Below are 57,671 nucleotides of genomic sequence, written 5' to 3'. Positions count from 1 at the left end.
AGTGAGGCGTTAGTAGCGGCTATTTTAGGGGTATTGTTTTTTGGTTCTGCGCTTAGCCTTCTTGGTTGGCTGGGTGTATTTTTAGGCGCTATTGCGGTGCTTTTACTTAGCGGCATAACCAGCGTAAAACACTTTGATGCTAAAACAGCGTTACTTGGCCTTGCCTGTGGTACTAGCTTTGCCCTTACATCGCTGTGGGTGCGTGAAGCGAGCTTAAATTCAGGGTTATTGTTTCCGCACTCAGCTGCATGGGTTTTACTGTTTGTAATAAGCCTACAAACGCTTATATTACTTGGCTATTTATTACTAAAAGAGCCACACACTGTTGGCAAACTTTGGCAATATAAAGGCACCACTGCCGCAATTAGTACTTTTAGCTGTGTAGGCTCTATTGGCTGGTTTAGCGCGATGAGTTTACAGCACGTAGCGTATGTTAAAACGCTTGGTCAGGTAGAGGTATTTTTTACCATGCTAATTGCTGTACTTTGGCTCAAACAGCCACTTAAAAAGCAAGATACCGCGGGCTTAATACTTATAGCCATTGCCGCTATTTTGGTGATACTGCCAAATTGAGAACATAAAAAAGCGCAGGCTTTTAAACCTGCGCTACTATAAGCTGCTTATAACTTTTAAAGCGAGTATTAAGCGCTCTTTTTAAGAGCTAATTTTTAGCGTTATCACACCGCAAATAATCATGAGTACACCAGCAATACGGCCAAACGTGGCTGCATCACCGTAAAGTAATATACCCACTAAAAACGTACCCGCAGCACCTATTCCGGTCCATACGGCGTAGGACGTCCCCATTGATATTTGCTTTTGTGCAAGCCACAACATAAAACCACTGGCTGTTAAAAATGCAATTGCCATTACTATACCCTGCCAGCGTGTGTCGGGATTTTGTGAAATTTTTAAACCAATTGGCCAGCCTATTTCAAGCAAGCCGGCAATGACTAAATAAACCCATGCCATTAAACATCTCTCTTTTTCAAAATTACGTCGTATAAATCTTCGCGGCGATCTTTTAAATTGCGCACCGTACCTTCGCTATGAAGAATTTTTAGCTTATCCATATCAAGGTCGCTGAATAGTAACATTTCGGTATTAGGTGTGGCTTCATTTAATGTTGCATCGTGCGGAAAAGAAAAGTCAGACGGGGTCAACACTGCCGATTGCGAGTACTGTACGTCTAGGCTTTCTACCTCAGGTAAGTTACCCACTGAACCAGCAATAACCACATAACATTCGTTTTCGATTGCGCGCGCTTGCGCACAATGGCGAACCCGTAAATAACTATTTTTAGTATCGGTCCAAAACGGCACAAAGAGTATATCAAGCCCCTGCTTGGCTAATATGCGCGAAAGTTCTGGGAACTCAACATCGTAACAAATTTGAATACCTACACGCCCAGCATCGGTGTCAAACACGGCAATTTTGTCGCCGCCTTGAATCACCCAATCATTTTGTTCATGCGGGGTTATGTGTATTTTTCGCTGCTCGTCTATTTTACCGCTACGGTGGCATAAGTAACTTACGTTATAAATTTTATCGTCTTCGGCAAGCGGCATAGAGCCGGTAATAATATTGGCGTTATATTCTATTGCCATACGCGACATCGCCTTTTTAAATGTTTCTGTATATTCGGCTAAATAGCGGATAGCTTCGGTTTGATTATTCTGATCGCCTAAACCCATAAGTGGCGCGTTAAAAAATTCCGGAAATAATATAAAATCGCTTTTGTAGTCAGATACCGTATCTACAAAGTATTCTACCTGCTTGAGCATTTCGTCAACCGACTCTACACAGCGCATTTGCCATTGCACCGCACCTATACGCACTATCGATTTAGTTGATTCGAGCACGGTGTCGGTTGGCTCGTACATTATGTTATTCCACTCAAGCAAGGTGGCGTAACCTACAGACTCTTGATCCTCCGGCAGGTACTTTTTAAGTAACCGTTTTACCTGAAAGTCGTTAGAAAGCTGAAAACTTAAAATTGGGTCGTAAAGCTCTTTTTGGTCAACCTTTTCAATGTATTCCATTGGCGTCATTTCACTACTGTGATTGTAATAACGCGGGATACGGCCACCGGCTAAAATAGCGCGTAAGTTATATTGGCGGCACAACTCTTTACGGGCATCATAAAGACGGCGCCCTAAGCGCATGCCTCGGTGGGTTTCGCTAATTGCTACATCTAAACCGTATAGCGCATCGCCGTCGGAGTCACTAAATACTCGGTCGTGCCCATCGGCTATGTCTTCGTAAGTGTGAGGATTTGAAAAACGCGCGTAGTCTACTTGCACGCTTAGTGCTAAACCCACCAGCACGCCATCATCTACAATGCCTATTTGCCCTTCAGGGAACTGATCTATCAATCTAAAAATAGTATGGCTTGGCCACGCGCCACCTAAATCAGGATAAGCCTGATCCATCAAGGTTTTAATTTGCGGATACTGCTCTTTTGTTAAGTTACAAATTTCTAGGTGGGTTTTTTCTGCCGACATACACAACTCCTTTGGGCATAATAAAATAAAAGCCGAATGTACGCTAAAGTACACTCAGCTTTGTATCATGTTTTTTACGTTACGCGTACTACTTTAAGCTGCGATAAAAAAGTGTAGTCACTTTCTCTTTTGGCAACCAGCCTGCGTATTCAAGGCCAAGCTCTGCCAATGGATCGGCTTTTAGTACTTGCTCTAAGCTTGCGTTATTTTGCATTGCTTTTAGCATTAAATCTTTGGCTTTTTTAACAAGTTTAGCATACGTTTCCAGCCCTGAACGGTCACTTACCGGCCCATGCCCGGGTATCACTATGGTGCGCTCATCTATTTGCTTAATAACGTCATTTACGGCTGCTAATATTCCATCAACACTGCCGCCGCTATCTACATCTACAAACGGCAAGCTGCCAAAGTTAAAGTAAATATCGCCCATGTGCACTATGTTATCGTTATTAAAAAATATCACCGAATCACCGTCGGTATGTGCATGGGCGTAGTGCACTACATGGGCGTGTTCGTTATTAAAATGCAGTTTTAAATCGTGGCCAAAGCTAATGCGTGGCAGGTAATCTGAGTTTGCACCGTGTTTTTCTTCTAATCGCTTATGTACGTTGTCGTGCGCAATGACATGCGCACCGGCTTTGGCAAAGTTTTCGTTGCCGCCAGTGTGGTCGCCATGATGATGCGTATTAATTACAAACTCTGCACTACCGGGTTTTAAATCGCTAATTGTTTTTTTAATGTCGTTTGAAAGCTTAGCAAATTGGTCATCAATAATGTAAATGCCATCTTCCCCTGCACTTGCGGCAATGTTACCGCCTTGGCCAAACAGTACATACACACTGTCGCTTAGTTTTTCTGCCGTTACCGGATTTTCATCTGCATGTGTTGCACTGCTAAGTAATAAGCCTGTTATTAATGCGGGTAGTATTTTTTTCATTTTAGTTCTCTGTTGATTTATTAATGATTATATAGAACGTGATTAACTGTAATTTAGTTCATCGTGCTGGCTCTATCACTATTTGATGTATTAGCGTTTGTGGCAATAAAGGCGTGTGCTTACCTTCAATGTAGTCACTAAAGCCTGCACGATAAAACGCGGATAGCGGATGCCCCGACTGCCCACCGGGCACTGCCATAATGGCGTTTTCTAAATGCCCAGGTTGGGCAATAAAGCGCTGCGATGCACCAAAGCTTTTGCCTTGTACGGCGGGCATGTAGCTATCGCCAAAAGCTGGCGCTATAGGCATATTTAAAAGCTTAGCCAGTATGGGCATTTGTTTAGCAAACGGGTGCTCAATATTAAGCGCATTTACTTTACCCCACTGCCAATTTTGCAAGTTATCCCCATACTCAGCCCCAAGTGCTGTCACTGTTTGGCTGAATGCACCTAATAACTGCTCGTCCCAATTTTTATACTCAGGGTTTACCCATGAGCCCGGCCTATCCTTAATAAGCTGCCATATAGCTGGTTCTAGATCGCGTTTTACATATTTGAGCGTGGCGTCTTGCTCATTAAGTTTGTTCTCCATGCTTGCAAATACAGTATTAATTAATGTGCCGCGGTAGTGTTTAACTAAGGTATAACCTACCGAGCTTGCACATGCGCATTGCTGCCAGTTTTCAAGTGCACTTATGTACTGTGCGTTTTTGGCTTTGTCTTTTTTAAGCTGATTAAGTAGCAATGTGTGCCATGGCGTTAAAAAGCGGGCTTGGTTATCAAGCTGTAGCGCGTAAAAGTCGCTCTCTGCAAAGCTTTGTTTTTCAAATAACCTATCACGAATTTGGCTCGAGCGAGCGCCTAGCGCGTACCCGCCATTGCCAAAGCGTGCATTATCAGTGGCCGACACAACGCGCGAATTACCTGTCCATAATCGCCCACTTTGCGGGTTTTTAACATAAGGGCGCTGATGCTCATTTTGCTGCCATTCGGGTGAGTATTCGCTTGCATTAACACTTAGCTCGCTCGGTGTTTTACGTGCCGGTATAGCGCCAATATGTTGCCATGCGGCACTGCCTTGGCTATCTACCACCATTAAATTTTGTACCGGAATACCCACATCGCTTGCCACATCTAGCGCATCATCTACGCTAGTGGCTTGCTCTAGTTTGAGCAGATCCATGTTTACAGCATAAAGTTGGTGTGCAGCCCAGCTAAGTGCATAAGGCTGTTTATTTATATATTTTACTGGGCCGTATTCGCTCATGGTTAATGAGTAATCGTCCACGTCGCCACTAGGCAGTGCGATAGGCTCATTGACTTGCCATGTTTTATTATCGTTACTTAAAGCAACCCAATCGGCCGTGTCTATGTAGCCGTTAGTAAAGCCCCAGGCAATTTTATTATTTGTACCCACCACAATAGCAGGGGCGCCGGGTAGCGATACGCCAGTTACCTGAGCTTGCTCGCCATTTTGTGTGTAATTAAGCTGCGCCCTGTACCAAATAACCGGCACCGCCATAGATAAATGCATATCATCAGAGAGCATGGCTGCTCCCGTTTGGGTATGCGCACCGGTTACTGCCCAGTTATTGCTACCGCGCTCTTGGTTTGCCTGAATATTTTTAACCGTGTGCTGTGCTTGCTCTGGAAGTTGAGGAATGGTGCCTGTAAACGGGGCAAGATTACTGCCATCAAGCGCCGCTTGGTATTGGCTAGGTTGTGTTAAAAAAGCAACCATGTGTTGTCCGTATGCTTGCTCAATATGTATGAGAGCTTCATCTCGCTCAAAGGTGGCACTTTGCAAATCAAGGTACATGCTAAATATAACTAATAGGCTATCTTCACTTTGCCATGGTTTTTGCGCGCCGCCTGTAAGTAAATACTCAAAGCTTGCAAAGCCAACTTGTGCCAGCCCTTCGTTTACACCTTGGGCGTAGCTGTTTAATAGTTGTTTATCGCTTTCGGGTAAGGTGTTTAATATAGCGCGGCTGCGTTTTCGCAATTGATGAAAGCGCATTTTTTTATCAAGCCCAAGGGCCGCTTTACCAAATAACCCACTAAGCTCACCGGCGGCGTTACGTCTTAATAAGTCCATTTGAAAAAAACGGTCTTGCCCATGCGCATAACCTAACCCGTATGCAGCGCTATTGCGGTTTTCGGCCTTTATAACCGCCTGTCCTAGTGCATCACGCGAAATAGTAACCGGCTTATTAATTGCTGTACTTTGACCTTTACCATCAAGTGTGGGCATACTTAAACTTAATACGCCATACACAAGCGCTGTACCAGCTAAGCCTAAAACCACAACGAGTAATACTAGCCATTTGATTACTTTAAACATTAATTTGTCCTTTGCACCATTTGTTGCACATATAATAACCATAGTTTTATTAAATAATAATGTTCTTACTCGCAAAGGGTGAAATAAACATCAAAATCCACGATAATAGCCATTCCACATTTTGTGCAGATCTAGTTGAGACTCATATGACTGAAAAAACATTTATCAAAGGTAAAGACCGCGACCTAGAATCGTCTATCTCTACCATGCAAAACAAGCTAAAAGCGCTAAACATCAATGTTGAAGAAGCACTTTGGCTTAACCCTGTAGCTAACTGTTATTCAGTTCATATAAAAGACAGCGACTGCGGTGTTATGTTTACCAATGGTAAAGGCGCAACGGATAAAGCATCTATCGCCTCTGCGTTAGGTGAATACTTTGAACGATTAAGCTGTAATTACTTTTTTGCCGACTTTTACTTAGGTGAAGAATTTGCAAACAGCGACTTTACTCATTATCCAAACGAGAAATGGTTTAAAGTTGAAGGCAATGAAGTGCCAGAAGGCATAATGGACGAGAGCCTTTGGGATTACTTTGACCCAGAGCGTGAGCTTAATGCCTCACACCTTTTTGACTTTAACTCAGGTAATAACGAGCGCGGCATTTGTACATTGCCATACACACGCCAACGCGATAACCAAGACGTATACATTCCAGTAAACGTAATTGGTAATATTTTTGTTTCTAACGGCATGAGCGCAGGCAACACTAAGTTTGAAGCACGTGTACAAGGGCTATCAGAAGTATTTGAGCGCGCCATTAAAAACCGTATTATCGCAGAAGGTATTTGTTTACCTATCGTCCCTGAAGAGGTTGTAAAGCAATACCCTAAAATTCACGAGGCGTGTGAAGAGCTACGCAGCCATGGTTTTCATTTGCGTATTGCCGATGCATCACTTGGCGGTAAATACCCTGTAATGAGCGTAACGCTTATTAACCCTGTTGATGGCTCCGTGTTTGCCTCATTTGGTGCTCACCCTTCATTTGAAGTAGCCCTTGAGCGTACCGTTACTGAGTTACTACAAGGTCGTCGCCTTGATCAACTTGATGTGTTCCAACCGGCTACTTTTGATAACGATGAAGTTGCAACGCCTGAAAACATTGAGCTGCACTTTATCGACTCAAGCGGTTTAATCTCGCATGACTTTTTCCGTGCCGACGCCGACTTTGACTTTGTTCATTGGGACTTTAGCGGTACAACAGAGCAAGAATACAACTTCTGTACTGACTTAATTCACAGCATGGGCCACGACATTTACATTATGGATTACACACACTTAAACGTGTATGCATGTCGTATTTTAGTACCAGGTATGTCAGACATTTACCCAGTAGATGAACTAATTTGGCGTAACAACAACGAAGGCGCTAAATTCCGTGAAGCATTCCTATCGCTTGATCAGTACGATGCGCAGCAGTGGATGGACATTTACGACAGCCTAGAAGAAGCAGGCCACAGCGATATTATCCGTGCTGCTGAATTTATTGGCCTTGCCACCGATGCCGACACACCATGGCATACACTGCGTATTGGTGAGCTTAAAGCGCACTTATGTTTAGCCGCAGGCAACGAAGAAGCCATTGATTGGGTAGACTGGATACTACACACAGGCCAAGTAAACGAAGATGCAATGCGCCACTTCCGCTGTTTAAAAGCCATTCTTGAAATTAAATACGATGACGAGCGCGACTACGCCGACTACCAAGATGCACTGGGTTTAATGTTTGGCAGCGATAACGTAACGCTGGCTATTGAAATAGCAGAAGGCCGTAAATTATTTAATGGTTTAACCTTCCCTGGTTTATCGCTTGAAGGCTTTAAAAAGCATGCAGCACTACTTGATGGTTACCGTAAGTTACATGTCGCTAAGCAAAACCATTGGGCACGTGAAGTAACCGATGTTTAATAGTTAAACTACTAATTATAAAAATAAAACGGCGCTAATTTATCAGCGCCGTTTTTATTTATACAATAAATTAGCTATAGTTAAATTGCCTAAAATAACAGCATGACTTAGCCAATGCCGCCAAAAAATAACAACAAAAAAAACACTACCAGCAACTATAAGCTGACCTTTTGGTTATCGCTTACGCTAATAATACTAGTGAGCATTGTATTGGATAGAATTAACTACAATCGCGCAAAAGACGCCCACCGCCTACAAATTTTATCTCAAGTAAGTACATACCGTGCACAACTAGAGGCCACCTTGGTATCAAACATTCAGCTAGTTCGTGGATTAGCGGTTGCTGTATCAGCTGAACCTGAGTTACAACAAGCACGGTTTGAACAAATTGCCGCGCCTTTATTTAAAACCTCCAGTGAGCTGCGCCATATTGGTGGTGCGCCCGACATGATAATTCGTATGTCTTACCCACTAAAAGGTAACGAAAAAGCCATTGGCTTAAACTTTTTAGAAAACAAAAACCAACGCCTAGATGCCATTAGAGCCCGTGATACCAATACTATTGTTATGGCAGGGCCACTTAAACTAGTGCAAGGCGACATTGCCCTCATTGCCAGAGTGCCTGTTTATATTCCGCCCGAAAACCGCTTTTGGGGGTTATTATCGGTAGTGCTCGACATTGAAAAAGTATACAAAAACTCAGGCATAAAAGAGCTTGAAAAAAACTACAACATTGCTATTCAAGGGCGTCATGGTTTAGGAAAAAAAGGCGAGTTTTTTTATGGCAATAACAATATAACCTCACAAGAGCCGCTTGATTTTACGCTCAATTTTCAAGGGGGAAGCTGGCAATTATACGTAGCCCCTAAAGAAGGTTGGAGCCCTGCACCTTCAACTATATGGCCGCTTAGAATCGCCATTATAATTATTTGCGGATTACTAATATGGGCGTTCTTATTCTTTTTAAAAATGCTAAACCGCCAGCAACAAAACGAAAAAATGCTGGAGGCAATGAGTGATCTTGCCCAAATTGGGGCGTGGTCATTTAATTTAGAAACCAAACAAGTGTATTGGTCAGATATGACCAAAAAAATCTTTAAGTACCCACTAAACAAAGAGCCTACTTGGCCTACAAACTTAAATTACTTTAAAGCCGGTGAAAGCAGAGAACGTATCACTCAACTGGTTGAATCTGCAATTAAAGAAGGCAAAAGTTACGAGGCCGAACTTGAAGTAATTGACTCTGAAGGGCGCGAAATGTGGGTGCTTATTCATGGTGAAGCTGAGCGCAAAAACGAGCGCTGTGTAAGAATATTTGGCTCATTGCAAAATATTGATACCCGTAAGCGCATTGAACTTGAAAACAGCAAAATTGCCCTACATAACGAAATTTTAGCGTCGCTTACAGCCAACGACCTTATTTTAAGTGGCCAATTAAGCCAATCTAAACAAGTTATTACTGAATCTATTTGCCATGCATTAAACATTGAGCAAGCCAGTATTTGGTTTTTTAATAGCTCAAAAACCTCATTGAGTCCTATAGCATCTCATAATATTGAAAACAGAATGGGTAATAATAATGCGGTATGGCTTAAAAAAGAGGCGCCTGATTTTTTTGAAGCCATAGAAAAACACGCTGTGTTTAGCACCAGTGATGCCCAAAATCACCCTCTACTAAAACCCCTTAAAGCGCATTACTTTGCGCCGCTCAATATTAATGCCATGCTGTGCGCAATCATACCGGCGGGAAGTGGCTCCATTGGCATAGTATGCGCTGAGCAATGTGCTTCAATGCGCCCGTGGTCACGTAACGAAGAAAGCTTTTTAATTGCTGTAGCCGCCCTCGTGGGCAGCTTGCATTCAAGTCAGCAACGTATTGAAACAGAGCAACAGCTAGTCACCGCCAAAGAGGCTGCAGAGCAAGCTGTAATGGCTAAAAGTGAATTTTTAGCCAGTATGAGCCACGAAATAAGAACCCCCATGAACGGCGTACTGGGCATGCTAAATATTATCAAGCGCACTCAGCTCAACCAACAGCAGGAGCACCATATTGAGCTTGCACAATCTTCAGCTCAGTCGCTGTTAAATATAATTAACGACATTTTAGACTTTTCTAAAATTGAAGCAGGTAAACTTGATATAGAAAATGTGCAATTTAACTTACCTAAATTACTTGGTGAAGTTGTTGAGTCGTTTGCGCTTAAAGTGGAGCAAAATAATACCAATCTCATTTTAGATGCCACCCAAATTACTATCAGCGAAATAATTAGCGATCCGAATAGGTTGCGTCAAATTTTAAATAACCTGATTGGCAATGCCGTTAAGTTTACTATTGATGGGCAAATTCTGGTGACCGCGCAGATAGATGAAACCACCGATGGCAGTTTTTTACATTGCTCTATTATTGATACCGGCATAGGAATAGACGCAGAAAAACAAAAAACCTTATTCGACTCATTCACTCAGGCCGATGCCTCAACCACCCGCCAGTTTGGCGGCACAGGCCTTGGCCTAGCTATTGTTAAGCAGCTTTGTGAACTCATGGAAGGCGAAGTAAGCGTAACCAGCATGCTAAATGAAGGCAGTACTTTTTCGTTTTCTATAAAAATACAGCCCCGTTTAACTAAAGCGCAAGATTTACCCAGCCACTTAATTAATAACAAACATATTTTAATTATTGATGCCTGCACACTTAACGCCAATATTGCCGCCAAACAATTACGCGTTTGGGGCGCACACGTTAATATTTTAAATGACTATAGCGGCATCATTAATTATTTTGATAACTGCGATACCCAGCCAGATGCATTATTAGTCGATTATCATTTTTTTGAGCAAGCTGCGCACCCACAAATAAATACATTAAAAAACAGAGTAACCACCAAGCAAAGCAAACTGGTTGTTATGGCACCGATGAGTTATTCGCAAGAGCATAACAATATTGGCATAAATATAGATTGTCTGATATTTAAACCGCTCACCCCATCAGATTTATTTGATTCACTCACTAACGATAAATTCATTGAGCAACAACAGCGCCAAGCACAACTGCAAAATGAGTTAACCGAAAAGCCCAAAGAAATATCAGCGCACGCACAAGTGCTTTTAGTCGAAGATAACAAAGTAAATCAGGTAGTGGCCTCAGCGTTGTTAAAACAAGTTGGGCTTACCTTTGATATTGCACAAAACGGCCAAGATGCACTAGATAAGCTAAACAGCAGCCAAGACAAAAAATACCAGTTAGTTTTAATGGACTGCCAAATGCCCGTGATGGATGGCTACCAAGCCACGCAAGCTATACGCGAAGGCAAAGCGGGCAAGCATAATAAACATATTACAATCATTGCTTTAACGGCAAACGCAATGCAGGGCGACAAAGAGAAGTGCCTCGATGCAGGAATGAACGATTATTTAACCAAACCTTTAGATTCCGCAGCACTAGAGCCTAAATTACAACAATGGCTTGGTACACAATAAAGGTGTAAGCTAAAAATACTGTTTACTAATAAAGAAAAGCCATGCATTTATCAGCAAATCAGCAGCGCGTTATTGGCTGCCTTTTAGAAAAACAAAGCACTACACCCGAGCATTATCCACTGTCGTTGAACGCACTGACGAATGCGTGTAACCAAAAATCAAATCGAGACCCGGTTGTAAACTTGAGCGAAAGTGAGGTGCAACAAACACTTGATGAGCTTATAAGTCAGCGCCTTGTAACGCTAGACGAAGGGCTTTCGGGACGAGTTAATAAATACGATCACCGTTTTTGTAATACAGAATTTAGTAGCTTACAGTGGAGCACGCAGCAACGGGCTATTATATGTTTACTGCTGTTACGCGGCGCACAAACACCCGGTGAGCTAAGAACGCGCAGCGCTCGCCTAGCTGACTTTACAAACGTTAGCGAAGTAGAAACTGCCCTGAGCGCGTTAGCAAAAGATGACTACGTAACAAAGCTTGAGCGCGAGCCTGGCAAACGAGAAAGCCGCTACATGCACCTTTTTGCTGACCCAGCAGTAGCGCCAAGCCCAGTGCCAGCTACAGAAGTCGCAGAAGTTAAAAACGATGAAATTAACGAGTTACTTGCAGAAATTGAGGAACTAAAAGCCGAGCTTAGCCGTATAAAAGCACATTTAGGACTTTAATTAATAACCACTAAACCAGATAATGTAAGCCTATTTAAAAACAACTTATTAAATAACGAGGAGCTGGCCATGCGCGCCGAAATTATGGCTGAAATGAAAGTTCAGCCAACTATTGATGTAAACGCCGAAATTACCCGTCGAGTTAACTTTATAAAAGCACGTTTAGTGGCAGCCCATAGTGTATCGCTAGTGCTTGGAATTAGCGGCGGTGTTGACTCGTCGACCTGCGGGCGCTTGTGCCAATTAGCCGTAGATGAACTAAACGCAGAGCAAAACACTAATAAGTACCAATTTATTGCGGTTCGTTTGCCATACGGTGTACAAGCAGATGAAGACGAAGCGCAAATGGCCGTTGATTTTATCAAGCCAAGTAAACGCATGACCGTCAACGTAAAACCTGCTGCCGATGCATTACACGAGCAAGCTATGGCGGCGGTAGTAGGCAGTGGTGAAGAGCTACCTGAGCAAGCTAAAATTGACTTTGTAAAAGGTAATGTAAAAGCACGCCAACGCATGGTAGCGCAATACGAAATAGCTGGTTTTTGCCAAGGCCTCGTTGTGGGTACCGATCACAGCGCTGAAAACATTACTGGTTTTTACACCAAATTTGGTGATGGCGCATGCGATTTAGCCCCGTTATTTGGCTTATCAAAACGTCAAGTTCGCGCACTTGCAACTGCCTTAGGTGCGCCTGAGCTATTAGTAACAAAAGCCCCAACAGCTGATTTAGAAAGTGACCGCCCAGGCCTCACCGATGAAGAAGCATTAGGACTGAGCTATGATCAAATTGACGACTTTTTAGAAGGCAAACCGGTGGCTGCAGAGGTTGAGCAAAAGCTAACTGATATTTATGTTCGCACTCAGCATAAGCGCCAACCCATTCCGACTATTTACGATGATTTATAACGGCTAAACAGCTAGTGCTGCGTATGCACTAGCTGATCTATTCGCCGTAATGTTACGTAAAACAAAAAACTGATTTATAGTTAATTTTAACGCCTGCCAAAGAGAAAACTGCATTACATGACATCTCCTATTTTAATAACAGGCGCTGGTCAACGTATTGGCCTTGCGCTTGCTAAGCACTTTTTATCGCAAGGCCAAGCTATTATTATTACCTATCGTACGCGCCACGATGCAGTCGACGACTTAGAACAACAAGGCGCCGTATGTATACACACCGACTTTAGCAGCGATGCTGGTATAGCTAGCTTTATTGAAACACTCAAACAGCAAACTCACTCTTTACGTGCCATTGTGCACAATGCCTCTAGCTGGGACTGCGAAGCCAGTAACCCTGATTTTTCGAGTTTGTTTGATAACATGATGCGCATTCATGCCAAAACACCGTATTTAATTAATAATGCCTGTGCACAGCTATTAATGGCATACCAAGCTGATGCTTGCACACCGGCTGACATTATTCATCTTACCGATTACGTTGTTGAAACAGGTAGCCCAAAGCACATTGCCTATGCCGCAAGTAAGGCTGCACTTGATAACTTAACCAAGTCGTTTAGCGCTAAGTACGCACCAAACATAAAGGTGAATTCGGTTGCGCCATCGTTGATTATTTTTAATCAGCACGATGACGAGGCTTACCGTGCTAAAACCCTTAAAAAATCTCTTATGGGTATAGAGCCAGGTTGCCAAGAAATTATTAATAGTATTGATTTATTACTGCGCAGCCACTACATCACAGGCCGCGCTTTGCCTGTTGATGGCGGCCGCCATTTAAAGTAGAACACACATTAAACTGAGAAATTTATGCATGACGATTTAAAGCAAAGCTACCAAAATATTATTACCGCTGTGGGTGAAGATGCAGGCCGAGAAGGTCTTCTCGATACACCAAAACGTGCAGCAAAAGCCATGGAGTATTTAACCAAAGGGTATCGTCAAACGCTTGATGAAATTACCAATAATGCGGTATTTAGCTCAGACGCTGACGATATGGTACTTGTACAAGATATAGAGCTTTACTCTATGTGTGAGCACCACCTATTACCTTTTATTGGTCGTTGCCATATTGCTTATATTCCCGATGGCAAAGTACTAGGCTTATCTAAATTTGCACGTATTGTTGATATGTTTGCGCGCCGCTTTCAGATACAAGAGCAGCTTACTCATCAAATTGCAAAAGCAGTTGAAGAAGTAACCGGCGCTAAAGGCGTAGGTGTTATTGTTGAAGCTAAACACATGTGTATGATGATGCGCGGTGTAGAAAAGCAAAACTCAAGCATGCGTACCTCTGTAATGCTAGGTAACTTTAGAAGTGACTCTAAAACGCGTAACGAGTTTTTACAGCTTATTAAGGGTTAATTATGGCCAACGCAATTATTAACGTAACCAACTTACGCTTACGTACATTTATTGGTTTTAACCCAGAGGAACGGGAAAAAAAGCAAGATGTAGTGATTAATTTAGAAATTCACTACCCTGCTGATGACGCCTGTAAAACAGACGAAGTGGACCAAGCGCTTAACTATAAAGTGATCACCAAAGAGGTGATAAACCTAGTAGAGCAAGGGCACTTTTTGTTGCTTGAAAAGCTGGTTGCCGAAATACTTGCAGTATGCCACAAACACCCAAGCGTACATTACGCAAAAGCCAGAGTAGATAAACCGCATGCACTGCGCTTTGCCGACTCAGTTTCGCTCACGCTTGATTGGTCAAAGTAACTTTACAAAACCGCTTGTGCACCACTGGCAAGGGCAATAACGGCTAAATACCGCGCGCCTTTGCCAATGCTTACTAATAATAAAAACAGACTAAAACGCACTTTAAATATGCCGCCAATTACCGTTAGTGGGTCGCCAACAATCGGCAGCCAAGCAAACAGTAAGCTATATACCCCATATTTTTTAAATTGAGATTGCGCTTTTTCAAGTCCCTTGGCTGATACCGGAAACCACTTTTTGTGCTTAAAACGCAGCACATGAGTTCCCAACCAATAATTAACACAACTTCCTAATACATTACCTGAAGTAGCGGCTAACCACAGCAGCCACAGATTAGCTTTTGCTTGGCTTATCATGGTAACAAGTACCACTTCTGAAGAACTTGGTAATAAAGTAGCGGACACAAACGCACTAAAAAATAAGGTGATATAAAGCATTAAGTACTTAAAGTAAAAACCCAGCATACAGCTGGGTTTATTAAAGGGTCGTCATTTATTTTATCAAATTTAGACTCAGTGGGTAATTAAACTCTTTCCCTTCGTTGGCTTTAATACTGGCTAAAACCACCATGATAAAAGAAAAAATAGCCACTAAAGGCAGCAAAACGAGGCCGATTACGGCAAATACCAGTAAAAAACATACAAAGTAAGCTATAGCCATAGTAATTTGAAAATTAAGCGATTTTTTACCGTGTAAATCGACAATTGGCATTTCATCTTTTTTAATAAGCCATACCACTAATGGCCCAAGTATAGAGCCAAACGGAATAACAAAACCGGCTACAGCGCTTAAATGGCAAAGCATAGCCCATGTTTTTTCGTCTTTTGATAACGGCTCAAGCTGTTGATTTTCTTCCATTACGCTCTCCTTATTAGTTAATACATACTGCCTTTTTATTGAGCAGGTGTCTATATAGAGGCGGCTATATTGTTAAATAACACGCCCTAACCCGCTGTGATAAAAAAGTGATAACTTTGTGAGAGTTTCTTGAGGTGGTTATTCAATACTTAGCCTGAATCATCACTTACAGGAAATAATAATGAAAGCTTCAGCATTTACAGTTGCAACCCTTTTAGCAGTAGCTAGCCAATCAACATTGGCAGCAGAGCTAGAAGTAGAAATTACTAACCTTACTAAAGGCCTTTACTTTACACCGGTACTAATAACAGCACACGATAGCGAAGATAAATTATTTGAAGTCGCAACCGAAGCCTCTGCTGCACTGCAAGCAATGGCTGAAGGCGGCGATATATCAGCACTTGTTACTCAAGCGTCAGCATCGAGCAGCGATATTGCAGAAAACCCAGCGGCAGGCCTTTTAGCACCCGCGGCATCTGCAACAGCAGAGCTCACAACTACCGATGGCAACGAATACCTATCTGTAGCGGCTATGTTACTGCCAACCAATGATGGCTTTGTAGGCCTTGATAGCTGGAAAGTTCCAACAGAGGCAGGCACCTATACTGTTTACCTCAATGGTTATGATGCAGGTACAGAAGCAAATAACGAACTTGTAGTAGAAGGCTCGGGTGCACCTGGTGTATTAGGTATCCCTGCTGCGCCGGGCGGCCAAGCAGGCACTAACGGTACAGGTATTACAACTGGCGATACAAATACGATGGTGCACATTCACCCGGGTGCCCTTGGCGATGATGACCTAGAAGGTGGAAACAGTGATTTGAATAACACTGTACACAGATGGTTAAACCCCGTTGCAAAATTAACTGTGACGGTTAAATAGGAGAGTTAATTATGTCATCTCTTTCTAATTTTAAAAAAAGTGCGCTTATTTTACTGTTAGCCAGCTCAATAGCCGCATGTGGCGATAACGATAATAACGACTCTATTGAAGATCAAGAACCTGTGGTTGTTGTAGAGCCCGAACCTGTTGTTTATGAGTTTACTATCACTTTTAGTAACTTAACGGCTGGACAACCACTATCACCACTCTCGGTCATTGCATTTGATGAAACCCCACCATGGAAATTTGGTGAGACGGCTTCTGTTGGTTTAGAAATGATTGCAGAAAGCGGCGCTAATGAAAAGTACCTTAGCGATGAAAATGCACTTGCTTCAGTCTCGGCTGAAGGTGGTATTGGCCCTGGCGAAACAACCTCTGTAACCCTTTTAGTTGATGCACAAGATGTTCTTAATTTATCTTTTGCTGCCATGCTTGGGAATACAAATGACGCTTTTACCGGTCTTAGTTCTGTAGATGTATCAACATTGGAAGTAGGCAGTTCAATATCACGAACGACGCCCGTTTACGATGCAGGTACGGAAGCAAATACAGAAACAGCTGACACTGTGCCTGGTCCCGCTGCTGGCGGCGAAGGGTTTAACGAAATACGCGACGATATTGCCGATATAATCACAATGCACCCAGGTGTTGTGTCTAATCAAGATGGCTTATCAACCTCTGCACTAGGTGCTGAACATAAGTTTGATAACCCAGTATCAAAAATCGTGATCACTCGTACACAGTAAAACAGCTTGTAATGGGGATGTGAGGCGACACGGATGTCCCTTTTTTACGAGGTTAACCATGCGGCACGAAAAAATACTGGTAGTAGAAGACGACAGAGAAATAGGGCAACTAATAACAACTCAACTTGCTGCGTTAAATTTGCATGTTGACCATGTTGTAAGCGCTGAGCTCGCACTTAAAAAAATAGCAAAACAACCTTACGGGCTTATTTTACTGGATATAAACCTGCCACAAATGGATGGCTTAAGCTTATGCCGTAAAATTAAAGAGCACTACCCTACCATTTCCGTTATTTTACTTACCGCGCTCAGTAGCGATATGGACCGTGTAATTGGCCTTGAAATGGGTGCTGATGACTATATTTGCAAACCCTTTTTTGCTCGCGAATTACAAGCCCGCGTTAAAACACAATTACGCCACCGCTCACAACTTCTAGCGATTCAAAATAACGAAAACGACAGCCCGTGCAACGAACAAACGCTAAATATAGGCTCACTCAATATTGAATTTAGCTCACATCAAGTTTATTTAGACGAACAAGCACTTAACCTCACCGCCACTGAATTTGATTTACTAGTATATTTTGCTCGCCACCCAAACCATGTTTTTAGCCGCCAGCAATTGCTCGACAAAGTATGGGGGTATCAGCACAGCGGGTACGAGCATACCGTTAACTCACATATAAATAGGTTACGCGCCAAACTTGAGCTACATCATCAAGCGCCTATTATCGAAACCGTTTGGGGCGTTGGCTACAAACTAAATCCAAGCCAACTTACTTAAGAGCCTTATTATGAACCTATCTTTGTATCAAAAATTAGCGGTGTCGTTGGTGGTTATATTTTGCTTTATTTGTGCACTCGTTTACAGCTGGAGTAAACAACTAGAGCTCACCTCAAAACATCATGGCGAGCAAAACCTGCACTTAGCCCTAGCTGAGCATTTAGTACAAGATAACCCATTAATAAAAGAGGGTGTATACGACTACGCAGCCCTAGAAAACCTATTTCATACCTTAATGTTATTAGGCCCCGCATTTGAGTTTTATTTTGTAGATGAAAACGGAAAAATCCTCACTTACTCAGCAGAGCCTGGTAAAGTTAAACGCACTCATATTAATTTAGCCCCCTTAAAAAAGCTGATTAACAACCCAGCTGCGCCAATTTATGGTGATGATCCAAGAAATAAAGCGCAGCAAAAAATATTCTCTGTAGCGCCTGTTTTTAATAACGATAAGCTGCAAGGGTACTTGTACGTAATTATTGGCGGTGAAGCTTACGATACCTCTTTAAACACAATTAAAAATAATGACAAACTATGGCTTGCCGCATTATGGCTTGGAGCTGCACTTGCATTTTTACTGATTGCGATGCTTATTTTACTACGCTTTTTTACCAACCCTATTCAGCGATTAGCCCGTGATGTAAGCAATATTGAAGCAGCTAATTACAGCCTTACTGATACCAAACTCAGCAACTATTCGACCCAAAAAAGTAACGAAGTGCACAGTTTAGGCCGTAACATTCAAGCTATGGTTACCCGGATTGACGAGCAATTTAAAGCACTTGAGCAAAGCGATAAACAGCGCAAGGAGTTGCTTACCCACTTATCTCACGATTTAAGAACCCCCCTTGCCTCTTTGCAGGGGTTTTTAGAGGTGCTTAATCAGTCGGGGTCGCAATTAAGTGCTAAAGAACAACAAGAATACTTACATGTATCCCTTAATAACTGCGCGCAGCTTAAACAGCTTATTGAACAAATTTTTGAATTAGCCCATTTAGAAAACGGCGAAATAAGCATTCACAAAGAAACCTTTAATTTAGGTGAGCTTATTTACGATTGCATTGCTAAGTTTTCTCTAACCGCTGAGAAAAAAGGCCTTAACTTAACGGTAGAACCTGCAATTTGCGATTTTCCTGTTGTAGCCGATATTGCAAAACTTGAGCGTGTTTTAAGTAATTTAATTGATAACGCAATAAGGCACACACCTAAAGGCGGCAGCATAGCTGTAAACGTTAAGCGTATTGATGAAAAGCAATTATTTGTGCAGGTTTCTGATACCGGCGTGGGTATTAAGCATGATGAGCTAAACGCAATTTTTAATCCGCATTATCAGGCTTCAAATTCAAATAACGAAGGGCGCCAACAAGGTGGCTTAGGGTTGGCTATTTGTAAGGGGTTACTAAAACTTATGGACAGTGAAATAAATGTACAAAGTGAGCTGGGCAAAGGCACTATGTTTAGCTTTAACTTGCCGCAAAAAATAAAGGTATAGCCAACGGCTATACCTTTAGAACATTACTTAATTTTGATTAACTTATTTTTTAATACCGGCTAAATCAAGCATAAATGCATAGTTTAGCGCAGTATCTTCTAGGCGTTTAAAGCGACCAGACGCCCCGCCATGGCCGGCTTCCATATCTATTTTAAACAGCAGTTTATTATCATCTGTTTTATAGTCACGCAGCTTTGCAACCCACTTAGCCGGTTCAAAGTATTGAACTTGTGAGTCATGTAAACCGGTAGTCACTAACATATTAGGATACGCTTGCTTTGAGACTTGATCATACGGCGAGTACGACAGCATGTAATCGTAGTACTCTTTTTCATTTGGGTTACCCCACTCACCATACTCATTGGTAGTAAGTGGTATGCTTGCATCAAGCATGGTGGTAACTACATCAACAAAAGGTACTGCTGCGACCACCCCTTTATATAGCTCTGGTGCTTGGTTAACCACCGCGCCCATTAATAAACCACCAGCACTACCACCGTAGGCAAATATTTCGTCTTTTGCGCCATAACCTTGTGCCACTAATGATTTGGTTACATCAACAAAGTCGTTAAAAGTGTTCTTTTTAGTTAATAACTTTCCGTCTTCATACCATGGGCGGCCTAACATTTGCGAACCACGCACATGCGCTATAGCAAACACAAAGCCACGGTCTAATAAGCTTAAACGTGAGCTTGAAAAAGTAGGGTCCATGGTGGCGCCGTACGAGCCATAACCATATTGCAGTAACGGGTTTGTGCCATCCTTTTTAAATGCATCTTTACGGTACACTAAGCTTACGGGGACTTTTATACCATCGCGCGCACCTACAAAAATACGCTCCGAGGCATAGTTATCTGCGTTAAAATCACCTAACACGGCTTGCTGCTTAAGTAGGGTTTTATCACCCGATTTAAGGTCAATATCGTACGACGAAACCGGTGTCGTCATACTGGTATAATAAACACGTAATTTGTCGCTGTTTATATCGTTGTTGCCATAGCTTGCAATGGTATAGGCACTGTCGTTAAAGCTTAGCGTGTGCTCATCTCCAGTCGATAAATGGCGAACAATAAGGCGCGACTGACCCAGTTCTCGCTCTTGATATACAAGGTAGTCTTTAAATAAATCAACGCCTTCTAGTTTAATATCATCGCGCGGCGCAATTACCGTTTGCCAATTTGCTTTATCATGCGCTTTATCTACATCCACCTTCATAAGCTGAAAGTTAACCGCATTTAAGTTAGTGACGATGTAATACGTATTGCCAAGCTTTGAAATACTGTATTCTAGATCGTCCTCACGCTCAATTAAGCGCTTAGGTTTTGCTTTATTATCATCTGCGCTGAGTACCGACATACCAGAGGCATTGGTGCTGCTGTGCCAAATATATATTTCTGAGCCATCTTTGCTCTTACTAATACCCGTGTAATAACTTGTATCAGCTTCTTCGTAAATAAGTTCATCATCGCTTTGCGGTGTACCTAACGTATGGCGAAAAACTTGATAGCCAAGTAAGGTTTGTGCATCTTTTTTAATGTAGTAAAAGGTTTTATTATCGTTTGCCCAAATAACACCGCCGTTTGTTCCCTCAAGCGTGTCTTCGAGTAATTGGCCTGTGGTTAAATCTTTTACCTTTATGGTGTAAATTCTACGGCTAACGGTGTCTTCCCCGTACGCCATTAAATTTCCGTTAGTACTTACAGCTAAGCCACTTACAGCATAGTAGTCGTGATCTTTGGCCAACGCATTTACATCTAAAATAACTTGCTGATCAGTGCCTTTAAAATCGCTACTGCGAACATAGGTAGGGTATTCGTTTTCGCCACGCGTTTGCGATGAATAAAAATAGTCGCCTTTTTTAACAGGCACCGAGTCATCGTCTTTTTTAATACGCCCTTTCAACTCTTCAAATAACTTATCTTGCAATGTTTGAGTATGCGCAAGCATTGCCTCGGTATAAGCGTTTTCAGCATTTAAGTAACTTATAACGTCTGGCGCTTTACGCTCGTCATCACGCAACCAGTAGTAATCATCAATACGCGTATCGCCATGAATCGTCATTTCATGAGGTACTTTTTTAGCAATTGGCGCCACGGCGCTCACTGGTTTTTCTGTTTGTTGTGTTTGCATAGTAGTTGCTGTATCTGAAGGTGTATTTTTTGGCGCATTATCACACCCGGCTAGCACAGCGAGTGATAACGCGGCTAGCGTGAATGAGGAACGAATCATTATGAAATCTCTATGGTTTTTATTATTGGTGCTATTAAATATACCTAATAATAAAGCGTGGTGTAATTTAGTTTGTGAAGCTATGTAAAAAGGGAGCCGAGGCTCCCTTTAAAATAACGTGCTAGTTATAAAATTACTTTTGTTTACGACGACGCATAAATGCAAACGGCGCAGCAAGTAACGTTAACCAAGCTAGTGAGCCCGATGAACCATTGCTTTCAGGCTCTGGTGTTGGCGTCACTGGCTGAGGGTCTGCAATGGTATCGTTAACAACGATTGATACCATAGTTTCTTCGGCGCTAGTGCCTGATGCTTCACGCACTGTGTATGTAAAGCTATCTTCACCAGAGAACTGTGCATTTGGCGTATAATCAATCGTGCCATCTTCATTCACGGTTGTAGAGCCATTTGCTGGTGCAGAAACCACCTCAACAGTTGATGCCACTAAGCTGCCTTTAATTCTTACACCTTTATGGGCAGAGAATTCTGCATTTTCTGTTTCTGAAGAGGCTACTGCGTCAAATACAAAACGCGACTCAGCCATGTCATTGGCTAATACATCAATAGTCACTGTTTGCTCTTCATCAACTTCTACTGCATCTGCAGCTGTGTAATGGCTACGATCTTTTGCAAAGGCTTGATATTGAATATCAACAACACCGCCTTTGATTTGATCGACTAAGTAGCCACTACCAATAGCATTACCCGTTGGAACTGTGTCCAGCATTGCACCTACGTTGCCATCAGCAGACTCTACACCCGCTGAGTAAGGTGCAGGTAAAGCAGGCACATCAATGTAGTTCATACGAACTTCATCAGTCCCTTCTTTTAAGATCACTTGGAACGTGTACTTATCACCTAAAGAACTACCCCAAAGCTCAACGTCATGCCATTCTACAACTACATAGCCGCTATCAAATTTAGCCACATAAAGATCACCGCCACCGCTCGTGCCACCAGCTAAATCAAAGTCAGCCCAAAGCGGCGCAATAACACCATTAGGTGTACGTGCATTAGGCATTGCTTGAGGGCTCCAAGAGTTAGTTGTATTTACATCTGCACCAACAGCAATAAAGCCGTTATCTGAGATAGTAAATGCTGAGTACTCTTTCCCATCAAAAATAAAGTCAGCTTCAACCGTAATAGTTATCTCATCACACCCGTCAGGACACGCTTGTGGCTCAATGCCTTCATCAGCCAATGAGAAGGTACCTAAGAAATCACTGCTGTTAATAGCAAATTCTTTTGGTCCCAATGTACCTGTCCAAGTTAGCTCTTTATTGTCTTCACTTAATGTTACTTCACCTGCACCATTAGTCACTTCAACAACAGGGGCAGCACCTTTAAGAAGTTCTGCATTTTCATCAAGTTTTACATTTACTGATAGCTCGTCAGTGAACAGAGTATTATTAAATTGCACACCTACTTTTGCTGGAGTAGAAGAATTTAAAGAATCGGCATCGACTGTTGCACTAAACACACTGCTATTGGTTGCTTCGTTATCGTAAATAGCAAATGGTAAGTGAGCGATTTGACCTGTCTCAGTATGAGTCCACACTACGTGGCCAAAGTTCCAACCTTTTACATCGTTAAATGTTGAATCAATATCTAAGTTAAATTCAGCCATGTCAGTGCTTGTTTCTGCACCTTCAGAATCTGTAGAGGTAGAACCGTGCGCGCCAAGCATAACGGTGCTAGGCGAAACCGTAATTTCAGCGCCTTGCATATCGGTTACTACTTTTGCAGTCCACTCACCAGCAACATCAGTCATATTTTGCACGGTATTTGAGAAGCTACAAACGCTTAAACAACTTGGATCGGCGTAAGAGCCATGATCAAATGTAAGTGCTGCCTCTAGCGCATTAGGCATATCTAATCGACCGGCACCTACATCAAATGCATCAGCTTTGGTAACTAAGTCTTCTTTATGTAGGCCATCCATTTTAGATGAGCTCATAAGTGCCGTTTTGATTTGTACCGCATTCCACTCTGGGTGAGCTTGCTTCATCAATGCTGCTGCACCAGCAACATGAGGGCTTGCCATACTTGTGCCTGTAATCGCATTAAAGGTAATACCATTACCTTCATCTGGCGAGTAAGCAGATAAAATATCTGTACCTGGCGCTGCAATATCAGGTTTTAAGAAGCTAGGCTCACCATTAGGACCACGCGAACTTGAAGAGTTTACTGCATCAGTAAATTTCTCTTGAATTGTTCTTTTAACACTAGGGTCGAGTGAAGCAATAACCGGCTCTTCAGCTGCAGTTAACAGCTCAACCAAGCTTAAACCATCTTCTTGGCTAATCGCTGAGGCTGGAATTGTGGCGTCATCCATAGACATGCCCATTGCACCGCCAGCAACATTGTTATGAATTATAACCGCCGTCGCACCTGCTTTCGCCGCATTTGCAGCTTTAGCTGAAAACGCACAGCTACCACGAGAGATTAATGCTACAGAGTCTGCAAATGAGATACCTTCAGCAAACTCTTCACACCCTTCAAAATTATCAGGAGCAATCACTTGCGCCGAAATAATAGGAAGTGAAATAGGGTCTGTTAATAAACCATTGCTTCCTTCAATGCTTAAATAGGTTTCACCTGCCACTTCAATTTGTTGAGAGAAGAAGCGCCCTGTTTGCGTATTGGCAACTGTTAAACCAGACTCAATACAGCTAGGACAACCAATAGTTTGTGCGCCGTTACCATCGTTACCTGCTGCGGTTACAACCACTACACCCGCTTCTTCTGCAGCTGTGAATAAATCACTGTATGCACTGCTTGATGGGTTGCCACCTGCACCGCCGCCCCACGAGTTGTTAATTACGTCTGCGCCATCTTTAATGGCCGCTTCTAATGCCCCCATTAGTGCAACGGTAGTACCGCTGCCTCGTCCATCGGCTGTGTGCCAAAGCGCTTTATAAGCCATTAACTGTGCCGCTGGTGCAACACCTGAAATTGACACGTTATTGTCTTGGTAAGTAATTTCAATTGGGTTACCTACAGCAGTACCAGCAACATGCGTTCCATGACCGTCGTAACCGAGTGGAGAACCAATATATTCATCAGGGTGAACATCACTTGGCGTTGGACCAAATGCACGCGCCACAATTAATTTATTATTACAAAAGTCGGCTTCACCACCCTCTATACGACAGTAATCGGGGTTTTCTGCGATGTAAGCCGCTTCTTCTTCACTAAACTCTGCAGCTGCAAAACCCACATCTGAAAACATAGGGTTTTCTGGGCGGATACCCGAGTCAATAATAGCAACTTTAACGCCTTTACCAGCTTCAGATTGACCACCAAGCGCCTGCCATGCCTCAACGCCTCTAATCACATCAATAGAAGCATCCATTAATGTATGGTACTCAGTATCTAAAAATACTTTTTTTACACCCGCAAGTTTAGCGAGTTTTTCACGTTGACCTTGCTCACCTTCTACCACAATACCGTTGAATAACGTACTAAATGAATGTGAAACTGAGCCACCGCTAACAGATGCAGCTACTTGCGCTACATTTTTTTGTTTTGCTTTTAAGTAGCTGCTGTACTTTAACGCAGGTGCTGAAGATAGATTGACTTTACTATCCCCAGTTACTGCTGCAGAGGTTGCTTCAAGCCCTGCAATGCCGCCTTTGTAGGTTGCTAGCGGCTCGTCTTCAAGCTGGATAATATAGCGTGCTTTAGTAGAAATGGTTTTATCTTGAGAGTATGTTTTTACACTTGATGTTTCTGGGACATATCCTTTAGATAAATCAGGTGCGGCGGCTGCACCGTATGACATCATAGCTAAACCTATAGCTGATGAAATAGCGGTTCTTTTCAGTGTTATATTAGACATTATTTCCCCTGGAGTGAGTTTTATATTATTGTATTTACTCAATTCAATGTGATTAGAATTGTGATTTTAATATAGAACTACAGCCCTCAGGCTAGCAACAACTCAATTACAAGTGGATTACAAAACTGCAGGAATAGCATCGCAAAAAAATCACAACAAACTAATTTTAAATAAGTTTTTCCATTTCTGTGATTTGTAAATCACTGTAAACAAAACCTAACTTCTCTATGGAAAATGAATGAGTAACGACGTTATAAATATTTTAACCATGGCTAAAGTAATTCAGACTGCCGTCGCCCCTGTCTTTTTAATTACGGGTATTGCTGCCACGCTCGGGGTTTTATCTAATCGCTTAGCCCGCATTACTGACCGTGCGCGACAACTTGAGCGAAAACTCAAGGTAAGCACCGATGAAGACTTTAATAAAACCCTAGCCACAGAGCTGCGAGCCCTGTTAAAGCGCTCTCGATGTATTCACATTGCTTTTAGTATGAGCGTGCTAAGCGCCTTGCTAGTATGCGCTGTGGTTATGCTGTTGTTTTTATCACACATTCAGTCTATTAATTTAGGGGTAACAATTGCCAGCTGTTTTGTGGCTGCAATGGCCTTATTAATATGTGGTTTTATGTCGTTACTTGGCGAGGTATTTTTGGCCACACGTAGTATGCGCCGAGGGATGATATTTGCTGATATTAACGATTAGCAATAAAAAAGCCCGAGATTTTCTCGGGCTTTTATCACAACATTTTAATTTTATTGTGCAGTATAAATAGTCTCTAACACTTCAATTCGCGCTTCTTTAGTATAATCAGATGACTTTAATTGCTCTGCAGCAGCTAAAATATCTTGGCCATCATTAACAGCTAAAACCGCTATTTTAGTACCTGGGAAAACAGACACTACCTTTAAGCCAGACAGCTGAGCTACCTCTGTTGCGTTCATGCCATCTTTAAGCAAAACAGTAATATTGCCAGAAAGCGACGTTAAGTTGTTTGTTAGGACATTACGTACCAGTGTACCTTTTGTTACTAACGATGAAGCCTCAGAAGACTCAACTACCGCCATCTCACCTTTAGTAGAAACAACATACTCATCAGCAGCAACACTTGTTGGTACTAAACGTAAGTTTTTTTCTACAACGTAAGAGCCAAAGTCGGTTTTGCTGTATTTCACACTATTTACCGGCTTTTTTGGAAGTTGCAGCTCTTTATCCGCTACTGAACTCGCTGTTGCACTTAGAGAAATACACGCAGCAGCACCTAAAATAACTAATTTATTCATTTTCATATCTATACTCCTTACTCTTGACCTGCGTGACCAAATGCTCTCAACGAAACGCCTTCTAAAACGCTTGCGGCACGGTTATTTGAAATACCTACTGCACCTAGTCCGTTATTCCCGCCATCGCTGAATGCAAAGCTATCTGCTGCAGCATCAAGAACACGAATAGTCCAAGTACCTTTTGTTGTCTCCCCATAGAAAGCATTAGACAGTAGTACCGCATCCTTTAAAACATAGCCTGTGTTCCAACCGTTAGTAAAGCTATAAGCTGGGTAAAATAGAGCTTGCTTAGACGCTAGTAATACACTGCGCGTGCCTGACGGAGACGTCACTTCAATTGCTAAATCGGTACCAGCAGATGTTTGCGTACCATCCGCTAAACCAAAGCCCATTTCAGTATTGCTCACATCAAACTTAAACTGCATTGCTTCAATGTTTAGCTCTTCTTCAACAGTGATTTGCTGTGTAACACCCGCGGCACTGTTATCTGGGATTTCTAGCGTAAGGGCATCTTCTTCAACAACAGAGCCAACACCACTCCAATCTGTAATAACTTGCTCACCTAATGCTACGTCGTACTCTTTTGCCATCGCAACTGCAGCACCAGCATCTACACGTCCAAAACCGTATAAGTTATTAAAGTTATAACCTGCTGCATTTTCAACCCAGCCGTCATGCGCTACAAATTCACCTTCACCAACGCTAAGCGTTACAACTTCATCTTCTGCATCGTTAACTGTGCTTGTAGTAGCTAAGATATGACGAACATCACGCCATGTTAGCTCTGAATTAGCTGATAAGATCAGTGATACTACACCTGACGCATTAGGTGCTGCCGAAGAAGTACCATTAAACGTAGAGGTATAGTTACAGCTAGCGTTATCTTCATGGCCTGGGTAGTTGAATGAGTATTGCGATGCCGCAAAGTCTTCGCCATATGCTGCAGCCCATGCCGTAATCGAGCTACCATTAAAGCCTGAGTACCCGTTAATACAGGTCATCTGGTCAGTTGTTACCATGGCAGGTGCCCAGCGCCCGTATTCACCCGCAGGGGCTGAAACCATTAAGTTAGCACCACCGCTTGAGTAGCTTGTATGCGTACCATCAGCATTTACAGCTGCAACGCTTAAGTAATATGGATGACCTTGGCTTGGCTCAAACGCGCCATTATAACAAGTAAGACCTAGCTCATTTGCGCCGTTATCTGCACATAATGACCCTTCACCGCTACCATCAACAAACGAGTTACCGCTCGATTTCATGTTTAGGGCACCTTTACCATCACGAAGGTTAAGGTTAGGGTATGACTCGATAGCTTCATCTAGCTCTGAGTAGCCAATAAACGTTGGGAAGGTAATACCGTAGCTGCGGTTAAACGCAGAAATATTTTCTGATGTGCTAATACCGCTACCTGGGAAACCATGCGCCAGTAAATCAGTTTGCTCAATTTTATCGCCACCTAGGTAGTTCATGCCAATTAGACCAGCATCTGGTGCAACACCGCGCCCGCCCTTACCATTCCAGCCTTTCGCTGCAATTAAGCCTGCAACACTGGTACCGTGGTCGCCGCTATTTGACAGGCTAGTAGGATCGGTACGGTCAAGTGTATCTGCATCTAAATTTAAAGAACGATTTGGTAACACGTTATCAACTAAGTCTTCGTGGCGAATTTCCATACCAGAGTCAACAACAACGGCCGTTACGCCAGCACCTGTAACACCTTGAGTGTACGCAGCTGCTACGTTCATATCTTCGCCAGCAACCAATTCTTCTGCCTCAGACTCTGCAAAACTAGCATTAACTCTTTCTTGCGCTTCTTCCTCAGTATCGCCATCTCGATTAACGTAAAAATCTACTAAACCTTGCTTCATATCATCGCTTAAAGCATACGACTTTTGACCTGTGTTACGTAGGTGCCATTGCTGATTAGCCAAAGGATCTGACGCAATATCACTAATTGTTAATTGCGCAGACGCCGATTTACCATTTGCATTAGCGGTGTAATCAATTACCGCGTCTTCGCCTGAAACAGGAACGTAAGTAAAGGTATCGCCTTCAACTGTTAACAAGCCATGGCTAAAAGTATATACGCCATCTTGCGCTTCAACCGCTTCACCATTTTCAGTAAATGTATAACTAAGTGTATCGCCATCGTTATCACTTGCATTAAACTCAGCAGTTACAGGTACCCATTGCTTTAAACCGGCAACGGCTACATCGCTTGCTTTTGGTGCAACATCAGTTACTACAGCAACTTGGCTATTATTGTCATTGTCGCTGCCACCACACCCTGCAAGGGTCATAACTACTGCGGCAGAAAGTGCCGACATTTTAAAAATATTATGCTTCATAAACTTCCTTCGTTAATTATTTTTATGATGACTCAAGGTACACAACAGGGCACTTAATAACAACGCGCTGTTTACAGTCGTTAACAATAAACTGACAAGCTGTAATGATATATTCAGAAAACAAGCTATGGGACATTAAAGTTTCACTTGAATAAAATAAGCAATCGATTCAAGATGTCTAATTAGTAGATATAATTTCTTACAGGGGCAAAACATGAAATTAAAACAATTTTTAGCAGGGGTTGCTTTAGCAACGTGTACACTTAGCGTATCTGCAAATACTGCATTTAAAGAGCCAAGTGATGCTATTGAATACCGTCAAGCTGCGTTTTCTATGATTTCAGTGCAAATTAGCGATATGGGCGCGATGCTAAAAGGTAAAATTCCTTTTGATGCAGAGCAATTTAAAATGCGCGCTAATAACGCAGCAGCTCTTTCTAAAATGCCATGGGAAGCGTTTTACGAAGGCACTGATAAAGGTGATACAGCAGCATTAGCTGATGTATGGTCTGATAATGCAACCTTTGTTAAAAAAGCCAATGCCTTTGCTGCCAATGCAGATAAGCTAGCTTTAGCAGCTCAATCTGGCGATAAGGCGGTAATTGGTAAGGCATTTGGCGCATGGGCCAAAGGCTGTAAAGATTGCCACAAGCAATTTAAAGACTAATTACAATTAAAACAATACACACTAAAACGGCGCTTTATGCGCCGTTTTGTTTTTTGTTAGCTATTAACTTAACAAATAACTAAGTGGTTCTTTGCCCCACGTAACAGCCAGTAGCACTAACAACCCAACAAAAATAGCCCACGCCAACCAAGGAGCTTTCGTGTTATCTATATTAGTTTGAGTGGCTTGCTCGCTGTTAGCCTGTTTACCGGTGATCATTGCTTTGACAAGTGGTTTTCCTTTTATTTTATACACAACAATGGCAGTAACATGCAGGCAAATGGCATAAAATAAAATATCGAAATTAAGGCGGTGCAGCCAATTTGCAAAATCAACCGTTGAGCTCGACACATACTCAACCAAAGGCCCATCAGTCAAAATGCCATCACTGCTCATTAGCCCGGTCACTAACTGCACTATAATAAGTACAAAAAACAACAAAACCATGTAGCTACCTGGCGCCGAATGACCCATACCTTTACTGGGGTTTTTAAACTCTTTAAATACTGCTATTGGCGAGTGCAGTAACGCGCTTAACTTTGCCGTTTTACTGCCCACCAGCCCCCAAACTAAACGGGTCACTATTAATGCTATTGCGAAAAAGCCAGCCACAAAATGAAGCTCAATCATGCCCTCGTCAATGCTAAAGTAAAGCACAGCAATATTAATCACTAATAACCAATGAAAGCTTCTTATAAAGCCATCCCATACTTTTATACTTTGCATATAAATCCTCAACTTGTTGCCAAGCTCTGGCACATTATTTTGATACTAAAGCCATTATTCCAAAGTTTTACTACCGCTGCATTAATGATATTACATAAAGCACTATTTATGGCACACTAAACGCACAAACTTATTACTTACTTGTATTAATGAATATAACTAAACGCGCAGTATTAAAAGGTTTTTTTGATATGCTCCCGCTTTGCCTAGCGGTCGTTCCTTGGGGAATATTATGTGGCTCTTTAGCGATTCAAAATGGCTTTAGTGCCTTTGAAACACAAGCAATGTCATTACTTGTATTCGCGGGTTCTGCACAATTAGTTGCAATTGAACTAATGGCCGGCAACACCCCTTTACTGACTATTTTATTTACCACATTTATTATTAGCTCTCGGCATTTTTTATACGGTTTAGCCGTACGCCATAAAGTTATTTCACAGCCATTTCGGTGGCGCTTACCAATAAGTTTTGTACTAACCGACGAGCTGTTTGCCTTTTCGCATCACCGCAAAGCCTATAAAACAAAAGCGCGCCTAATATACGCTTTAAGCGCGGGTTTTAGTTTTTATATTGCATGGAACCTTTGGACACTCATAGGCGTAGTTGCAGGAAGTGTGCTCCCTGATTTAACAAATTTAGGGCTCGACTTTGCTATTGCAGCTACATTTATTGCGCTTGTGGTACCGGGCATAAAAAATTTAGCCTCGCTGGTTACTGTGATTGTTGCGGGTATTAGCGCCACAGTTTTAAAAAGCACGGGGTTTGAGTTGTGGTTGGTTTGTGCTGCTCTACTTGCAATGAGTGCAGGCTACTTTACTGCAAGGCTTACACAAAAAAAGGACAGCCCGTTATGATGCTCACTATATTATTAATGGCGTGTATTACCTTTTTTACTCGTTACTTATTTTTACATCATCGCCTTGGTTTTAAAGTGGGCCCTAAAATGCAGCAGTTTTTAAGCTTTAGCGCACCCGCTGTACTAACCGCTATTTGGGTACCTATTATTTTTATAAATGAAGACGGGCTCAACCTTAACTGGCACAACCCTTATTTAAGTGCAGCTATCGTTGCTATTATTGTTGCCTATAAAACACATAATATTTATTACACAACGCTTGCCAGTATGGGGTTATTTTTAATTTTAAACTAGGGCGTGTTGACCTTTGGCGTTTGAATTTGCAGCAGTATGTTTGGTTTTTAGGCAAGGCAGAGCCTGTGAAGTGTGGTTATTCCCCATAAATAGGCGATAACGTAGCATAAATGCCAAACATGCGCTGCCCTTTGGGTTCTGCCTAGGGGCGATAAACTCTGTTGCTCGGTTTTTACTTAGCCCACTAGGTTACAAACCTCGCGCCGCGATTTGATCGCCCCTAGGTTGAACAAATTTCAATCCGCAAAGTTCAACACGCCCTAAATAACAGCCAACCCATTAGCCCATAGTTAAGCGCGGTATTAACACGCCTAAATTTTATACTTTTAGTAACGCGCTACAGCGGGTAGAATGTAGCTAACAACAATAAAAAAGCACCCATCATGCATGAATTTCATCAATTAACGGCTACTGCGCTAGACGGTAAAACAATTAACTTTAGCGACTTTGAAGGCAAGGTTGTGCTTATTGTTAATACCGCAAGTGAGTGTGGCTTTACTAAGCAGTACGAGTCGCTACAAACTCTTCATAGTGAGTACGCGAAAAGCGGATTGGTTATTATTGGTTTTCCATGTAATCAATTTGGTCAGCAAGAGCCAGGCGACGCAACGCAAATACAACAAGGTTGTTTAATCAATTACGGGGTAAGCTTTTTAATGGCCGCTAAAGTGGATGTAAACGGTCGTCACGCCCACCCTGTATTTAGGTATTTAAAATCGGCCTTACCCGGCTTTTTAACACGCAAAATAAAGTGGAACTTCACCAAGTTTTTGATAGCGTCCGATGGCACACCTATCAAGCGCTATGCGCCTTTTACAAAACCAGAAAAGCTAGAAACCACTATTCAACAAGCACTCGCTAAATTAAGTACATAATAAGTAATAAAGAGGCATAAAGCCTCTTTATTGCCAATGTTTAGCCTTTAAACATGCGTAAACGCACATTCAAACCCTAATAAAAAAGGCGCATTATTTTAACTAGCACAATTTAGTCTATGTAATCGTTTAAGTCGTCTTCACCTAGGTTTTTACGCAAACGTTTTTGCTCAAGGTAATCTTCCAACTTCTTTTTCACCTTTTGCTTTTTTTTGTCATGCTGATTACGCCCGACCATTTCGTACTCGTCTTCAACAAAATCATCATCTAGCGCATCGTAACTAAATGTCTTACCCACAACCCACTCCATAAAGTGTTTGAGACCAACTCAGGTTTATTCCTGCACTTGGTAAATTAAAAAAATGTTTAGCGCTAAAATACGAACAAATTAGCACCAAAATAAAGCCACGTGACTATCGTAAATAGCCTTCATGTCAATATTGTGAATAAATAGCGCTAAATTAAGAAAGTGGAAAGTGAGAGTTTTTTATCGTTTCGACAAATAAAATTTATCATTTATTTATTTTTAGTGTTTTTGACTAAAAAGTAGTTTATTTATCAAAATTAAAAATCATTAAAAACACACAAATTTCATAACCTACTGTTTTAAAATAAAAATAAATAATGGCACCAAACTTGTTAGTACTTAGCTGTCATCAACAATTATTAGAGAATAAACATGAAAAATTTACTATTAGTAAGCGCTTTAATTTGTACACCCGCTGCAATGGCACATAACGATAACAATGCGGGCATTTCGTTTAGCAATGAGCAGTGTAATGTAGAGTTTAAAAACGATGTACGCATTAAACCTAGCGAATTAGAAATTTTTACCGCATCTAATCAATTCATGCGCTTTAACAGCAATGGCAACTTAACTATAAATGGCGAACAAATATCCATTAACAGCGAGCAACGCCAAGCGCTTACCCAGTATTCTGACAACTTACGTACGCAGCTACCTGAGGTCGCTAATATTGCCCTAGACGGAGTAAAAATAGCCGGTGTAGCACTAGAGGAAGTAGCTAACGCATTTAATATTGATGGCCTTGATGACTTATCTGGCCTGATGGACGATATAAGACTTGAAGTAGAAAACACCTTTTATCAACAAGGTACGTTTGTAATGGGCCAACAAAGCTTTAATCAATTTGGTGAAAACTTTGAACACCAATTTGAGGAGCAAATAGAAACCGTGGTTGAGTCTGCCGTTATGCAATCAATGGGCAGTATTTTAGTTGCTTTAGGCTCTGAGCTGCTTGGTTCGGGTGGAGATATGGATGCATTTGAGCAACGCATGGAAAATATGGGCGCGCAAATAGAAGAAAAAGTAGAGCTGCATGCCAGTGCGCTTGAAAAGCGTGCCAACTCTTTATGCGACAGCTTTGCCAACATAGCACAGCAAGAAGAGCAATTAGTAGCGCAGTTACCCCAGCTGAAAGGCTACGAGTTATTTACCATTAAACAAAATTAATACACCGCACCGTATTTAACATCCCTTTAGCAGCACTTGTATATTAGGTGCTGCTTTTTTATTCTTTTAGCGTGTGAGCCAGCGCACCTAACGTGGTAATAGCCTGCTCTATTTTTTCGCTCCACTGCACCCCGTAACTTAGCCTAATACAGCTTTTATACTTATTACTTGCTGAAAAAATAAGTCCGGGGGTTATGCTAATACCAGCTTCTAGCGCCAGTAAAAATAACTTTTGACTGTCTACCCCTTGGCCTAAATCAAGCCAAATAACACACCCACCTTTAGGGTCACTAATACGCGTATTTTTAGGCATCGCGTTTAATAAGCACCACCGCATGCGTTCTTTGTTATTACGTAAGCGCTGCCTAAGTACTTTTAAATTACGGTCATACTCACCACTGGCTATAAACTCAGAAAGCGTCCACTGATTTATAAGTGAGGCAGAGCAACTTAATGCACGCTTATGCCGGCGCGCTTGTCCAGCAAACTTGCCTGCTATTAACCAACCTACTCGATAACTTGGTGCAGCCGTTTTTGAAAACGAGGCGCAGCTGATCACAAGCCCCTTTTTTGAATACGCTAAAGCGGGCGTGCCACGCTTGGCAGTAAAGTGCAGATCACCGTACACATCATCTTCTATAAGAACAACATTATGTGACTCTATTAAGTCCACCATTTGCTTACGGCTTTCATCGCTCATAAAGCTGCCAACCGGGTTATTTATGGCGGTCGAAAACAAGCATGCTTTTATATCATGTTGCTCAAGCGCTTGAGCTAAGTCGTTAAGCCAAATACCATTGTCGGGGCATAGCGGAATTTCAAGCGCCTTTAAACCTAAGCTCTCTATTAGTTCAATAATGCCGTGATAACAGGGGGTTTCAATTGCAACCACATCGCCGGGCTTAGTAACACACTTAAGTGCGATAGCCAGCGCCTCTTGCGCGCCATTGGTGATCACCAGTTCATCTATATTTACACCAATACCAAAGCCTAAGTATCTATGCACTAATTGCTTTTTAAGCGCAGCAAAACCATCAATAGGGCCATAATTAATAACACTCGCCCCAGCAATTATCATAACCCGGCGCATGGTGCGGGCTAAAGCTTTATCGGTAGGCGCGGCAGCAACGGGATTGGCAATACCAAAGGCAATTACATTAGGTTGATGAATAGCGCTGTATACCTGCTCTATTAACGCTTGTTTATTTACAGTGACAGGCTCGCGGCTTAGTTTTACACGCTTTGGCAAGCTGTAAACCGTATTAAGCACCGTTAAAAAGTAGCCCGATTTTGCACGTGCCTCTACTAACCCTTGATCTTCTAACGCTTGATACGCTTGCTTAACCGTCGGAATGCTAATATTTAAGTTACTAGCCATTTTACGAAGCGAAGGAAGCTTTTCTCCAGGTAGCAACACCTTTTGTGCTTGCATGTCTTTAATTAGCTCAATAACTTGTTGATATAAAAACTCGGCTTTTTGTTTATTGGCAGCTGGCTGCATATCTCGCCTCAAATCTGTATAGGTTACATTTATACTTTTCTGTATATGGTAAGTATACAGATAGACTCTAAAATAACCACTCAATCGGTTTTTTAGAGGTCTGCCATGAAAAGCGCAGCGCTATATCTCACAACAGTGTTAATTTGGGGCTCTACGTGGCTCGCGATTTCGTTTCAGCTAGGCGATATTGCTGTGGAGCTTTCTTTGTTTTATCGCTTTGCCATAGCAGCTGCATGTATGTGGCTATTTGTGGCCTACAAAAAGCCTAATATGCGATTTTCGTTAGTCGATCATGGCTTTTTTGCTTTATTGGCCATTTCTAACTTTGGCTTAAATTATTTGCTTTTGTATTGGGCACAAAACTACCTCTCATCGGCAATGGCCTCTATTGCATTTTCAATGTTGCTAATAATGAACATAGTCAACACCCGTTTATTTTTTGCAAAGCCCATTGCCAAACGTATTTACTGCGGCGCGTTAATCGGCGTGGTGGGTATTATTTGTCTGTTTTGGCCGCATTTACAGCAATTCGACTTGAGTAATGGGGCGTTGGTCGGGTTACTACTTGCCCTTGGGGGTACCTTTGTGGCTTCATTGGGCAATATGATTAGTGTACGTAATTCTAATCGTCAAATAGGTGTGCTGCAGGGTAACGCATGGGGCATGTTATATAGCGCAGTAGGTTTAGCCGTTTATGTATTAATAAATGGTATAACGGTCAGTTTTAGTGCCCCTACCAGCTATTGGCTGTCGCTATTGTATTTATCTGTTTTTGGTACTGTGATTGCGTTTGGCTGCTATTTTGCCTTGTTAAAAAACATTGGCCCCGAAAAAGCAAGTTACGCCATAGTGCTGTTTCCGTTAGTGGCCGTTGCATTAAGCAGCTTTTTTGAAGGCTTTGAATGGCATGCAAACACCTTTGCCGGCTTTAGTTTAGTACTACTGGGTAATGCAATTGTACTTACCCCCACAAAAAGAATTAACGCCTTTTTAGCAAGCCGCTGCGTTGCTAAAAATGGCTCCGTCCCCAGTTAGAGGCGTTTTTAACGCACTAACACAAAAGCGCCTACCCTACTGTAGGCGCTTTTTTATTGGTATATGAAAATTAATAGCCTGCTCCTGGATAGCAATAACCGCGGGCGTAACACCTACTAGCTCGCCATCGGCCTCAATTAATAAGTTTTTAGTATTAATATGCGCCTGTTTGAGTTGGCTATAAGTAAGCTTTTTTAAAGTATGGTGGCGCTTAAAAATTAATTTAATAAAGCTATATAAATGATCAACAAGACTACCCGCTTGCATTTGGTAGCAATCAAGCAGTCCATCATCAATTTTAGCCCTAGGTGCTATTTTAATGCCGCCACCAAAATACTGAGAGTTCGCAAATACAGTTATTAAATTTTGATAGCTACATTGCTTATTTAAAAATGCTCCACTTAGTGTGCTTGCTTTGTAAGTAAAGAGCGATTTAAAACTCGTCCACTTATAGCGCCAAGCTGACATGCTTTGTAAATGACCCAACTGCTTAATTACATGAGCATCAAAACCAACACCAGCCACATTAATAAAGTAACGAGTATTAATTTTACCTACATCAATTAAGTGTGTGGGGGCATTAAAAATAGCGTTTTGCCACTGTTTAGCTGTGCAATGAAAGCGACGCGCAAAATCGTTGCCCGTACCACAAGGTAATATTGCCAAACTACATGCACTGTTAATCACGCCATTAAGTGCCAAATTAAGCGTGCCATCGCCACCAATAGCCACTGCTATTTGGCTTTTTTGTGCATTCAATTTAACGTTTGCTAAGTCGTACTCAAAATTGCCTGTCGTTTTAACCGTAATATAGAGAATATTTTTCTTCTGGCATGTTTTTTTAAGCCAATCGAGGTGATCTAACACCACGTTTTTTACGCTCGGTTTAACTATTATTAACAACTGCAAGTAATTTATCTCCTATTAGCCAGTACACCAGCATAAATAAGAATTAAGTTAAAATTAATTTATCTGAATAATTAATCATAAAAGTGCGTAAAAATTTACTAAAAACATTAACAAATACAAAAAATACTTATAAAACAAATCAAAACCTAATTCCCCTGATTAAATAACTATGCAAAATGTGCACTTAGTAGTTTTAATTAAAAACAAAACAATGCAAATTCAGATAAAAATAACTAATAGCCAAGCCTTAGTTTATATTGTTGTATTTTTAAACAAAAAAGAGTCAAAATGCTCGCGATTTAAACACATACACCTTGGAGCAAAGACATGAACCCAATAAACACCCTAAACCAAAATGCAGCAGCCCACGTTGGCGTAAAACCAACTAACCGTAAAGCTAAAATGCTTGCTAAATTAAACCGTATGGGCAAAAAGTTAGCATTAAACAGCGCCGCGCAATACAAATAATCAACCTTGTTATGATTATTAAGCAGGGGCAGTAAACAACTAACCACTATTGAAAGCGCTTCTTTAGCTCCCTTAGTTTGCTGCCACCCTTTAATTTTTAGTTTAAATCCTTCTAATTTCCCTCTATTTACAAAAAAAACCGTAATTACGCCTACTTTTTAAGCAAACAGTTTATTTGCTATTTACACGACGGTATCACCTAAGTATTATTCTGCGTCACGGAGAGATGGCAGAGTGGTCGAATGCACCGGTCTTGAAAACCGGCATAGGTTTGTAGCCTATCTAGGGTTCAAATCCCTATCTCTCCACCACTATTTAATTAATGGTATGAATAAACTACCGTTAATACAATCTGTTATGCGTTGGAGAGGTGTCCGAGTGGCCGAAGGAGCTCCCCTGCTAAGGGAGTATAGAGTTTGTAGCTCTATCGAGGGTTCGAATCCCTCCTTCTCCACCATTTCTTATTAAAAACCGCTTAGTTGCGGTTTTTTTGTGCCTAAAATTTAACAACCCATGTATCCAAGGAGGGTGAGAGCCCTCGATAGGGTTCGATAAAATGTCTGGAACACTTTAAGCCGCCGTAGGCGTCGCGGAGCAATTAATTACATGGATGTAATTAAGCTAATCCCTCCTTCTCCACCATTTCTTATCAAAAACCGCTTAGTTGCGGTTTTTTTGTGCCTGAAATTTAACAGCCAATGTATCCAAGGAGGGTGAGAGCCCTCGCTAGGGTTCGATAAAATATCTGGAACAGTTTAAGCCGCCGCAGGCGTCGCGAAGCAATTAATTACATGGATGTAATTAAGCTAATCTCTTCTTCTCCACCATTTCTTATTAAAAGAGGTGAATCAAAACACATTGAATACACTGGGTAGTTACGGCATTATTAATAACAACTCCACTAACGTAAGTTTAATTATGTTTCGTTTAATTGCACCTTTAATAGGCCTTGTGGCTTTAAGTACACACGCAGCCCAAGACATTACGGTTTATAAATGCACAATTAAAGGAGTCGCTACATTTAGCCAAACACCCTGTGCTGACAATGCAGAAGTTATTAAGCTAAAACAGCCACTAGTTGCCGATAAGTACGGCAATAATGCAAACTCACCCGCAATGCCTGGTGCCTCTGTAGATAACTACATTGAGATTAAAAAAATTGATCGTGAAATTAAACGCCACCAGCTTACTATCAAAAACTATAAAGAAGACTTAGCCGACGCCAAACAACAAGCCAGCTATGTTACTCAAGATCAAGCTAATAGAATGGGCGCCGAATCAATAGCCGATGCGATAGCCACTAAAACTTCAGCGATTCAAAATCGCTATAACGCATTAATTAGCGCTGTAGAGCAACAAATCTCTATTTTACAGCAGCAAAAACAGCAGCTGAGCAAACAACCTTAACTGCTAAATAAGCAGTTTACACATTGCGCAAGGTACACCTTTTACAACATATATTAAAAAATACCGCAAATAACATACTGTTCGCTATACTGATATTTAAAATTAAGTACTTTTAAAAAGTCAGGGAGCTATGTGAAAAATTTTAACTCAAAATATCATTCAGTTATCTTTTACATAATTTTTTCATTAGCGTACTTTTTAATTGGTATTTCACTCACTAAGCTCGCCTTTAATACTCAAATTATCCCGGTATGGTTACCTGCAGGTATTGCCTTAGTTGGATGCTATATGTGGTGGTGGCGCTTCATTCCAGCGCTTTTTATAGCAGCCTTTGCTTTTAACTTTAATATTTTTGACAGCACAGCTCACGATATGGTGTTAGTTGGCAATACCTTCAGCCAAGCCATGTATATTGCTATTGGCATTGTATTGCAGGCAATGGTGGGGGCTGGTTTACTTAAATATTGGCTTGGACACCCGCTGTATTTTAAAAAACGCGCAAGTATCATTTATTTTATTTTTGTTGTGGGCATTGCGGTTAGTTTAATTTCAGCAAATTTTGGGGTGTTTGCGCTGAGCCAATTTAACTCCGCATACGATATTAAAGATCATTGGCAAAATGTGTTATTTTGGTGGTTAGGAGACTCATTAGGCGTAATTATTGCCACTCCTCTGCTGTTGGTGCTTACTCAGTTTAAGGGGCAAAATAGGCCTATATCGCCGCTGCCTACGTTAGCGGTATGTAGTATTTTATTTGTATCTGTTGCAGTAACTACTCAGCTTTATAACCAAGAAAACAGACAAAATACCGTTAAAGTCGCCGAGCGAGAAGCTCACATTATTGAAAATAGCTTATATCGCTACATCAACCAAAGTTTAATAGCGGTGCAAAGCTTAGCCAGCCAAGTACAATCTAACCCTGATTTAAACCAACAAGACTTTTACGCCTACGCCAGCGAGTTACTGGCACAGCATTCGTTTATTAAAGCGCTTTCGTGGAATCAAAAAATAGCGCAAAGTGAGCGAGCTTCGTTTACCCAAGAAGTTGCCGATATATACCACCTAGACTTTGAAATTGTCGGCGAGCCCCTTGAACCAGACGATCCTATGGTCATCGTTAAATACATTGCCCCTTTTAATGGCAACCAAAAAGCGGTTGGTTTTAATGTGTACTCAAACCCAGACAGAAAAGCATCGCTAGTAAACCCTGCAATTAGGTATCAGCCAGTCAGCACTAAAATTATTCAGTTAGTGCAAACAGCTGAGCCTGAGCCTGCCTATCTGCTATTTGCCCCCGTGTACGAACAACAACAGCAAAAAGCTATTATAAAGGGGTACGCAACAGGTGTGTTTTTAGTGCGTAATATTATTGAGCAAGCGATTAACGAGCAACAATCAGAGATGTTTTCTATTGCGCTCTATGAAGATGTAAATAAGCCCGCATTTTATAGTAACTACGGCAAAAGTTTAAATATCGCTCAGGGCAGCCGTGTTATGAAACTAAAGCTCAGCTTTGGTGGGCAAACATGGAATGCACATTTAGCTTTAAAAGAGAAATACCTTGCCCCCCATAATAACCAATTAACACTGTTTTTAATGGCCTTACAATTGGTGGTATGTGCCTTAATTTTAATTGTTTTACTGCTTTTTAATCAGCAACAAATTGCCCTTACCCGAAAAGTCGCAGAGCGCACCCATTCGCTTGCGCAAGCTAAAAAGCAATCTGACTTAGCTAATCAGGCTAAAAGCCGATTTTTAGCCAATATGAGCCATGAAATACGCACACCATTAAATGCAGTTATTGGCTTTTCATCATTAGCGCGCAAAGAAGACAACGCACACACTCTTATTGGTTACTTAGACAAAATAAACTCTTCATCTAAAAGCTTACTAAACCTGATTAACGACATACTCGATATTTCAAAAATTGAATCACATAAGCTTAAGCTAGAAAGCACAGCATTTGACCTACATGCAATTATTAAGCGTATTAACACAATGTTTGAAGCCAGTGCAGCCAATAAAGGCATTGGCTGGCAGGTTAGCAGTCATCTTCCGGTAGATACTTGGTATGTAGGCGACCCTTTACGCTTTGAGCAAGTAGTGCTAAACCTTTGCAGCAACGCGATAAAATTTACAGAGCAAGGCAAAGTAGAGGTAGACTTTAGCGGAGAGTTTATCAGTACTGACAAAGTTAAAATAACCGTAACCGTTACAGATACGGGTATTGGCATAAAGCCTACCCAGCAGTCCAAGCTATTTAGTGCCTTTACCCAAGCAGACGACTCAACATCAAGGCGATACGGTGGCACAGGTCTGGGCTTAACTGTAGTAAAAGAACTCAGTAAATTAATGGGCGGTAACGTCACATTACAGAGCGAACCAAACGTTGGCTCTACGTTTAAATTTGACGTTGAGCTTCGCACCAGCCCAGTACAAGAGCAAGCCGAGCTTGTATACTCGGGTACTAAATTGGCGGCCTTAAAAGTGCTAGTAGCAGAAGATAACCCGGTAAACCAAATGGTAATTAAAGCCATGCTAGGCTCATTAGGTATTGTTGCCCATATTGTCGAAAATGGTGAAGCGGCAGTAGATATAGCAAAAGAGCAACACTTTGACTTAATTTTAATGGACTGCCAAATGCCAATAATGGATGGTTACAGAGCCACCGCCCTAATTAGGCAATTTAAAAGTGAGGTAGAGCTGCCTATTATTGCGCTGACCGCCGATGTTATGCCTGAGGATAAAGCCCATGCTCAAGCCGTTGGTTTTAATCAGCATCTTGCAAAACCGCTAGAACTGGTTAAGCTAACCGCGTGCTTAGCCCAATACGCCGAAATTGAAGAGCACTAATACAGTAATGCGCTAAATAAATGCGCTTGTGTTAACTTAGTTTAAAACGCCACCACCCACTATAAAGCAGCCCAAGGTAAGCAGTAATGGCAACTTTTACCCACCAATGGTTTAGTGATATTAACCAGATAGACGTACACGAATGGACTCGATTATTCGGTAATGAACCTTTTACCCGCCATGCATTTTTATATGCATTAGAGCAAAGCCACTGTGTAAATAGCGAGACAGGCTGGCAGCCTCAGCACTTAGCGGTTTATGAAGCTGACAAATTAGTCGCACTCGCACCTGGGTATTTAAAAAGCCACTCTTACGGAGAGTATGTTTTTGATTGGGCATGGGCAGAAGCCTACGAGCAACACGGATTAGCCTATTACCCTAAATGGCTAAGCGGTGTACCTTTTAGCCCTATTGAAGGCCAGCGTATTGCCATTGCACATACGAATACACAAAGCGTATACGAGTACATAAAAAAGCAATTAAATTTAACCAGTGTGGAGCAAGGTTGGTCTGGCTGGCATGTTAACTTTTGCCCAAAGGTTCAAGCTCAAGCCCTGTGTACTGACGAAATAATGCAGCGCGTAGGCGTGCAGTTTCAATGGTTTAATAAAGGCTTTAAAACCTTTGACGATTTTTTAAATACACTCACCGCACGCAAACGAAAAACGCTAAAAAAAGAGCGAGCTAAAATAGCACAGCAAAATATTACCATTGAATGGCTGCAAGGCTCGCACCTAAGCCCTGAAACAATGCAGCTATTTTGTGAGTTTTATCAGCGTACTTATTTAAAACGTTCTGGGCATTTAGGGTATTTAAATATTGAGTTTTTTACTTTATTACAGGCACTAATGGGCGATCAGCTAATTGTTATGCTTGCCAAAAAAGACAACAAAATAGTGGCAGCAACGCTAAGCTTACAAGGTGAAAATACCTTGTATGGCCGCTATTGGGGCGCCAGCGAAGAAATAGACTCCCTTCATTTTGAGCTGTGTTACTACCAAGGGATTGAATTTGCGATTAAGCATAACTTACATTGCTTTCACTCCGGCGCTCAAGGTGAGCATAAAATACCTCGTGGGTTTGAGCCTGTTTTTACCTACTCTAGCCACTATATTGTTGAACCCGACTTTAGAGCAGCAATAAACGACTACCTAAAGCGAGAACGCCAACATATGACAATTTATAAAACGCAGTGCGCTGATTTACTGCCGTTTAAAAACCAATAACTGATTGTTAGCTGGCATAGCTGTATCACTTATGAGTGTAAGGCCTGCTTCTGTTGCTAATTGCTCTATGGTCTCAAAATCACGAATGCCGCTAAATGGGTCACGCTGTGTTAAAAAGCGATCGAACTCTTCATTACTTGCACTTGTAAACTGCCCTTGGTATTTGAAAGGGCCATAAATACACACGACTCCCTGGCTTGCTAAGTGCGTTGAAACCCCTTTAAAAAATTGCTCAACCAACTGCCAACTTACAATATGAAACGTATTTGCTGTGTAAATGGCATCTACGTTATTTATCGGCCATGCATAATTCAAATCAAGCTCAAGAGGGCCGTGTAAATTAGTTAAATTTGCCTCCTTATGCCATAAATTTATGCCCTCATGGTTTATACGGCGATCACTTGTATACCACTGTAAATGCGGCAATTGCTCAGCAAAAAACACACTATGCTGCCCCGTACCCGAGCCTACTTCGAGTACCGATTTTGTCTTATTAAAAGCCGTTTTAAGCACCTCTAAAATAGGACCCTTATTGTTTTCACACGCTTGTGAGAAAGGTTTGATCATGACCTGCACCAATATTGAAACTTATTGCACAACATTAACGCAAAAAAATGGCACTGAACAATTAAAGTTTTATAGATAATTTATAAAAGTGAGTTAATTCATGGCACTAAAATAAAAATAAGGCGATGGTATGTATTATGCTTTAATTAAATCAACCCTAAGTAGGGTGTATTACCAATATTAAATACGAGGATAAAATTATGCATACTCCCCCTTACACCGCTGTAGACGCTGTGGTCTCAGTGACAGAAAAAAGCACCGAAAAACCAAGTAGCACCTGTGATAGTAGAGCCACTGTAATCGACTTACTTTCTCACTGTAACCAAAATCAACAGGCGCTAAAAAAACATGAAACAGACCAAATATTCATTCTTGGCTATAATTGATACTCAATTAAACGCTGCAAATAATTTTTATAATAACTGTTTACACTGAAACCGATTAAATGTAATGATAACTATTATCGTTAACTTAAATCGGTTTTTTTATGTCTCCCTTTCAGGCATTACAGCCTTATCATCATGAACTTGCTTGTAACTGCTTACGCCCAGGCTTACATGCGCCTATGGTGGTAGCTCACTACATAGAAACCGCTTTAAACGTTGCTAAAAGCTTTGAAAAACAGCGTAACCCCTTACTACAAGAGTTATATTTATTACGCACTCACCATGAAATTATCAATAAAATGTGCGACCCTCTAATACACAATGCCATTCGTAAGCAGTGCCTTGAGCAATTATATAAACCCTTATTGGCATTAAAACGCTTTTACTATGCACATAACGATACTGAAAAATTTTTAAAACTTGAGCGCGAAGCTCGCGTACTCAGTCACGAATTTAACCCTTTTTAAGGAGCGACTTATGAGCAATTTTAGAACCGAATCCGACAGCATGGGTGAATTACAGGTCCCTAGTGATGCGCTATACCAAGCGCAAACCCAGCGTGCAGTTAACAACTTTGCTATTAGCGGCTTAACTATGCCAAAACAGTTTGTAACAGCGCTTGCATACATTAAGCAAGCTGCAGCACAAAGTAACTTTGAGCTAAATCACTTAAGTAAAAGTAAAGCCAACGCTATTGAGCAAGCATGCCAACAAATTATTGATGGCGAGCATTACGAGCACTTCCCGGTTGATATTTTCCAAACTGGCTCAGGCACCAGCTCGAACATGAACGCTAATGAAGTTATCGCAACGCTTGCAACCCGCATTGGTAATGAGCCAGTTCACCCCAACGATGATGTAAATATGGGGCAAAGCTCTAACGATGTAGTGCCTACAGCCATTGCACTAAGTAGTGCTATTAACGTGGTTTATGAATTGCTGCCCTCTCTTGAAAAACTATCGCAGAGTTTAGAGCAAAAAAAGGCAGACGTTGGCAAAATAGTTAAAACAGGCCGCACGCATTTAATGGATGCCATGCCCGTTACATTTGAGCAAACGCTAAGCGCGTGGCAATCACAAGTAAATAATGCAGCCTCAGGCATTCGCCATAGCTTAGAGCGAGTATGTGAGCTTGCCCAAGGCGGGACTGCTGTTGGTACGGGTATAAATGCTGATGGCGAATTTGCCTCAAAGTTAGCTAAAAACTTAAGCGCAAATGTGGGTATAAGTTTTAAGCCAAGCAGTAATTTTTTTTACAATATTGGCTCGCAAGATGCCATTGTAGCGCTCTCAGGTCAGCTAAAAGTGCTCGCTGTAGCACAAATGAAAATAGCCAATGACTTACGCTGGATGAACTCAGGCCCACTTGCCGGGCTTGGCGAAATAGAGCTTGAAGCACTGCAACCTGGCTCGTCGATTATGCCGGGTAAAGTAAACCCGGTGATCCCAGAAGCGGCAGCCATGGTAAGCGCTCAAGTTATAGGTAACGATGCAACCATCACTGTGGCAGGCCAAGCCGGTAATTTTGAGCTAAACGTAATGCTACCTGTTATTGCGCACAATATTTTACAAAGCATTGAGTTACTTGCTAATAGCGCCCAAGCATTGGCAGATAAAGCCATTGCGAGTTTTAAAGTAAACCAGCCCAATATTGATAAAGCACTGGCCAAAAATCCAATTTTAGTGACAGCGCTTAATCCGGTGATCGGTTACGAAAAAGCAGCCAAAATAGCTAAGCAAGCCTACAAAGAAGCCCGCCCAATTATTGATGTCGCAGAGCAAGAAACCGACCTTCCACGCAGTGAATTAGAAACACTGCTTAACCCCACTAAACTTACCCAAGGCGGTTTATAAAGGTAAATCTAAAACGGCTTTAATTACTTGATAATATAGTTTTTATTGCCGTTAAAAATGCACCGTGTATGATAGTGATGAATAATTCATCACTATCAAGGTTTGTTATGCGTACTCCACTGTTAGCCCTACTTTTACCACTTTGTTTAACTGCATGCCTCGAAACAACATCGCAAGATGCACCAACTAACTCGGTGAACGAGCTTAAAGAAGTACCGCATAAAGAAGCACCTCAACAAACCAGCAGTGAAAACAAGCACAAAACCCCTACTGATGCATCGCAACCCATAAAAACCGCTTTAAAAGCAGTATCACTTAACGACATTAAAACCGCAAAAAGCGAGCTTAATACGTTAATTGCCAATACACAGTGCGATACCTCGGCACAATGTAAGGTTATGCCTGTAGGAAGCAAAGCCTGCGGCGGACCAAGTGATTATGTTGTTTACTCAACAAAATCAGCTAAAGAGGGGCAAGTCAGTTCGCTTGCAAAGCAAATATCAACGCTTGAAAAAGCCTACAACACACAAAATGAAATGATGAGCACGTGCCAGCATTTAACTTCGCCAAGCACGCAGTGTGTTGAAAATAAATGTGTTAAACTTGAAGGTTCAGCGGTAAGTGTATTTTAAGGACAAGGTTATGAGTTGTTTACCATCAGCAATTAAATTATCAATTGTGAGTGTTGCCACCAGCGCTATGCTATTACTTAGCGGCTGTGCGAGCACATCATCAAGTACTGAGCAAAATCAGAATTTGTCTGACTTGAACTACGATCTTAATAACATTGTTAGTGATAATAGTTGCACCGCAAGCTTTCAATGTAAGGTACTCGAAGTAGGTGCACGAGCATGTGGTGGGCCAAGTAAGTATGTTGTGTATTCAACACTTAATACCTCTCAAGAGCACGCCGAAGAAGTTGCCCAAAAAATTACACAACAACAAAAAGCGCAAAACAAAGCGCAAGGTTTAACCGATTGCTCACCGGTACTTGAGGTACAAACCCTGTGTATTAATCAGCAATGCCAGGCATTTGATATAAAATAGCGCAAACGCCAATTTCAGCGTTAACCTATAAAAGGTATAAACGCTGAAATAACCACCACCAGCACCACACAAATTCCTGCTTTAACAATATATTTCATTGGCATTTCTTTTTTTACCCAGTACGCATAAATAAATCGCACAAAGTAACTTGCAGCTGTGCCAAATAAAGCAAAAATAATTAAGTAAGCAATTAAAATAATATTCATATAAATCTAAATTAACTACTTAGTGTTTTTTTTAGTATGAGCAATTAATAACTCTGCTACTTGTTGCTTTACGGCTCGCTTATCATCACTTTGGACATTAAACCGCGTTGCAAGTTGGGCTATTTCATCATCGTTTAAATTAAACGATAGGCGCTGACGTGTTTTTTTAGACTTTACATCTAAGCCTAAAATTTTACGGATCATATCTGAGGGCGTAAGCTCTTGGTCAATGGCCTGCTTTTTTATCGACTTTTGTACTTCGCTGCTTAAATCAAATGCCATTTGTGTGGCACGCACGGCTTGCTCTTGACGTAACCACTTGTCTTTAGCATCACTCACTTCGCATCTCCTGGAAACAAGTCGACTATATCGGTAATAGGGCGTGTTAGCGTTAGTGACACTTCGGTCTCACCGCCATCCCATATTTCAATATTTAAGCCATGCCCTTCGTCTGGCGATGCTAAGCAAATCATTTCACAAGGTTCGCCACCCTCTTGCTCATAGCGCGGTAATGACTGGCCACGAAAATCTTTGTTATGGAAATAGCACACATAAGGCGATTCACTTTGCTGATAGCTTTTAGCTAAAAACTGCATAAACTGCTCTGGCGTATTTTGTACCTGTATATGAGTTAACGACTCTTCATCAAAAATACGTGAAAATTCGTCTAGCCCAAATATTTCCTCTACGTCGTCACGCTGAATTTTGATTGAGAAATTAGCCCACTGCTCGCCATCATCTTGCTCAATTTGTAAAAATACCACCTGTCCGCTGTTTGTCTCTAGCACAAACTCAGTATCACTACTGTGCTGATATTGATAGGTTTGAATATCAATAACACGCAGCGTTTGCCCTTTTAACCACGACGGATACGCAAATGAATCGATAACGCTAAACATGTCACCTTTTTTAAGCTCACTTGCATGGTTAAGCTGACGTTCTGGCTCTTTTTTTGATTTGAAAAAATTAAACATAATGAGGCATCCCTTAAGCAAAAAAGGTAACTAAGCCACGCTTAATTACCTTTTATTATAAATGTACGAACTGTTAGCCGTTTTGCTTGGCTTTAATGCGCGCTAAAATATCGGCACTTTTTGGGCTTGTATCGCCAATACCGGCTTCAGCCATTTTTGCTTTTAAATCGTCGCCATTTGTATCTGACTCAAGCTCTTTTGCAGCACCTAACTGGTCGCTACGATCTTGCTGGCGCTGTTTAATACGCTCAAGCGACTGACGAGCCGATGTCATAGACGAGCTATTGGTATTAAGCGTGCTGTTAACCGCCATTGTTGCTTGCTGTACGCTTTCTGTGGTTTTAACCATAGTAAGCTGACGTTGGTTTTCTTTAATCGACTTTTCAGCGTCTTTAACTTGTTGTTTAAGCGCTACAATATGATTGCTAAAACCTGCTAATACTTGCTCGTTTTCAGCTTTTTCAGCTTCAAAGTCGCCAATTTTTTCGGCAATTTCTAATGCTAAGGCTTCGTTACCTTTTTCCAGTGCTTGACCTGCATATGCTTCGTGCTCAGCAATTGACGCATCAACTGCGCTAATTTTACGCTTAGTTTGCATTTCTTTAGCCATTACTTCTGTAAGGCTCTTTTTAGCACGATTAAGTGCATTTTGCGCATCTGCTATTTCTTGTTCAAAAATACGAATGCCGTTTGCATCTACAATTGCTTCGCCCGCTTCACGCGCACCGCCACGTACTGCTGTAAATAATTTTTTTAATATACTCATAATCTTAACTCCACTAACTAGTTACTAATCGTTTAAATACAAGGTCACGGCTTCTAGTGCGTCAATAGCGTTGTCAGCTAGTGTCACTAGTTCGTGGGTAATATCATCTAATGATGAATTTACCGACAGTGCACCAAAAATCGCGTATTTGTTATCGATTTTAGCAAATGCACTCAGTGGAATTGGCACGTTTAAACGTAGTAGTGTTTCGTTTAACTCGTTGCGTAATTCACTTTTTACTTCATCTTCGCCAAACAAGTAGCTAATACATAACAACTGCTCTTGTGTTTGCGTAACAAAAATTGGAAGTTCATCGTTTCCATCAACTATGACTTGTAAAACATCTTGCTCACCAGGATTGGCAATCAAGAAAGACTCAAAGTTAGCGCCTTCTGTTTCAAAAGAAGCTAATTTTATTGAAAGTTCATTTAATTCCATGTCTCTGCCTTTTTGCTGTTTGACATATTATGTCTGAGTTAAGATTCGCATGACCGACATATTATGTCAACCATGTTTTATTAATTTTTATACAATTCGCTTTCTATCTGCCACGCATTACGGTAGTAATCATATAGCTGACCCGAACCTAACCTATTGACCTCAATACTTTTAACTTGTTCAAAATACTGGTTAGGAAATACAAAGCTGGCTAATAAATATTCTTTACTTACCCACCTTGATGGCACCGGCATAGCGCTTATATTTTTAATTCGCCCACTGGCTGGTTGACCCATTTTAGTGGCTATTGTCCACCCCCATTGCCCAAACGAAGGAATATTTTGCTGGTACTGCTCAACATAATCAAAACCCGCCGCTTTTACCGTTTTAGCAATACTTAAAAATGCTTTTTTGGCATGATAAGGCGAGGTAGACTGCACAGCCATTGCGCCATCGGGAGCTAACAATTGACGTACATGGTTATAAAAATAGTCGCTGTACATTTTGTTTAAATCGGGATGATTAGGGTCCGGCAAGTCAATTAAAATAGTGTCAAATTGCTTACCTTGATCAAGGAGCCTTTCAACCTCTAAAAATGCATCTCCCACAATAATATTGGCGCGCGGGTCTAACATCGAGTGTTTATTTAGCGCTAATAACCGCTTACTTATAGACTCAGGCGCTGTAAAATCACCGTCTTTATGGCCAAATAAATTAAGCAGCTGTGCATCTAAATCAATTAACGTTACGTCGTTCACTGGCCACTTTAAAACATCTCTAAGGGCAAGCCCGTCGCCACCACCAATAATTAATACGCTATCGTGCCGGTTTGATGCGAGCATTGCCGGATACACCAGCATTGAGTGATATATTTGCTCATCAATACTCGAGAACTGTAAACGCCCATTTAAATACAAGTCGGTAATAGGCGCTGGCTGGTTTTTACTTAAGCGCTCGGTTAATACTACATGCTGGTATTTAGTTGCTTGTGAGTAAATAACTTTATCTTTATAAAGTACATTACTTAAGCTGTTCATCCAGCTACTTCCCATCACTAAAATAAACCCAAACAGTGCCAGTAACACTATATGGCAGATCAGAAGTGCCTTAGCAAAGCGCACATGAGCATGGTAGCGCCATAAAAAGGCGAGCCCTGCCAGTATATTAAAAAGAGCTGTCCACGCTGCAGCTTGCATTATAGGCATCGCCAGCATAATGCTTACCCAAATAGCCGCACCAATACCCGCGCCAATATAATCGGCACCATAAATAGTGCCTGCATTGTTTTCTAAAAAACGCCCGTACACATGTTGGCGAATACGTGCAATAAGCGGTATTTCCATACCAATAAATAAACCCAGTACTAAACCAAACACATACGGTAAAAAGCGTGACCACTCTTGCAGCTTTTGAAATACATAGCCATTGAGAACAACATCTGGAGGTAAATTAAAAATACTAGAAAACAAATGAGGAAGTGAATAACTTACAGCAATTACACCGGCTATAGCCAAAATACAGCCCATGCCAACTAGGGCAATAATACTTTCAAGCCAAGCAAAAGCGGTAAAGGCATCTTTAAACCAACGGGCTAAAAATGCGCCTAAGCCCATGGCAACTATCATTGTGCCAATCATGGCATAGATAGCACTCTCTACAGAGCCCAGTACCCGCCCTGCATAATGCGAAAGTAAGTATTCATAAATAAGGCCGCACCCAGCGAGTACGGCCATAACAGTTATTAGTAAAATATCGTGCCCAAGTAAACGTGATTTACTTGGGCTAGTTGTAGTTGATGACACTGATTATGCGCCTAGTAAGGTTGCCATAGTAATACCCACAGCAAACGACACTGCAGCAGAAATAGCACCTACACCTACATTTTTCTGACGGTTAACTTCATCTGAAATATCACAACCTGATAAAATTATTTTGATGGTGATTAAATGCAAAATGATGAATGCCACTAAACTTACAATCGCGCTAATAGCCCAATAAAGCAGGCTAGCATTAATGTTATCGGCCGCATACGGTGCAATACCTGATGCCGCAGTAATAGCTAAGGCACTTCCTACTAAAAAACCTGCGTAGCGTATACCTACAGCTAAATTGCCATCAATAATGGCTTGTTGTAAACAATCACCGCTTTTATTGGTACGCTTAAATAATTGTACGCGGTATTGGCTTACAAGCAGTAGTGCAACACTGCCAATAATAAAGGCAGCAATAACGATAGGCAGCCCGTGCCAACCCTCTGTTGCTACCCATAAAAGTGCAGAGCGAATCACAATAGCCACACTCACTACATGACCAAAGTCGATAATAGAGGCCGTTACGTTACCTTTTACAATTTCGTCGTGCAGGCTGACTTTGCGAAGCGCGACCTTGTCTTGAAAAAAGTGGCCTAATTTAATCAGTACAATGGCTAATACACCATAGCCTAGCATTTGCAGGGCTTCTTGTTGTAACGACGCAGCAAAGGCGCCACTACTCACACCCGTTAATACAATGGCAAGTGCAACTAAGCCTGCCGCAAAGCTAATACCAAAAGCAAAGTTATCGCGTTCTGTTATTTCGTCATTTGCATGAAGGTTTGAAACCCAGCCCTTAATGTATTTTAGGCTTACAAATAACATCACTATAATTGCAAAATCAATCGCCAAAGCTTGTAGCGACCACGTAGTTATTCCATTAAATTCGTACATATTTCTAACTCCAACTTATTCTTTACTTACCACGGCTCACGCCACGAGAGGTTCTGCTACCGCTATTGCGTACCGATCCAGAGCTGTTGCTATAACTACTCGAACGCGAGTAACTACTGCGGCTTTTAGGCGGTGTATAACTACTGCGGCTTAAACCCGAGGCACCCGTTTTTTTGCTCGCATAAGGGCTAGTAAACTGTTTGCCTTGGCGTTGGTACGATTGACGCGTACGCGTTTCTAAAGCACTTTGCGTTTTAATTTGTTTAGGGCTTGAGTAACGATAGCGGCCGTAATCGTTGTAATAGCTATATTTACGGCGGCTGCTCCAACGTCCGTATTCAACACGGTCAAATACATCGCCTAAAATACGGTACATGCCATACCACTGCCAAAAGCTAATACCATTACTATTAGTTTGCCAGTTACCGTAATTAGGGTTGCCCACCAATTGATTACCCTCGCCTGCGCCCTCTGCCTCTTTACTAATAGCACCAACGCGCGCAAGGCTGCCCTTAGACATATCCGCTAGCATATTAATCGGGTCAGTTAACGCATCAGAAAACAGCGTAGGCTTAGCCGCCTCACGTAGTAAATCAATACTGTGTAGCGTATCTTCGTAAGGAGGGATTAAATAAGTGCCTTTAATATCTTTAAGTCGTTGTGTTAAACCACTGTAAAGGGCACCCTGCCTTGTAGCATCAAGGGTAATTACATCAACAACCTGACTAAGTTCTGGCTGTTGCTGTTTAAGGAGTTTGCCATATTCTTTAAGCAATACAGCATTACGTATAGTCCCATTATCAAGCGCGGTACCAAGCTGTGCAAGCTCAACATCTGCCTTTTTAATAGACTCTTGAATTGTTTGTTGTAGTTGCTCTTCTTTAGATTGACAACCCATAAGCACTGCAAACAAACAAAACAGGCTCATAAGTTTCCAAGCTTTTATATTCGACATTCATGTCACCTGATTTAATAAATAACCGCATTAGTCTTACACAGGTCACTTATTAAGCCAAGAATGAAATTGCAACAAAGTAAGTCTGCCTAAAATAAAATAACCAGCTATAGTTACTCTATGAATTTAAACACATTCTTTTACTTACGAATTTAGTAAGTAACATCAGCGCTACGCGTAAGCCTTCTATTAATAAATAACAACAATAAGTAATAACTCTTTTAGTGAAAGAGCATGACAGTAAGAAGGGATTTGGCTAAATGTTTCATAGTATTCGTAACAAATTTATTATTATTACGACTTGTTTAATTGTACTAAGCGCTAGTTTTGTTTTTTATTTAGCAATTAATGAGCACGAGGATTTATACCGCCAATCAGTTGAAGAAAACCTCGATGCTATGTCATCAAATATTTCAGATAATTTGTTACGTGTTATGTCGCAAGAGATAGATTTATTTTCTATTACAACTGAGCTTTTGGGGTTAGATAGGTACGAGCACATAAAGTTTGTAAATGTATTTGATAGTAATTGGCAGCTAATACAGTCCTACGTGCACCCTAATTACTTAAAGTACGAGGACTTTTCTCCACAGTTACAAGGGATCAAACCACAAAGTTTGCCCCGTACCGTCAGTGTTACTAATCAAGGCTTAGTTGCCTTAAAAACAATTGGTGAGGAGCAGTTCCCTGTAGGCTACTTATTAATTGTTCAGGATTTTAATAAGCCCCTCAATGAAAGCAAAGCGAGCTTATTTTATAGTGCAGCCCCTATCGTTATTTTTAGTATCGTGATCACCATCATCATCTCTTTTTGGATATACCAACATTTATTAAGCCCGCTATTAAAACTTTCTAAATTTACACAAAAAGTAGAAAAAACAACTAACTATCAACTCCAATACCAGGGCTCAGGCAACGACGAAGTATCGCAACTTGGCAAAGATATTAATAACTTACTTAACACTATTAATGCCCAAGTGCTCACTAATCAAAAAAACACCGCACAACTACTAAAGCAAAAGCAATCAATGGAGCACTTAGCTAACTTCGATATATTAACTGGCTTACCTAATCGCATGTTTATTATGGGCTTACTAAAAGAAGAATTAACACGCTGTAAAAATAATCATCAAGATATAGCAATTATGTTTTTTGACGTAGATAGCTTTAAAGGTGTTAACGATACACTTGGCCATGAAACGGGCGACCTACTTTTAAAGGCGGTCGCTAGTAATATTAAAAAGCACTTACGCGAAAACGATGTTATTGCACGCTTAGGGGGTGATGAGTTTTTAATAATGCTGCGTAATATAAATAATTACACCGACGTTATTAATATTGCGGAGCAAATTATCAGCTCAATGCAAACGCCTTTTACTATTAACCAGTGGGATATACCCACCGGGGTAAGTATTGGTATTGCCCATGCTAAAGAGGCCGAGTTTGACATTAATACGTTAATTAGTAATGCAGACATCGCAATGTATGCCTCAAAAGAAAAAGGTAAAGGGTCGTACACCGTTTTCCATAGAAAAATGTTAGAAAACAGCAAGCGAATGGCTCAAGTGGCTAATTTAATTAGTCATGCGATTGCGCAAAATGAGTTTGAAGTTGTGTATCAGTTAAAAATAGCTGCCAATGGTGAGGCTAATGGCCTTGAAGCCCTTATTAGGTGGCACAGTGAAGAGCTTGGCTTTATTTCACCAGGCGAATTCATACCCATTGCAGAGCAAGCAGGTAAAATAAAAGCAATCACGCAGTGGGTTGTCTCCAGGGTATTTCAAGATTTACCCACACTAAAGCAAACTATAGGTAACCATGTACTCGTTTCTTTAAACCTATCGAGCCATGACCTTAAAGATAATCACTTTATTGATGTTGTAAAAAATAAATTGGTTAAATACAACGTCGACATTGCAAATATCCAGTTTGAAATAACCGAATCAAGCTATCTCGATAATTTTGAAAACTCCAATAAATTCTTTAACCAAATAAAACAAATGGGTGGGTCTATAGCCCTTGATGATTTTGGAACGGGTTATTCATCGCTAAGCTACCTTACAAAAATAGATATCGATACCATCAAAATTGACCGTATGTTCGTTAATCAATTTGACAGCTCAGAAAAGGATGCGGCAGTATTAAAGGCCATACTCGATTTAAGTAAACGCCTGGGTTTAAAAGTATGTAGTGAGGGTATAGAAACAGCCAGCCAGGCTAACTACCTAATTAAAAATGGCAGTGATGAAATGCAAGGGTATTATTTTGCAAAGCCTGTAACCATAGCACACATTCCAGCAGCTAAAGCCCAAGCAAAAGAGGCATTTAAAGCGCTAATTTTAAAATAAGTCAGCGCTACTAGTTAACCATAAATTAAGGCGTTAGCGTTACAACAGTTAGCTCGTCCGGAATTTTTGTATCAGCAGGTAAATAAGCAACTGCATTTTCTTCTTTCAATAAATACGCAATAATTTCTTTAGTCGAGCTAAATTCTACGGGTGGCTTGCTACGCCCTGTAAATCTCATCTGAGCCCAATAAGCCTGAATTCTCGATTCGGTTAAACCAACCAATTTCGTATTAAAGTCGATTCGTAACGGGTTTCCGGCGGGTAAATTTACTGCTTTAAATTGACGACTCATCGCGCCGCCCATATAAATATGGCGAATTTGCTGCTTACTCAAAGCTAAGTTTTTATTGGCCGTATTAACAACAATGATCACTTTAGTGATGTGGCTATTATCCGCGTAGGCTTGTACGCTAATAAACAATAATGACCAAGTAAAAATACACAGCAGTATTATATGTCTAATCACGTAAGTTAACTTAGAGTACATCATCAAAATACCCAATCTAAGCCAATAAGGTAAAGATTCGTTTTTCTATTAAAGCTAACATCCTCAGGGATAACAAAAAAAGAATTACTAACCTCATCGCCCTCTAAAGCAGATACTTCCGCCTTTAACGCCAGATTAGGTAGCACATCCCATCGTATACCAAGTGTCCATGTTTTTAGTGAGTCGGGCGCCGACTCTGCAAACACGCTGTTATAAGCCTGTGCCAGCTGATCAAGCTCTACATTAGCACCAATAGGGATTTCATTCTGATTGGCATTAATTTCTACATCGCTGTCTGCAAAGGTTAAATGATAAGTAAAAGGTGCATTGTTATAGCCTACGGTTAAGTAATAGCTTCGTATAGTCGGAATTATATCTAACTGTGTTTTAATCTTTACCCATTCACCTCTAAAAAAATAATCTAAATTATCATAAATAACACCAAATTGATCTGCATGCGCACTGCCCTGCGTTGTCAGCGACGCCGCACTTTGGCTAAAATTAAAATTCTCTAAAACATCTTGTAGTTGGTTAATCGATTTAAGATCTAACGCTATGTTACCGTTATACCTTGAAGCCCTAAATTCTATATTTTCAATATTCAACTTCCCTATCACACCCACTAAATTATCCACCTCAAAACCTGTTTTAAAAGGGCCTATGCCAATACTTCCCGACTCTTCTCCATAGTACCCTTCAATACTGATATCAAAGTCATCTGAGCCACATTTGTAAATAGCATCAATACCATTAAATGTTTTAAATAAGTACGTGTCGTATACTTGTTGTGGCGGATTGATCCATGGGTATGCAAACCCTACATCAGAGAAGTCGCTCATTGTAAAAAATGGGGTTCGCAGCTTACCGATTTTTATCTGTAGGTTTGTTGTGGGCGTATAAGTTAAATACAGCCATTCAAGTCCACTCTCACCAGATACCGTTGTGCTATCGGATCTAAATAACCCTTGTGCTGTCACTGACCAGTTTGTATTAAACTGATACTCAGCTTGAAGACCTATTAAACTTGATGGTGAAAAGTTAATACTGTCATCGTAGCCTCTATATTCGACATCTTTTTCATCTAAATAACCACCAATAACACGTGCGTAGCCTGAAAAATCAAACTCATCCGATTTAGCCGGTAAATGGTGTAGGCTCACGATTAAAACGATTATCTGAAATATTTTATTTCGCATAGACACTCAGCAACTTAGATAAAAAAGCGCTGAATATTAAAAAGTAACGACATTTTATAATTCTGCAGAATAATTATTATGAGGTATAACTATAGTCAAAGTTAAAGAGTGTGGATCAAAATAGTCTGAACTAAAAGCTATTATTTTTATACATCTTAATAGATTAGTTAAGTAAAGAGACTTACTTGTACTGTAATACCAATTCGCTTAATTAAATGATCTATTTTGAGTTCTGTGGTGCGTGTTTCATCCGCGGGTTTCGTGATACTCAACCCACGCTACGGAGGTGATGGAGACTGTGCGAATAATATCTGGAATGTATTTTTACTTTTCTGCGGACGTAAAAAAGCCCGGCTCTTTCGAGTCGGGCTTTCTTGTATTTGGAGCCTGGCAATGTCCTACTTTCACATAGCAAATGCTACACTATCATCGGCGCTGTTTCGTTTCACTACTGAGTTCGGCATGGGG

At 41.2% G+C, this 57,671-nt stretch carries 54 protein-coding genes and 2 tRNA genes (1 of these 56 running past the window's edge); 31 read left to right on the top strand and 25 right to left on the bottom strand.

Going from position 1 to position 57,671, the window contains the following annotated elements; all coding sequences use genetic code 11:
* A protein-coding gene (locus tag PSH50_RS18845) for a DMT family transporter (protein WP_273587973.1) crosses the window boundary here: on the top strand, positions 1 to 573 show its 3' portion. The gene continues 306 nt to the left of window position 1, outside the view; the window shows 573 of its 879 coding nt (coding positions 307–879); the start codon falls outside the window, past its left edge; the stop codon is at positions 571 to 573.
* Between the two features lie 81 nt (positions 574 to 654).
* Here PSH50_RS18845 and PSH50_RS18840 read toward each other — a convergent pair whose 3' ends face one another.
* From PSH50_RS18840 to PSH50_RS18825, 4 genes are all read right to left on the bottom strand, one after another.
* Complete coding sequence (locus PSH50_RS18840; RefSeq protein WP_004588993.1) at positions 655 to 972, bottom strand: multidrug efflux SMR transporter; 318 nt, start codon at positions 970 to 972, stop codon at positions 655 to 657.
* Entirely contained in the window at positions 972 to 2,504 is a 1,533-nt protein-coding gene (locus tag PSH50_RS18835) for a bifunctional GNAT family N-acetyltransferase/carbon-nitrogen hydrolase family protein (RefSeq protein WP_273587972.1), read from the bottom strand. The genes PSH50_RS18840 and PSH50_RS18835 overlap by 1 nt, the downstream gene beginning before the upstream one ends.
* An 88-nt stretch (positions 2,505 to 2,592) precedes the next feature.
* The gene (locus tag PSH50_RS18830; protein ID WP_273587971.1) at positions 2,593 to 3,441 is read right to left on the bottom strand and encodes an MBL fold metallo-hydrolase; all 849 of its coding nucleotides are present in this window, start codon (positions 3,439 to 3,441) and stop codon (positions 2,593 to 2,595) included.
* A gap of 58 nt (positions 3,442 to 3,499) precedes the next feature.
* Positions 3,500 to 5,785 carry a penicillin acylase family protein gene (locus tag PSH50_RS18825; protein ID WP_273587970.1) on the bottom strand — a complete coding sequence of 762 codons (2,286 nt, stop codon included), beginning with the start codon at positions 5,783 to 5,785 and terminating at the stop codon, positions 3,500 to 3,502.
* A gap of 146 nt (positions 5,786 to 5,931) precedes the next feature.
* Between PSH50_RS18825 and ycaO the strand changes: the two genes are divergently transcribed.
* The 7 genes from ycaO (at position 5,932) to folX (ending at position 14,518) form a co-directional block, all read left to right on the top strand.
* The gene (gene ycaO, locus PSH50_RS18820) at positions 5,932 to 7,692 is read left to right on the top strand and encodes a 30S ribosomal protein S12 methylthiotransferase accessory factor YcaO (protein ID WP_273587969.1); all 1,761 of its coding nucleotides are present in this window, start codon (positions 5,932 to 5,934) and stop codon (positions 7,690 to 7,692) included.
* Positions 7,693 to 7,806: 114 nt separating this feature from the next.
* Positions 7,807 to 11,169: an ATP-binding protein gene (locus tag PSH50_RS18815; protein ID WP_273587968.1), complete on the top strand. Its 3,363-nt coding sequence runs from the start codon at positions 7,807 to 7,809 to the stop codon at positions 11,167 to 11,169.
* Positions 11,170 to 11,210: 41 nt separating this feature from the next.
* Positions 11,211 to 11,837 (top strand): YceH family protein, encoded by a 627-nt coding sequence (locus PSH50_RS18810; RefSeq protein ID WP_055255385.1) that lies wholly within the window; start codon positions 11,211 to 11,213, stop codon positions 11,835 to 11,837.
* Positions 11,838 to 11,906: 69 nt separating this feature from the next.
* On the top strand, positions 11,907 to 12,743 hold the full coding sequence (gene nadE, locus PSH50_RS18805) for an ammonia-dependent NAD(+) synthetase (RefSeq protein ID WP_055255384.1): 837 nt from the start codon (positions 11,907 to 11,909) through the stop codon (positions 12,741 to 12,743).
* Between the two features lie 117 nt (positions 12,744 to 12,860).
* A complete protein-coding gene (gene folM, locus PSH50_RS18800; RefSeq protein WP_273587967.1) occupies positions 12,861 to 13,580 on the top strand; it encodes a dihydromonapterin reductase in 720 nt (239 codons plus the stop codon).
* A 24-nt stretch (positions 13,581 to 13,604) separates the two neighbouring features.
* Positions 13,605 to 14,159 (top strand): GTP cyclohydrolase I FolE, encoded by a 555-nt coding sequence (gene folE, locus PSH50_RS18795; RefSeq protein ID WP_004589001.1) that lies wholly within the window; start codon positions 13,605 to 13,607, stop codon positions 14,157 to 14,159.
* Between the two features lie 2 nt (positions 14,160 to 14,161).
* Positions 14,162 to 14,518: a dihydroneopterin triphosphate 2'-epimerase gene (gene folX, locus PSH50_RS18790; RefSeq protein ID WP_029774035.1), complete on the top strand. Its 357-nt coding sequence runs from the start codon at positions 14,162 to 14,164 to the stop codon at positions 14,516 to 14,518.
* A 2-nt stretch (positions 14,519 to 14,520) separates the two neighbouring features.
* On the opposite strand, the gene PSH50_RS18785 is transcribed toward folX, so the two are convergent.
* Positions 14,521 to 14,955, bottom strand: coding sequence for a YqaA family protein (locus PSH50_RS18785; protein WP_024032092.1), 435 nt, complete (start codon positions 14,953 to 14,955; stop codon positions 14,521 to 14,523).
* A 55-nt stretch (positions 14,956 to 15,010) separates the two neighbouring features.
* A complete protein-coding gene (locus PSH50_RS18780) occupies positions 15,011 to 15,376 on the bottom strand; it encodes a DUF4870 domain-containing protein (protein WP_024032093.1) in 366 nt (121 codons plus the stop codon).
* Between the two features lie 181 nt (positions 15,377 to 15,557).
* Here PSH50_RS18780 and PSH50_RS18775 point away from each other — a divergent pair, with 181 nt between their 5' ends.
* From PSH50_RS18775 to PSH50_RS18760, 4 genes are read left to right on the top strand one after another with little or no spacing between them, the layout of a single operon-like run.
* Positions 15,558 to 16,259 carry a spondin domain-containing protein gene (locus tag PSH50_RS18775; protein ID WP_024032094.1) on the top strand — a complete coding sequence of 234 codons (702 nt, stop codon included), beginning with the start codon at positions 15,558 to 15,560 and terminating at the stop codon, positions 16,257 to 16,259.
* An 11-nt stretch (positions 16,260 to 16,270) separates the two neighbouring features.
* Complete coding sequence (locus tag PSH50_RS18770; protein ID WP_273609980.1) at positions 16,271 to 17,005, top strand: spondin domain-containing protein; 735 nt, start codon at positions 16,271 to 16,273, stop codon at positions 17,003 to 17,005.
* 58 nt (positions 17,006 to 17,063) lie between these two features.
* Positions 17,064 to 17,789: a response regulator transcription factor gene (locus tag PSH50_RS18765; RefSeq protein WP_004589008.1), complete on the top strand. Its 726-nt coding sequence runs from the start codon at positions 17,064 to 17,066 to the stop codon at positions 17,787 to 17,789.
* Between the two features lie 10 nt (positions 17,790 to 17,799).
* Positions 17,800 to 19,281 (top strand): cell wall metabolism sensor histidine kinase WalK, encoded by a 1,482-nt coding sequence (locus tag PSH50_RS18760; protein ID WP_273609979.1) that lies wholly within the window; start codon positions 17,800 to 17,802, stop codon positions 19,279 to 19,281.
* Positions 19,282 to 19,323: 42 nt separating this feature from the next.
* Here the strand turns inward: PSH50_RS18760 and PSH50_RS18755 are convergent, their stop codons facing one another.
* Positions 19,324 to 21,510 carry a S9 family peptidase gene (locus PSH50_RS18755; protein ID WP_273609978.1) on the bottom strand — a complete coding sequence of 729 codons (2,187 nt, stop codon included), beginning with the start codon at positions 21,508 to 21,510 and terminating at the stop codon, positions 19,324 to 19,326.
* A 133-nt stretch (positions 21,511 to 21,643) separates the two neighbouring features.
* Entirely contained in the window at positions 21,644 to 25,351 is a 3,708-nt protein-coding gene (locus PSH50_RS18750) for a S8 family serine peptidase (protein WP_273609977.1), read from the bottom strand.
* A gap of 238 nt (positions 25,352 to 25,589) precedes the next feature.
* Here PSH50_RS18750 and PSH50_RS18745 point away from each other — a divergent pair, with 238 nt between their 5' ends.
* Positions 25,590 to 26,054: a DUF2721 domain-containing protein gene (locus PSH50_RS18745; RefSeq protein WP_004589012.1), complete on the top strand. Its 465-nt coding sequence runs from the start codon at positions 25,590 to 25,592 to the stop codon at positions 26,052 to 26,054.
* A gap of 50 nt (positions 26,055 to 26,104) precedes the next feature.
* On the opposite strand, the gene PSH50_RS18740 is transcribed toward PSH50_RS18745, so the two are convergent.
* Both PSH50_RS18740 and PSH50_RS18735 read right to left on the bottom strand, forming a co-directional pair.
* Complete coding sequence (locus tag PSH50_RS18740; RefSeq protein ID WP_024032099.1) at positions 26,105 to 26,638, bottom strand: hypothetical protein; 534 nt, start codon at positions 26,636 to 26,638, stop codon at positions 26,105 to 26,107.
* A gap of 11 nt (positions 26,639 to 26,649) precedes the next feature.
* On the bottom strand, positions 26,650 to 28,983 hold the full coding sequence (locus PSH50_RS18735) for a S8 family serine peptidase (RefSeq protein ID WP_273609976.1): 2,334 nt from the start codon (positions 28,981 to 28,983) through the stop codon (positions 26,650 to 26,652).
* A 214-nt stretch (positions 28,984 to 29,197) separates the two neighbouring features.
* Here PSH50_RS18735 and PSH50_RS18730 point away from each other — a divergent pair, with 214 nt between their 5' ends.
* On the top strand, positions 29,198 to 29,650 hold the full coding sequence (locus PSH50_RS18730) for a cytochrome c (RefSeq protein ID WP_024032101.1): 453 nt from the start codon (positions 29,198 to 29,200) through the stop codon (positions 29,648 to 29,650).
* A 63-nt stretch (positions 29,651 to 29,713) separates the two neighbouring features.
* Here PSH50_RS18730 and PSH50_RS18725 read toward each other — a convergent pair whose 3' ends face one another.
* On the bottom strand, positions 29,714 to 30,376 hold the full coding sequence (locus PSH50_RS18725; RefSeq protein ID WP_273606680.1) for a cytochrome b/b6 domain-containing protein: 663 nt from the start codon (positions 30,374 to 30,376) through the stop codon (positions 29,714 to 29,716).
* 149 nt (positions 30,377 to 30,525) lie between these two features.
* Here PSH50_RS18725 and PSH50_RS18720 point away from each other — a divergent pair, with 149 nt between their 5' ends.
* The 3 genes from PSH50_RS18720 (at position 30,526) to PSH50_RS18710 (ending at position 32,401) form a co-directional block, all read left to right on the top strand.
* Entirely contained in the window at positions 30,526 to 31,230 is a 705-nt protein-coding gene (locus PSH50_RS18720; RefSeq protein WP_273609975.1) for an AzlC family ABC transporter permease, read from the top strand.
* Positions 31,227 to 31,526 (top strand): AzlD domain-containing protein, encoded by a 300-nt coding sequence (locus tag PSH50_RS18715; protein ID WP_273609974.1) that lies wholly within the window; start codon positions 31,227 to 31,229, stop codon positions 31,524 to 31,526. The genes PSH50_RS18720 and PSH50_RS18715 overlap by 4 nt, the downstream gene beginning before the upstream one ends.
* A gap of 383 nt (positions 31,527 to 31,909) precedes the next feature.
* A complete protein-coding gene (locus PSH50_RS18710; protein ID WP_273609973.1) occupies positions 31,910 to 32,401 on the top strand; it encodes a glutathione peroxidase in 492 nt (163 codons plus the stop codon).
* A 112-nt stretch (positions 32,402 to 32,513) separates the two neighbouring features.
* Here the strand turns inward: PSH50_RS18710 and PSH50_RS18705 are convergent, their stop codons facing one another.
* Positions 32,514 to 32,699 (bottom strand): PA3496 family putative envelope integrity protein, encoded by a 186-nt coding sequence (locus tag PSH50_RS18705; protein ID WP_004589020.1) that lies wholly within the window; start codon positions 32,697 to 32,699, stop codon positions 32,514 to 32,516.
* Positions 32,700 to 33,080: 381 nt separating this feature from the next.
* Here PSH50_RS18705 and PSH50_RS18700 point away from each other — a divergent pair, with 381 nt between their 5' ends.
* On the top strand, positions 33,081 to 33,875 hold the full coding sequence (locus PSH50_RS18700) for a YggN family protein (RefSeq protein WP_054983690.1): 795 nt from the start codon (positions 33,081 to 33,083) through the stop codon (positions 33,873 to 33,875).
* Positions 33,876 to 33,933: 58 nt separating this feature from the next.
* Here the strand turns inward: PSH50_RS18700 and PSH50_RS18695 are convergent, their stop codons facing one another.
* Positions 33,934 to 35,376, bottom strand: coding sequence for a PLP-dependent aminotransferase family protein (locus tag PSH50_RS18695; protein ID WP_273609972.1), 1,443 nt, complete (start codon positions 35,374 to 35,376; stop codon positions 33,934 to 33,936).
* A 105-nt stretch (positions 35,377 to 35,481) separates the two neighbouring features.
* Between PSH50_RS18695 and PSH50_RS18690 the strand changes: the two genes are divergently transcribed.
* Positions 35,482 to 36,411 (top strand): DMT family transporter, encoded by a 930-nt coding sequence (locus tag PSH50_RS18690; protein ID WP_055255371.1) that lies wholly within the window; start codon positions 35,482 to 35,484, stop codon positions 36,409 to 36,411.
* A 36-nt stretch (positions 36,412 to 36,447) separates the two neighbouring features.
* Here PSH50_RS18690 and PSH50_RS18685 read toward each other — a convergent pair whose 3' ends face one another.
* Positions 36,448 to 37,320: a diacylglycerol kinase family protein gene (locus PSH50_RS18685; protein ID WP_273609971.1), complete on the bottom strand. Its 873-nt coding sequence runs from the start codon at positions 37,318 to 37,320 to the stop codon at positions 36,448 to 36,450.
* Positions 37,321 to 37,647: 327 nt separating this feature from the next.
* On the opposite strand from PSH50_RS18685, the gene PSH50_RS18680 reads away from it, so the two are divergent.
* From PSH50_RS18680 to PSH50_RS18655, 6 genes are all read left to right on the top strand, one after another.
* On the top strand, positions 37,648 to 37,788 hold the full coding sequence (locus PSH50_RS18680; RefSeq protein ID WP_004589025.1) for a hypothetical protein: 141 nt from the start codon (positions 37,648 to 37,650) through the stop codon (positions 37,786 to 37,788).
* Positions 37,789 to 38,008: 220 nt separating this feature from the next.
* Positions 38,009 to 38,099, top strand: a tRNA-Ser gene (locus PSH50_RS18675).
* A 53-nt stretch (positions 38,100 to 38,152) separates the two neighbouring features.
* Positions 38,153 to 38,245 (top strand) — tRNA-Ser (locus tag PSH50_RS18670).
* Between the two features lie 461 nt (positions 38,246 to 38,706).
* A complete protein-coding gene (locus tag PSH50_RS18665; protein ID WP_248444124.1) occupies positions 38,707 to 39,195 on the top strand; it encodes an RNA-binding protein in 489 nt (162 codons plus the stop codon).
* 132 nt (positions 39,196 to 39,327) lie between these two features.
* On the top strand, positions 39,328 to 42,048 hold the full coding sequence (locus PSH50_RS18660) for an ATP-binding protein (RefSeq protein WP_273609970.1): 2,721 nt from the start codon (positions 39,328 to 39,330) through the stop codon (positions 42,046 to 42,048).
* Positions 42,049 to 42,134: 86 nt separating this feature from the next.
* Entirely contained in the window at positions 42,135 to 43,274 is a 1,140-nt protein-coding gene (locus PSH50_RS18655) for a GNAT family N-acetyltransferase (RefSeq protein WP_273609969.1), read from the top strand.
* Here PSH50_RS18655 and PSH50_RS18650 read toward each other — a convergent pair.
* Positions 43,251 to 43,841: a DUF938 domain-containing protein gene (locus tag PSH50_RS18650; RefSeq protein ID WP_273609968.1), complete on the bottom strand. Its 591-nt coding sequence runs from the start codon at positions 43,839 to 43,841 to the stop codon at positions 43,251 to 43,253. The genes PSH50_RS18655 and PSH50_RS18650 overlap by 24 nt on opposite strands.
* 200 nt (positions 43,842 to 44,041) lie before the next feature.
* Here PSH50_RS18650 and PSH50_RS18645 point away from each other — a divergent pair, with 200 nt between their 5' ends.
* From PSH50_RS18645 to PSH50_RS18625, 5 genes are all read left to right on the top strand, one after another.
* Complete coding sequence (locus PSH50_RS18645; protein ID WP_004589148.1) at positions 44,042 to 44,227, top strand: hypothetical protein; 186 nt, start codon at positions 44,042 to 44,044, stop codon at positions 44,225 to 44,227.
* Between the two features lie 101 nt (positions 44,228 to 44,328).
* Positions 44,329 to 44,694: a hypothetical protein gene (locus tag PSH50_RS18640; RefSeq protein WP_004589147.1), complete on the top strand. Its 366-nt coding sequence runs from the start codon at positions 44,329 to 44,331 to the stop codon at positions 44,692 to 44,694.
* A 10-nt stretch (positions 44,695 to 44,704) separates the two neighbouring features.
* Complete coding sequence (locus tag PSH50_RS18635; protein ID WP_273609967.1) at positions 44,705 to 46,081, top strand: lyase family protein; 1,377 nt, start codon at positions 44,705 to 44,707, stop codon at positions 46,079 to 46,081.
* Positions 46,082 to 46,188: 107 nt separating this feature from the next.
* Complete coding sequence (locus tag PSH50_RS18630) at positions 46,189 to 46,713, top strand: hypothetical protein (RefSeq protein ID WP_273609966.1); 525 nt, start codon at positions 46,189 to 46,191, stop codon at positions 46,711 to 46,713.
* A gap of 10 nt (positions 46,714 to 46,723) precedes the next feature.
* Entirely contained in the window at positions 46,724 to 47,128 is a 405-nt protein-coding gene (locus PSH50_RS18625; RefSeq protein ID WP_029772226.1) for a hypothetical protein, read from the top strand.
* Positions 47,129 to 47,148: 20 nt separating this feature from the next.
* On the opposite strand, the gene PSH50_RS18620 is transcribed toward PSH50_RS18625, so the two are convergent.
* From PSH50_RS18620 to PSH50_RS18585, 8 genes are all read right to left on the bottom strand, one after another.
* Entirely contained in the window at positions 47,149 to 47,334 is a 186-nt protein-coding gene (locus PSH50_RS18620) for a hypothetical protein (RefSeq protein ID WP_154945956.1), read from the bottom strand.
* 15 nt (positions 47,335 to 47,349) lie between these two features.
* Positions 47,350 to 47,673 carry a hypothetical protein gene (locus tag PSH50_RS18615; protein WP_029772225.1) on the bottom strand — a complete coding sequence of 108 codons (324 nt, stop codon included), beginning with the start codon at positions 47,671 to 47,673 and terminating at the stop codon, positions 47,350 to 47,352.
* Positions 47,670 to 48,308 (bottom strand): DUF4178 domain-containing protein, encoded by a 639-nt coding sequence (locus PSH50_RS18610; protein WP_273609965.1) that lies wholly within the window; start codon positions 48,306 to 48,308, stop codon positions 47,670 to 47,672. The genes PSH50_RS18615 and PSH50_RS18610 overlap by 4 nt, the downstream gene beginning before the upstream one ends.
* Positions 48,309 to 48,381: 73 nt before the next feature.
* Positions 48,382 to 49,074, bottom strand: a complete 693-nt coding sequence (locus tag PSH50_RS18605; protein WP_004589140.1) for a PspA/IM30 family protein — start codon at positions 49,072 to 49,074, stop codon at positions 48,382 to 48,384.
* A gap of 24 nt (positions 49,075 to 49,098) precedes the next feature.
* Positions 49,099 to 49,512 (bottom strand): YjfI family protein, encoded by a 414-nt coding sequence (locus tag PSH50_RS18600; protein WP_004589139.1) that lies wholly within the window; start codon positions 49,510 to 49,512, stop codon positions 49,099 to 49,101.
* 80 nt (positions 49,513 to 49,592) lie between these two features.
* Positions 49,593 to 51,314: a polyamine aminopropyltransferase gene (locus PSH50_RS18595; protein ID WP_273609964.1), complete on the bottom strand. Its 1,722-nt coding sequence runs from the start codon at positions 51,312 to 51,314 to the stop codon at positions 49,593 to 49,595.
* 3 nt (positions 51,315 to 51,317) lie between these two features.
* Positions 51,318 to 52,217: a DUF350 domain-containing protein gene (locus PSH50_RS18590; protein ID WP_273609963.1), complete on the bottom strand. Its 900-nt coding sequence runs from the start codon at positions 52,215 to 52,217 to the stop codon at positions 51,318 to 51,320.
* A 22-nt stretch (positions 52,218 to 52,239) separates the two neighbouring features.
* Positions 52,240 to 53,172: a hypothetical protein gene (locus PSH50_RS18585; protein ID WP_004589136.1), complete on the bottom strand. Its 933-nt coding sequence runs from the start codon at positions 53,170 to 53,172 to the stop codon at positions 52,240 to 52,242.
* 260 nt (positions 53,173 to 53,432) lie between these two features.
* On the opposite strand from PSH50_RS18585, the gene PSH50_RS18580 reads away from it, so the two are divergent.
* The gene (locus PSH50_RS18580) at positions 53,433 to 55,520 is read left to right on the top strand and encodes a bifunctional diguanylate cyclase/phosphodiesterase (RefSeq protein WP_273609962.1); all 2,088 of its coding nucleotides are present in this window, start codon (positions 53,433 to 53,435) and stop codon (positions 55,518 to 55,520) included.
* A gap of 25 nt (positions 55,521 to 55,545) precedes the next feature.
* Here PSH50_RS18580 and PSH50_RS18575 read toward each other — a convergent pair whose 3' ends face one another.
* Both PSH50_RS18575 and PSH50_RS18570 read right to left on the bottom strand, forming a co-directional pair.
* A complete protein-coding gene (locus PSH50_RS18575) occupies positions 55,546 to 55,986 on the bottom strand; it encodes a hypothetical protein (protein WP_273609961.1) in 441 nt (146 codons plus the stop codon).
* Positions 55,987 to 56,009: 23 nt separating this feature from the next.
* The gene (locus PSH50_RS18570) at positions 56,010 to 57,203 is read right to left on the bottom strand and encodes a hypothetical protein (RefSeq protein ID WP_273609960.1); all 1,194 of its coding nucleotides are present in this window, start codon (positions 57,201 to 57,203) and stop codon (positions 56,010 to 56,012) included.
* Positions 57,204 to 57,671: the final 468 nt, after the last annotated feature.

Source organism: Pseudoalteromonas sp. Angola-7 (assembly GCF_028599255.1).
GTDB lineage: Bacteria > Pseudomonadota > Gammaproteobacteria > Enterobacterales > Alteromonadaceae > Pseudoalteromonas > Pseudoalteromonas atlantica.
The sequence above is the reverse complement of the archived record's forward strand: the minus strand, read 5'-3'. Positions and strand labels throughout refer to the sequence as shown.

Excerpts from the sequence above, each read along its gene's own strand:
- PSH50_RS18840 (WP_004588993.1), bottom strand. The coding sequence starts at position 972 with ATGGCATGGGTTTATTTAGTCATTGCCGGCTTGCTTGAAATAGGCTGG.
- PSH50_RS18835 (WP_273587972.1), bottom strand. The coding sequence starts at position 2,504 with ATGTCGGCAGAAAAAACCCACCTAGAAATTTGTAACTTAACAAAAGAG.
- PSH50_RS18830 (WP_273587971.1), bottom strand. The coding sequence starts at position 3,441 with ATGAAAAAAATACTACCCGCATTAATAACAGGCTTATTACTTAGCAGT.
- PSH50_RS18825 (WP_273587970.1), bottom strand. The coding sequence starts at position 5,785 with ATGTTTAAAGTAATCAAATGGCTAGTATTACTCGTTGTGGTTTTAGGC.
- ycaO (WP_273587969.1), top strand. The coding sequence starts at position 5,932 with ATGACTGAAAAAACATTTATCAAAGGTAAAGACCGCGACCTAGAATCG.
- PSH50_RS18815 (WP_273587968.1), top strand. The coding sequence starts at position 7,807 with ATGCCGCCAAAAAATAACAACAAAAAAAACACTACCAGCAACTATAAG.
- PSH50_RS18810 (WP_055255385.1), top strand. The coding sequence starts at position 11,211 with ATGCATTTATCAGCAAATCAGCAGCGCGTTATTGGCTGCCTTTTAGAA.
- nadE (WP_055255384.1), top strand. The coding sequence starts at position 11,907 with ATGCGCGCCGAAATTATGGCTGAAATGAAAGTTCAGCCAACTATTGAT.
- folM (WP_273587967.1), top strand. The coding sequence starts at position 12,861 with ATGACATCTCCTATTTTAATAACAGGCGCTGGTCAACGTATTGGCCTT.
- folE (WP_004589001.1), top strand. The coding sequence starts at position 13,605 with ATGCATGACGATTTAAAGCAAAGCTACCAAAATATTATTACCGCTGTG.
- folX (WP_029774035.1), top strand. The coding sequence starts at position 14,162 with ATGGCCAACGCAATTATTAACGTAACCAACTTACGCTTACGTACATTT.
- PSH50_RS18785 (WP_024032092.1), bottom strand. The coding sequence starts at position 14,955 with ATGCTTTATATCACCTTATTTTTTAGTGCGTTTGTGTCCGCTACTTTA.
- PSH50_RS18780 (WP_024032093.1), bottom strand. The coding sequence starts at position 15,376 with ATGGAAGAAAATCAACAGCTTGAGCCGTTATCAAAAGACGAAAAAACA.
- PSH50_RS18775 (WP_024032094.1), top strand. The coding sequence starts at position 15,558 with ATGAAAGCTTCAGCATTTACAGTTGCAACCCTTTTAGCAGTAGCTAGC.
- PSH50_RS18770 (WP_273609980.1), top strand. The coding sequence starts at position 16,271 with ATGTCATCTCTTTCTAATTTTAAAAAAAGTGCGCTTATTTTACTGTTA.
- PSH50_RS18765 (WP_004589008.1), top strand. The coding sequence starts at position 17,064 with ATGCGGCACGAAAAAATACTGGTAGTAGAAGACGACAGAGAAATAGGG.
- PSH50_RS18760 (WP_273609979.1), top strand. The coding sequence starts at position 17,800 with ATGAACCTATCTTTGTATCAAAAATTAGCGGTGTCGTTGGTGGTTATA.
- PSH50_RS18755 (WP_273609978.1), bottom strand. The coding sequence starts at position 21,510 with ATGATTCGTTCCTCATTCACGCTAGCCGCGTTATCACTCGCTGTGCTA.
- PSH50_RS18750 (WP_273609977.1), bottom strand. The coding sequence starts at position 25,351 with ATGTCTAATATAACACTGAAAAGAACCGCTATTTCATCAGCTATAGGT.
- PSH50_RS18745 (WP_004589012.1), top strand. The coding sequence starts at position 25,590 with ATGAGTAACGACGTTATAAATATTTTAACCATGGCTAAAGTAATTCAG.
- PSH50_RS18740 (WP_024032099.1), bottom strand. The coding sequence starts at position 26,638 with ATGAAAATGAATAAATTAGTTATTTTAGGTGCTGCTGCGTGTATTTCT.
- PSH50_RS18735 (WP_273609976.1), bottom strand. The coding sequence starts at position 28,983 with ATGAAGCATAATATTTTTAAAATGTCGGCACTTTCTGCCGCAGTAGTT.
- PSH50_RS18730 (WP_024032101.1), top strand. The coding sequence starts at position 29,198 with ATGAAATTAAAACAATTTTTAGCAGGGGTTGCTTTAGCAACGTGTACA.
- PSH50_RS18725 (WP_273606680.1), bottom strand. The coding sequence starts at position 30,376 with ATGCAAAGTATAAAAGTATGGGATGGCTTTATAAGAAGCTTTCATTGG.
- PSH50_RS18720 (WP_273609975.1), top strand. The coding sequence starts at position 30,526 with ATGAATATAACTAAACGCGCAGTATTAAAAGGTTTTTTTGATATGCTC.
- PSH50_RS18715 (WP_273609974.1), top strand. The coding sequence starts at position 31,227 with ATGATGCTCACTATATTATTAATGGCGTGTATTACCTTTTTTACTCGT.
- PSH50_RS18710 (WP_273609973.1), top strand. The coding sequence starts at position 31,910 with ATGCATGAATTTCATCAATTAACGGCTACTGCGCTAGACGGTAAAACA.
- PSH50_RS18700 (WP_054983690.1), top strand. The coding sequence starts at position 33,081 with ATGAAAAATTTACTATTAGTAAGCGCTTTAATTTGTACACCCGCTGCA.
- PSH50_RS18695 (WP_273609972.1), bottom strand. The coding sequence starts at position 35,376 with ATGCAGCCAGCTGCCAATAAACAAAAAGCCGAGTTTTTATATCAACAA.
- PSH50_RS18690 (WP_055255371.1), top strand. The coding sequence starts at position 35,482 with ATGAAAAGCGCAGCGCTATATCTCACAACAGTGTTAATTTGGGGCTCT.
- PSH50_RS18680 (WP_004589025.1), top strand. The coding sequence starts at position 37,648 with ATGAACCCAATAAACACCCTAAACCAAAATGCAGCAGCCCACGTTGGC.
- PSH50_RS18665 (WP_248444124.1), top strand. The coding sequence starts at position 38,707 with ATGTTTCGTTTAATTGCACCTTTAATAGGCCTTGTGGCTTTAAGTACA.
- PSH50_RS18655 (WP_273609969.1), top strand. The coding sequence starts at position 42,135 with ATGGCAACTTTTACCCACCAATGGTTTAGTGATATTAACCAGATAGAC.
- PSH50_RS18650 (WP_273609968.1), bottom strand. The coding sequence starts at position 43,841 with ATGATCAAACCTTTCTCACAAGCGTGTGAAAACAATAAGGGTCCTATT.
- PSH50_RS18645 (WP_004589148.1), top strand. The coding sequence starts at position 44,042 with ATGCATACTCCCCCTTACACCGCTGTAGACGCTGTGGTCTCAGTGACA.
- PSH50_RS18640 (WP_004589147.1), top strand. The coding sequence starts at position 44,329 with ATGTCTCCCTTTCAGGCATTACAGCCTTATCATCATGAACTTGCTTGT.
- PSH50_RS18635 (WP_273609967.1), top strand. The coding sequence starts at position 44,705 with ATGAGCAATTTTAGAACCGAATCCGACAGCATGGGTGAATTACAGGTC.
- PSH50_RS18630 (WP_273609966.1), top strand. The coding sequence starts at position 46,189 with ATGCGTACTCCACTGTTAGCCCTACTTTTACCACTTTGTTTAACTGCA.
- PSH50_RS18625 (WP_029772226.1), top strand. The coding sequence starts at position 46,724 with ATGAGTTGTTTACCATCAGCAATTAAATTATCAATTGTGAGTGTTGCC.
- PSH50_RS18620 (WP_154945956.1), bottom strand. The coding sequence starts at position 47,334 with ATGAATATTATTTTAATTGCTTACTTAATTATTTTTGCTTTATTTGGC.
- PSH50_RS18610 (WP_273609965.1), bottom strand. The coding sequence starts at position 48,308 with ATGTTTAATTTTTTCAAATCAAAAAAAGAGCCAGAACGTCAGCTTAAC.
- PSH50_RS18605 (WP_004589140.1), bottom strand. The coding sequence starts at position 49,074 with ATGAGTATATTAAAAAAATTATTTACAGCAGTACGTGGCGGTGCGCGT.
- PSH50_RS18600 (WP_004589139.1), bottom strand. The coding sequence starts at position 49,512 with ATGGAATTAAATGAACTTTCAATAAAATTAGCTTCTTTTGAAACAGAA.
- PSH50_RS18590 (WP_273609963.1), bottom strand. The coding sequence starts at position 52,217 with ATGTACGAATTTAATGGAATAACTACGTGGTCGCTACAAGCTTTGGCG.
- PSH50_RS18585 (WP_004589136.1), bottom strand. The coding sequence starts at position 53,172 with ATGTCGAATATAAAAGCTTGGAAACTTATGAGCCTGTTTTGTTTGTTT.
- PSH50_RS18580 (WP_273609962.1), top strand. The coding sequence starts at position 53,433 with ATGTTTCATAGTATTCGTAACAAATTTATTATTATTACGACTTGTTTA.
- PSH50_RS18570 (WP_273609960.1), bottom strand. The coding sequence starts at position 57,203 with ATGCGAAATAAAATATTTCAGATAATCGTTTTAATCGTGAGCCTACAC.